The sequence below is a fragment of the Finegoldia sp. P2-F-LR genome, from assembly GCF_052932265.1.
In genome coordinates, this window is record NZ_JBRFJF010000007.1 from 57,672 (window position 1) to 115,342 (window position 57,671).

Annotated in this window: 51 protein-coding genes and 1 riboswitch (1 of these 52 only partly in view); of the genes, 16 read left to right on the forward strand and 35 right to left on the reverse strand. The window is 33.4% G+C overall.

What is annotated here, in order from left to right:
- The 3 genes in view from cls to ACU68W_RS05470 are tightly spaced (each overlapping or abutting the next) and all read left to right on the forward strand, a layout consistent with a single transcriptional unit that may run on beyond the window.
- Nucleotides 1–1,156: the 3' portion of a cardiolipin synthase gene (gene cls, locus ACU68W_RS05460; protein ID WP_446756235.1), read on the forward strand. 368 nt of this gene lie to the left of the window's left edge; 1,156 of the gene's 1,524 nt are visible here — the last part of the coding sequence; the start codon falls outside the window, past its left edge; its stop codon occupies nt 1,154–1,156.
- Nucleotides 1,156–1,842, forward strand: coding sequence for a heparan-alpha-glucosaminide N-acetyltransferase (locus ACU68W_RS05465; RefSeq protein WP_446756236.1), 687 nt, complete (start codon nt 1,156–1,158; stop codon nt 1,840–1,842). The genes cls and ACU68W_RS05465 overlap by 1 nt, the downstream gene beginning before the upstream one ends.
- Nucleotides 1,835–2,734 (forward strand): diacylglycerol/lipid kinase family protein, encoded by a 900-nt coding sequence (locus ACU68W_RS05470; RefSeq protein WP_446756237.1) that lies wholly within the window; start codon nt 1,835–1,837, stop codon nt 2,732–2,734. The genes ACU68W_RS05465 and ACU68W_RS05470 overlap by 8 nt, the downstream gene beginning before the upstream one ends.
- Before the next feature lie 269 nt (nt 2,735–3,003).
- Here ACU68W_RS05470 and ACU68W_RS05475 read toward each other — a convergent pair whose 3' ends face one another.
- Together ACU68W_RS05475 and ACU68W_RS05480 are read right to left on the reverse strand one after the other, a co-directional pair.
- Complete coding sequence (locus ACU68W_RS05475) at nt 3,004–6,426, reverse strand: leucine-rich repeat protein (protein WP_446756238.1); 3,423 nt, start codon at nt 6,424–6,426, stop codon at nt 3,004–3,006.
- 250 nt (nt 6,427–6,676) lie between these two features.
- A complete protein-coding gene (locus tag ACU68W_RS05480) occupies nt 6,677–7,903 on the reverse strand; it encodes a glycosyltransferase family 4 protein (RefSeq protein WP_308610931.1) in 1,227 nt (408 codons plus the stop codon).
- Nucleotides 7,904–8,117: 214 nt separating this feature from the next.
- On the opposite strand from ACU68W_RS05480, the gene ACU68W_RS05485 reads away from it, so the two are divergent.
- On the forward strand, nt 8,118–9,452 hold the full coding sequence (locus ACU68W_RS05485) for an MATE family efflux transporter (RefSeq protein WP_446756267.1): 1,335 nt from the start codon (nt 8,118–8,120) through the stop codon (nt 9,450–9,452).
- 44 nt (nt 9,453–9,496) lie between these two features.
- Here the strand turns inward: ACU68W_RS05485 and ACU68W_RS05490 are convergent, their stop codons facing one another.
- Genes ACU68W_RS05490 through ACU68W_RS05500 form a run of 3 tightly spaced genes read right to left on the reverse strand, consistent with a single transcriptional unit; the run spans nt 9,497 to nt 12,490 of the window.
- Entirely contained in the window at nt 9,497–9,766 is a 270-nt protein-coding gene (locus ACU68W_RS05490; RefSeq protein WP_446756239.1) for a hypothetical protein, read from the reverse strand.
- A 10-nt stretch (nt 9,767–9,776) separates the two neighbouring features.
- Nucleotides 9,777–11,066 carry a metallopeptidase TldD-related protein gene (locus ACU68W_RS05495; RefSeq protein WP_446756240.1) on the reverse strand — a complete coding sequence of 430 codons (1,290 nt, stop codon included), beginning with the start codon at nt 11,064–11,066 and terminating at the stop codon, nt 9,777–9,779.
- A complete protein-coding gene (locus ACU68W_RS05500; RefSeq protein ID WP_446756241.1) occupies nt 11,066–12,490 on the reverse strand; it encodes a TldD/PmbA family protein in 1,425 nt (474 codons plus the stop codon). The genes ACU68W_RS05495 and ACU68W_RS05500 overlap by 1 nt, the downstream gene beginning before the upstream one ends.
- A gap of 119 nt (nt 12,491–12,609) precedes the next feature.
- Here ACU68W_RS05500 and relB point away from each other — a divergent pair, with 119 nt between their 5' ends.
- Nucleotides 12,610–12,831 carry a type II toxin-antitoxin system RelB family antitoxin gene (gene relB, locus ACU68W_RS05505; protein WP_353316591.1) on the forward strand — a complete coding sequence of 74 codons (222 nt, stop codon included), beginning with the start codon at nt 12,610–12,612 and terminating at the stop codon, nt 12,829–12,831.
- Nucleotides 12,832–12,886: 55 nt separating this feature from the next.
- Here relB and pdxS read toward each other — a convergent pair whose 3' ends face one another.
- A complete protein-coding gene (gene pdxS, locus ACU68W_RS05510) occupies nt 12,887–13,729 on the reverse strand; it encodes a pyridoxal 5'-phosphate synthase lyase subunit PdxS (protein ID WP_002840912.1) in 843 nt (280 codons plus the stop codon).
- A gap of 109 nt (nt 13,730–13,838) precedes the next feature.
- On the opposite strand from pdxS, the gene pdxR reads away from it, so the two are divergent.
- Nucleotides 13,839–15,218: a MocR-like pyridoxine biosynthesis transcription factor PdxR gene (gene pdxR / locus ACU68W_RS05515; RefSeq protein WP_446756242.1), complete on the forward strand. Its 1,380-nt coding sequence runs from the start codon at nt 13,839–13,841 to the stop codon at nt 15,216–15,218.
- Between the two features lie 58 nt (nt 15,219–15,276).
- Complete coding sequence (locus ACU68W_RS05520; protein ID WP_446756243.1) at nt 15,277–16,716, forward strand: aminoacyl-histidine dipeptidase; 1,440 nt, start codon at nt 15,277–15,279, stop codon at nt 16,714–16,716.
- 44 nt (nt 16,717–16,760) lie between these two features.
- Here the strand turns inward: ACU68W_RS05520 and ACU68W_RS05525 are convergent, their stop codons facing one another.
- Complete coding sequence (locus ACU68W_RS05525) at nt 16,761–17,450, reverse strand: hypothetical protein (RefSeq protein ID WP_446756244.1); 690 nt, start codon at nt 17,448–17,450, stop codon at nt 16,761–16,763.
- A gap of 188 nt (nt 17,451–17,638) precedes the next feature.
- Between ACU68W_RS05525 and ACU68W_RS05530 the strand changes: the two genes are divergently transcribed.
- The gene (locus ACU68W_RS05530; RefSeq protein ID WP_094206334.1) at nt 17,639–18,610 is read left to right on the forward strand and encodes a hypothetical protein; all 972 of its coding nucleotides are present in this window, start codon (nt 17,639–17,641) and stop codon (nt 18,608–18,610) included.
- 47 nt (nt 18,611–18,657) lie between these two features.
- Here ACU68W_RS05530 and ACU68W_RS05535 read toward each other — a convergent pair whose 3' ends face one another.
- The 10 genes from ACU68W_RS05535 to yqeC all read right to left on the reverse strand — a co-directional run bounded on the left by ACU68W_RS05535 (nt 18,658) and on the right by yqeC (nt 26,085).
- Entirely contained in the window at nt 18,658–19,845 is a 1,188-nt protein-coding gene (locus ACU68W_RS05535; protein WP_278736178.1) for a MalY/PatB family protein, read from the reverse strand.
- A gap of 89 nt (nt 19,846–19,934) precedes the next feature.
- Nucleotides 19,935–20,336 carry a large conductance mechanosensitive channel protein MscL gene (mscL, locus tag ACU68W_RS05540; RefSeq protein ID WP_094206336.1) on the reverse strand — a complete coding sequence of 134 codons (402 nt, stop codon included), beginning with the start codon at nt 20,334–20,336 and terminating at the stop codon, nt 19,935–19,937.
- A gap of 17 nt (nt 20,337–20,353) precedes the next feature.
- Nucleotides 20,354–20,800: a hypothetical protein gene (locus tag ACU68W_RS05545; RefSeq protein WP_094206337.1), complete on the reverse strand. Its 447-nt coding sequence runs from the start codon at nt 20,798–20,800 to the stop codon at nt 20,354–20,356.
- Between the two features lie 341 nt (nt 20,801–21,141).
- Nucleotides 21,142–22,224 carry a tryptophan--tRNA ligase gene (gene trpS, locus ACU68W_RS05550; RefSeq protein ID WP_094206338.1) on the reverse strand — a complete coding sequence of 361 codons (1,083 nt, stop codon included), beginning with the start codon at nt 22,222–22,224 and terminating at the stop codon, nt 21,142–21,144.
- A 2-nt stretch (nt 22,225–22,226) separates the two neighbouring features.
- Nucleotides 22,227–23,450: a CapA family protein gene (locus ACU68W_RS05555; RefSeq protein ID WP_094206339.1), complete on the reverse strand. Its 1,224-nt coding sequence runs from the start codon at nt 23,448–23,450 to the stop codon at nt 22,227–22,229.
- A 7-nt stretch (nt 23,451–23,457) separates the two neighbouring features.
- Nucleotides 23,458–23,937, reverse strand: a complete 480-nt coding sequence (gene rlmH, locus ACU68W_RS05560; RefSeq protein WP_002838033.1) for a 23S rRNA (pseudouridine(1915)-N(3))-methyltransferase RlmH — start codon at nt 23,935–23,937, stop codon at nt 23,458–23,460.
- 122 nt (nt 23,938–24,059) lie between these two features.
- Entirely contained in the window at nt 24,060–24,452 is a 393-nt protein-coding gene (rpsI, locus tag ACU68W_RS05565; protein ID WP_002835726.1) for a 30S ribosomal protein S9, read from the reverse strand.
- Nucleotides 24,453–24,463: 11 nt separating this feature from the next.
- Nucleotides 24,464–24,895 (reverse strand): 50S ribosomal protein L13, encoded by a 432-nt coding sequence (gene rplM / locus ACU68W_RS05570; RefSeq protein ID WP_002838046.1) that lies wholly within the window; start codon nt 24,893–24,895, stop codon nt 24,464–24,466.
- A 188-nt stretch (nt 24,896–25,083) separates the two neighbouring features.
- Entirely contained in the window at nt 25,084–25,377 is a 294-nt protein-coding gene (locus ACU68W_RS05575) for a cupin domain-containing protein (RefSeq protein ID WP_094206340.1), read from the reverse strand.
- Nucleotides 25,378–25,386: 9 nt separating this feature from the next.
- Nucleotides 25,387–26,085 (reverse strand): selenium cofactor biosynthesis protein YqeC, encoded by a 699-nt coding sequence (gene yqeC, locus ACU68W_RS05580; RefSeq protein WP_308610928.1) that lies wholly within the window; start codon nt 26,083–26,085, stop codon nt 25,387–25,389.
- Nucleotides 26,086–26,194: 109 nt separating this feature from the next.
- Between yqeC and ACU68W_RS05585 the strand changes: the two genes are divergently transcribed.
- On the forward strand, nt 26,195–26,395 hold the full coding sequence (locus ACU68W_RS05585; protein WP_002838001.1) for a hypothetical protein: 201 nt from the start codon (nt 26,195–26,197) through the stop codon (nt 26,393–26,395).
- A gap of 23 nt (nt 26,396–26,418) precedes the next feature.
- Nucleotides 26,419–27,096: a hypothetical protein gene (locus tag ACU68W_RS05590; RefSeq protein WP_308610927.1), complete on the forward strand. Its 678-nt coding sequence runs from the start codon at nt 26,419–26,421 to the stop codon at nt 27,094–27,096.
- A 36-nt stretch (nt 27,097–27,132) separates the two neighbouring features.
- Here ACU68W_RS05590 and ACU68W_RS05595 read toward each other — a convergent pair whose 3' ends face one another.
- Both ACU68W_RS05595 and ACU68W_RS05600 read right to left on the reverse strand, forming a co-directional pair.
- Nucleotides 27,133–28,743, reverse strand: a complete 1,611-nt coding sequence (locus tag ACU68W_RS05595; RefSeq protein ID WP_446756245.1) for a hypothetical protein — start codon at nt 28,741–28,743, stop codon at nt 27,133–27,135.
- Nucleotides 28,736–29,437, reverse strand: coding sequence for an ABC transporter ATP-binding protein (locus tag ACU68W_RS05600; RefSeq protein ID WP_446756246.1), 702 nt, complete (start codon nt 29,435–29,437; stop codon nt 28,736–28,738). Before ACU68W_RS05600 ends, ACU68W_RS05595 begins: the two co-directional genes overlap by 8 nt.
- 86 nt (nt 29,438–29,523) lie before the next feature.
- On the opposite strand from ACU68W_RS05600, the gene ACU68W_RS05605 reads away from it, so the two are divergent.
- Nucleotides 29,524–30,078: a CD3072 family TudS-related putative desulfidase gene (locus ACU68W_RS05605; RefSeq protein WP_446756247.1), complete on the forward strand. Its 555-nt coding sequence runs from the start codon at nt 29,524–29,526 to the stop codon at nt 30,076–30,078.
- A gap of 31 nt (nt 30,079–30,109) precedes the next feature.
- On the opposite strand, the gene ACU68W_RS05610 is transcribed toward ACU68W_RS05605, so the two are convergent.
- Nucleotides 30,110–30,649, reverse strand: coding sequence for a CD3073 family putative ECF transporter S component (locus ACU68W_RS05610; protein WP_353316604.1), 540 nt, complete (start codon nt 30,647–30,649; stop codon nt 30,110–30,112).
- Between the two features lie 160 nt (nt 30,650–30,809).
- Between ACU68W_RS05610 and ACU68W_RS05615 the strand changes: the two genes are divergently transcribed.
- Together ACU68W_RS05615 and ACU68W_RS05620 are read left to right on the forward strand one after the other, a co-directional pair.
- Nucleotides 30,810–31,907: a cell wall-binding repeat-containing protein gene (locus tag ACU68W_RS05615; protein ID WP_446756248.1), complete on the forward strand. Its 1,098-nt coding sequence runs from the start codon at nt 30,810–30,812 to the stop codon at nt 31,905–31,907.
- Between the two features lie 190 nt (nt 31,908–32,097).
- On the forward strand, nt 32,098–32,262 hold the full coding sequence (locus ACU68W_RS05620; RefSeq protein WP_446756249.1) for a hypothetical protein: 165 nt from the start codon (nt 32,098–32,100) through the stop codon (nt 32,260–32,262).
- Nucleotides 32,263–32,333: 71 nt separating this feature from the next.
- Here the strand turns inward: ACU68W_RS05620 and ACU68W_RS05625 are convergent, their stop codons facing one another.
- The 3 genes from ACU68W_RS05625 to ACU68W_RS05635 are packed head-to-tail and all read right to left on the reverse strand — an operon-like array spanning nt 32,334 to nt 34,055.
- Nucleotides 32,334–32,864 carry a hypothetical protein gene (locus tag ACU68W_RS05625; RefSeq protein ID WP_446756250.1) on the reverse strand — a complete coding sequence of 177 codons (531 nt, stop codon included), beginning with the start codon at nt 32,862–32,864 and terminating at the stop codon, nt 32,334–32,336.
- Complete coding sequence (locus tag ACU68W_RS05630; RefSeq protein ID WP_308610922.1) at nt 32,864–33,166, reverse strand: MTH1187 family thiamine-binding protein; 303 nt, start codon at nt 33,164–33,166, stop codon at nt 32,864–32,866. Before ACU68W_RS05630 ends, ACU68W_RS05625 begins: the two co-directional genes overlap by 1 nt.
- 19 nt (nt 33,167–33,185) lie before the next feature.
- Nucleotides 33,186–34,055 (reverse strand): D-alanyl-D-alanine carboxypeptidase family protein, encoded by an 870-nt coding sequence (locus tag ACU68W_RS05635; protein ID WP_446756251.1) that lies wholly within the window; start codon nt 34,053–34,055, stop codon nt 33,186–33,188.
- A 159-nt stretch (nt 34,056–34,214) separates the two neighbouring features.
- Here ACU68W_RS05635 and ACU68W_RS05640 point away from each other — a divergent pair, with 159 nt between their 5' ends.
- Nucleotides 34,215–34,604: a hypothetical protein gene (locus tag ACU68W_RS05640; protein WP_446756252.1), complete on the forward strand. Its 390-nt coding sequence runs from the start codon at nt 34,215–34,217 to the stop codon at nt 34,602–34,604.
- A gap of 45 nt (nt 34,605–34,649) precedes the next feature.
- On the opposite strand, the gene ACU68W_RS05645 is transcribed toward ACU68W_RS05640, so the two are convergent.
- From ACU68W_RS05645 to pflB, 4 genes are all read right to left on the reverse strand, one after another.
- Nucleotides 34,650–35,819 carry a cation:proton antiporter gene (locus ACU68W_RS05645; protein WP_446756253.1) on the reverse strand — a complete coding sequence of 390 codons (1,170 nt, stop codon included), beginning with the start codon at nt 35,817–35,819 and terminating at the stop codon, nt 34,650–34,652.
- Between the two features lie 40 nt (nt 35,820–35,859).
- A riboswitch (Fluoride riboswitch) is annotated at nt 35,860–35,934 on the reverse strand.
- Nucleotides 35,931–36,347, reverse strand: a complete 417-nt coding sequence (locus ACU68W_RS05650) for a hypothetical protein (RefSeq protein WP_446756254.1) — start codon at nt 36,345–36,347, stop codon at nt 35,931–35,933. Its footprint overlaps the riboswitch before it by 4 nt.
- Before the next feature lie 71 nt (nt 36,348–36,418).
- The gene (pflA, locus tag ACU68W_RS05655; protein WP_446756255.1) at nt 36,419–37,924 is read right to left on the reverse strand and encodes a pyruvate formate-lyase-activating protein; all 1,506 of its coding nucleotides are present in this window, start codon (nt 37,922–37,924) and stop codon (nt 36,419–36,421) included.
- A 55-nt stretch (nt 37,925–37,979) separates the two neighbouring features.
- Nucleotides 37,980–40,256, reverse strand: a complete 2,277-nt coding sequence (pflB, locus tag ACU68W_RS05660; RefSeq protein ID WP_446756256.1) for a formate C-acetyltransferase — start codon at nt 40,254–40,256, stop codon at nt 37,980–37,982.
- 171 nt (nt 40,257–40,427) lie between these two features.
- On the opposite strand from pflB, the gene ACU68W_RS05665 reads away from it, so the two are divergent.
- Entirely contained in the window at nt 40,428–40,940 is a 513-nt protein-coding gene (locus tag ACU68W_RS05665) for a hypothetical protein (RefSeq protein WP_306479048.1), read from the forward strand.
- Between the two features lie 15 nt (nt 40,941–40,955).
- Here ACU68W_RS05665 and ypfJ read toward each other — a convergent pair whose 3' ends face one another.
- The 5 genes from ypfJ to ACU68W_RS05690 form a co-directional block, all read right to left on the reverse strand.
- Nucleotides 40,956–41,816: a KPN_02809 family neutral zinc metallopeptidase gene (ypfJ, locus tag ACU68W_RS05670; protein ID WP_306479049.1), complete on the reverse strand. Its 861-nt coding sequence runs from the start codon at nt 41,814–41,816 to the stop codon at nt 40,956–40,958.
- Between the two features lie 49 nt (nt 41,817–41,865).
- On the reverse strand, nt 41,866–42,492 hold the full coding sequence (locus tag ACU68W_RS05675; RefSeq protein ID WP_308610916.1) for a ComF family protein: 627 nt from the start codon (nt 42,490–42,492) through the stop codon (nt 41,866–41,868).
- Nucleotides 42,479–44,710, reverse strand: coding sequence for an SF1B family DNA helicase RecD2 (recD2, locus tag ACU68W_RS05680; protein ID WP_446756257.1), 2,232 nt, complete (start codon nt 44,708–44,710; stop codon nt 42,479–42,481). The genes ACU68W_RS05675 and recD2 overlap by 14 nt, the downstream gene beginning before the upstream one ends.
- 63 nt (nt 44,711–44,773) lie before the next feature.
- Nucleotides 44,774–46,057 carry a UDP-N-acetylglucosamine 1-carboxyvinyltransferase gene (gene murA / locus ACU68W_RS05685; RefSeq protein WP_374047980.1) on the reverse strand — a complete coding sequence of 428 codons (1,284 nt, stop codon included), beginning with the start codon at nt 46,055–46,057 and terminating at the stop codon, nt 44,774–44,776.
- Between the two features lie 131 nt (nt 46,058–46,188).
- Nucleotides 46,189–53,586, reverse strand: coding sequence for a cell wall-binding repeat-containing protein (locus ACU68W_RS05690; protein ID WP_446756258.1), 7,398 nt, complete (start codon nt 53,584–53,586; stop codon nt 46,189–46,191).
- Between the two features lie 152 nt (nt 53,587–53,738).
- On the opposite strand from ACU68W_RS05690, the gene ACU68W_RS05695 reads away from it, so the two are divergent.
- A complete protein-coding gene (locus ACU68W_RS05695) occupies nt 53,739–54,290 on the forward strand; it encodes an ECF transporter S component (RefSeq protein WP_311437170.1) in 552 nt (183 codons plus the stop codon).
- A gap of 52 nt (nt 54,291–54,342) precedes the next feature.
- Here the strand turns inward: ACU68W_RS05695 and sdaAA are convergent, their stop codons facing one another.
- From sdaAA to ACU68W_RS05710, 3 genes are all read right to left on the reverse strand, one after another.
- Nucleotides 54,343–55,242, reverse strand: a complete 900-nt coding sequence (gene sdaAA, locus ACU68W_RS05700; RefSeq protein ID WP_446756259.1) for an L-serine ammonia-lyase, iron-sulfur-dependent, subunit alpha — start codon at nt 55,240–55,242, stop codon at nt 54,343–54,345.
- A 9-nt stretch (nt 55,243–55,251) separates the two neighbouring features.
- Entirely contained in the window at nt 55,252–55,914 is a 663-nt protein-coding gene (gene sdaAB / locus ACU68W_RS05705; protein ID WP_094208099.1) for an L-serine ammonia-lyase, iron-sulfur-dependent subunit beta, read from the reverse strand.
- A gap of 116 nt (nt 55,915–56,030) precedes the next feature.
- Nucleotides 56,031–57,605, reverse strand: coding sequence for a cell wall-binding repeat-containing protein (locus ACU68W_RS05710; protein WP_446756260.1), 1,575 nt, complete (start codon nt 57,603–57,605; stop codon nt 56,031–56,033).
- Nucleotides 57,606–57,671 lie beyond the last annotated feature (66 nt).

Consider the following 57,671-nt stretch of genomic DNA (forward strand, 5'->3'; position numbering starts at 1 on the left):
CTCCAAGTCAATCGCAACTTACATAAACACAACAGCTCACGCTCCTGTATTTTCTAAAACAAGTTCGAAATATTTAAAAAACGGTGAGATTTTCTTTGAATATTTGATGGAAGATTTAAAAAACGCAAAGGATTATATTTTCTTGGAGTTTTTTATAATCGAAGAAGGATACATGTTCAATAATATTTTGGAAGTTTTGGAACAAAAAGTAAAAGAAGGAGTCGACGTCAGGATTTTGTACGACGATTTCGGTTGCATGACGAAACTTTCGCGTAGATATTACAACAAACTAGAAGAAAAAGGCATCAAGGTTCAAGTTTTCAATAAAATCAGAGTTCTACCTATGCCTCGTCACAATAATAGAGACCACAGAAAAATCGTCGTTATCGACGGAAAAATAGCATACACTGGCGGGTTTAATTTGGCAGATGAATACATGAACAAAATCCAAAAATTCGGATATTGGAAGGACACAGGAATCAGAGTTACAGGTGATGGTGTGTGGTCATTTACGATAATGTTTTTGTCAATTTGGGAATTGTACGATGACAATGAGCTTGACTACAAATATTATTTCGAAAAAACTGTCCCAGATGTTTCTGAAAACGAAGGTTATTGCCAACCTTATACGGATTCTCCATTAGACGATGTTCCTGTTGGAAAGGGTGCGTACATGCAATTGGTGTCTCGTTCCAGAAAATATTTCTACATTACAACTCCGTATTTGATTCCATCAGATGACATGATCGATTCCCTAAGAGATGCGGCGTTAAGCGGTGTCGATGTTAGAATCATGACCCCTAGAATTCCCGACAAAAAATTGGTGTATATGGTTACAAGAACATACTACAAAACTCTTTTAGAAGCGGGCGTTAGAATCTTCGAATATTCGCCAGGATTTTTGCACGCAAAAAGTTGTGTTACAGATGACCAACGTTGCGTAATCGGCTCAATCAATCTCGATTTTAGATCATTGTATCTGCATTTTGAAAACGGAGCGATGTACTACGATTCACACATTATTTCCGATTTAAAGGAAGATTTCTTGGAAATGCAATCACAATCACAAGAAATATTTTCAAGACAATTGGAAAACCAAAACCTATCAAGAAAAATACTATCCGTAATTCTGAAAGTATTTTCGCCAATGATATGATGAAAAGAAATAATTTGATCGATACATTAAGGGGATTTGCGATTGTAAACATGGTAATTTACCATTTGCTGTTCGATTTGGTCTACATGGAAAATTTCAAAATTGAATGGTTTGAAAATACTCCAGGCATGATTTGGGAGAGATTCATCTGCATAAGCTTCATTTTGATATCGGGCTATTGCTTCAGTTTATCTCGCAATCACAAGAAACACACCATCACGCTTTTTATCGTGGCTATGATTTTGAGCGTTACGACGTATTTCTTCGCAAATGAATTTTTCATAGTTTTCGGGATAATTCATCTGTTGTGCTTGGCGTCATTCATAACGATTTTTGTCGACAAATTAACCCTTAACAAAAAAATATTGTGTGCCCTATCTTTTGTAATGTTTATTCTAACTTACAAAATAAGCTCTCATCCAATGGATATAAGTACCAATTTATTTAGTTTCGTGGGATTCTACAACGATAAGTTTTACAGTGGCGACTATTTCCCATTACTACCTTGGTATTTTATGTATTTGGTTGGATATTGCGCAGGAGACTTTTTAGATATAGAATTAAATGTAAGAGAGAATGTATTATCTAAAATGGGCAAAAAAAGTTTGATGATTTATTTAATTCACCAACCTATAATAATGATAATTGTACAAATCGTAAAATTTTTAGGAGGATTTAATGAATAAATTCAAAAAATCTATCGTTATGTATCACGATAATTCAGGACAACAAGATATATTTGAAGTATTAGGCAAATGTAGTCCTAATATATTAAAATTATCAAATGAAACAGTGTTTTTTCAAAGCGAAGAACAAGGTGATTTCTACAAAAAATGTGAAGAATTAAAAGATTTTGATTTGGTAATCGTAGTTGGGGGTGATGGAACAATAAACGAAGTCATCAACGGATTATATGATTACGATATGGATCCTGTAATAGGAATTATTCCGGGAGGATCATTCAACGATTTTTCAAGAACTGTCAACATCGGAGCAAATCCAGTAGATGCAAGTGAGAATTTGTTAGATGCAGAAGTCAAAGAATACGACTGTATATTAAATGACGACAAAATCGCTCTGAATTTCTGGACAGTAGGAATGGCATCAGAAAACGCACAAAAAATGCAAGACGCTGACAAATCAACATTTGGTGTGTTGACATACATTCCAAAAGTTTTTGAAACATTAACACAAGACAATTCTTTTGATTACGAAATGGAAATCGACGGTGAAACAGTAAAAGGAAATGCCGTTATGGTATTTGTCGCTAACGGATTATACTCAGGAGGTGTTGAAGTTCCAATCTCCGACATCAGCCCAAGCGATGGAATATTGAATGTATTTGTTGTTGAGCAATCAAACATCGGAGCATTCAAAGCAATGTTCGGACAATCAAACAGCTTTGATTTTAACGAACAAAACGAAGGAGTCAAAACATTCAAAGCAAAAGAAATAAAGTTCATCTCACCTGAAGGATTAGTCGCAGATACCGACGGAGAATTATACCAAAAGACACCTTCAAACATCAAAGTCGTAGAAAAAAGATTCAAATTCTTATCAAAACCATTAGAACAATAAAAGTATAGAAGAAAAGCTAACTCGTTTGAGTTAGCTTTTTTTAGGTTAAAATTTTAATATAAAAAAGAGACCATCTGAGTGGTCTCCAGTTTAATCTAAGGTTAAAACAATATTAAGGGAGGAGATTGTTTCTTGAGATTAAACTTACTTTGTTTATACTTATATAATAGACTATGAATGTGTACTAATTATGTTCAAATTAGTAGAGATTATGTTTTTTGTTTTTTTAGTGAAAACGCAGCACATTATTTTTATGTGCTGCGTTTAGTTTATTTGATCAATTCTTTTACAACTGATTCACTTATTGAGTTTTCTCCGCCAAATACATTAACTTTTTCAAATTTTGATTCTTCAAAAGCTTGTTTTGTTGCTTTTGGAATTTCATTTGCTTCTGCTAATAATATTGGGCAGTCTATTGAGCCTATTACTAAGCTGTCTGCTGGAACTATTCCGTTTGCTATGTTAACTTCTTTTCTGTCTTTGAAGCCGTATTCGTAGATTTTCTTTGCTGTTTCGTAACGGTTTGCTCCTGCTATTCTTGTAGGGTTTGGAAGTTTGTTTTCTACTTCTTTAGAGATTGTCTTTTCTCCTCCTACAACTATTACTTCTTCGATTTGTTTCAATACTTCTTTTGCTTCTTGTGGTATGTTGTTTTGTTGTACAAGTAGTATTGCCATGTTGTTTTTGTTTGCTAATGGAGCTACTGTTAATGCGTCTGCGAATACTTCTCCACTTGATATTACAGCTTTCTTTGTTCCTGTTAGTTTGATTACTTCTTGTGCGATTTTTGCACTTGTTTCGTAGCGGTTTGCTCCTGCTATTGTTCTAAGGTTGTATTGTGATAGGCTCATCTTTGTTTTATCTACTGATTTTTCTCCACCTATTACGATTACATTTTTAGCTTCTAATCTCTTGATTTCTTGTGCTACTACTGAATCTAATTGATCTTTTTGTACTAGCAAGATTGGTGCTTTTAATGCTTTTGATAATGCTGATGCTGATAAGCTGTCTGCAAATTTTTCGGAGTTTGCTATGATTACTGTTTCAGCAGATTTGTAGTATTTCTTGGATACTTCTATTGATGTTTGAATTCTGTCAGCTCCTGCTACTCTTGTTGTAGTTTTTTGTCGTTCAGCTGGTGTGTTTGGTGTTGGTGTTACTGTACCAGGTTGATCTGGTGTTGTACCTGGGTTATCACCTGGTTTTGTAGGATTTTCCTTTTCAAAATCTTTGCAAGCATCTTTTATTGCATTGAAAATTCCTTCCCTATGGTATTTTGCTCTATCATCAACTTTTCTGATTTTTCCAAGACTATCTACATTTGATTTCAAAATATCTGAATAATTTAGCCCTTCATAATCATCCAAAGTCTCCAAAGCCAACATATGATAACCTTCATTATCTTCATCAACATTCAAAATCTCATTTCCGTATTCGTCTTTTTGTCCTTTTCCAATAGTGTAAGACATGTCTAACACATACAAGATTTTGCCGTTTTTGTCAAAATACACATTCATTCCAATATGATAAGATGGAATCGGAAGTGGCGTTTTAAGTTCAAAATGACCTTGTTTCATAATTGAATCCGCCATGTTCCCTTTGTTTTCAACAATATTAATAAGATTTTGTAATTCTTTTGTTAAACGAGTTAATTTATTATCCACAACGGCAGAATTATTATAAGATTTTTTTGCGTATTCAAGTTTATCTTTCAAAATCTCAGAATTTTGTGGATGATTTTTAATCGTTAATTCTCCTTTTTTAATTAATGAGTCTAACTTATATCGACTTACAAAAAATTGAGTATCATGGATGTATTTTAACTTCGCACCCTCAGATAATTTGTCTTGTTTTAACAGCTTTTCACATTCAGCCTTCATATCTTCAAATTGCTTTTGAGTATCATCTCTAAGTTGTGTTAAATTTAACTTATTTAATTCATCCAAAACATTTTTCAAATCATCTTTGTTTTTCGTAGTTTCTTCAGGATTAACAACAAAATTGTTTCCATCAGCTAATGTTTTTCCTTTTATTTTAACTAAAACTTTTTTGTGGTTATCCTCAACTTTGTTATCGTCAAATGCGTTAAATTTTATTTCTTTGATTTTATTCGAAAATTCAATCTCTTTTAAATTATTGTATCTGAATGCTTCTTCTCTTACACTTTCCAAATTTTCGGGCATTGTAACCTTTGTAATGCTATTTTTGTAAAAAGTTTGAACAGATATTTCTTTTAATTTTGTTAATAAACTCAAATCTAACTCAGATATTTTGTTATTACAAAAAGCCATTTCTCCTATTTTTTCAACTTTATCGCCCATAAACATTACATTTTGTGCATCGTTATTTCTAAAAGCTGAAATCCCAATTTCCCTAACATTTGGATAAATCACAATTGCAAATAATTTATTAATATGAAACGCACTACTTCCAATTATTTCAGTATTTTCGCCTAATTCAAGCATTTCTATCTTGTTATTCATGAATGCTCCGTCTCCAATTATTTTTAGAGCCTCAGGTGCTTCAAATTCTGTCAAATAATTAGACTGGAATGCAAATTTCCCGATTTTTTTCATAGTTTTCGGTAGCTTTACGCTTTGTAAATCGTACTTATTCAAACTACTATTTTCAAAATCCACATTTCGAAAAGCATCATCTCCAATTTCATCAACAACATATTTCCCATTCTTTTCAGGAATTACAAGATTTTTATTTTCACGAACTTTTAATTTTCCGATACCAGAAAATCCTAGAACTTTACCCTTATCAAATACAAAATCTTTTTCATCCCATTTTGAACTATCCACATCTACTGAAGTCGTCTTATCTTCTTCTGTCGGATTAACAATGGAAGAAGAATCTTTGTTGTCAACATTACCTTTTGACAAAAGCACAACTTTCAATGCATAATTTTCATCACCAAGATTTCCATTAAACGCACCAATCTCAATTTTTTTCACACTATTTGGAAGCTTCACTTGCTTAATTTTATTATCTTGAAAAGCTTGTTCTTTTATAGTTTCTAATTTTTCACAATTAAATTCTATATCTGTAATTTGATTAGATTTAAATGCTCTTTCTCCTAAATTTGTTAAATTTTTAGGTAAAATAAGTTTGCCTTCTATTTGATTATCAAAAAATACTTGATCTCCCAAAAATTTCAAATTATCTGGTAATTTTATAGTCTTTAAACTTAGATGTGCAAATGCATAATCACTAATTTTAGTGATGGTTTTCGGCAAATTAACGCTTTTAATATTACTATTTTCTTCAAAAGCATCTTGTCCAATATAAGTATATCCTTCAGGAATCTCTACAGATTCTATGTCTAATTGATGGAAATCCTCTCCTAGCTTTTTAATTTCGTTTCCATCAACATCTAAGTTGTTAACCTCTCCATTTTCGCCTTCTCTTTGAGTATACTCATCTATCGTACTACTCTTATTGTAGACAAAAGCAAAACTTGCTATTTTTTTCAAATCCACATTTTCTTTGCTTTTTGTTGGTAGCACAACATTTCGATTTCTTTTTAGTTTTTGCACACCGCTTTTCGAAAAACCGTATACAGTATCTCCCACAATCTCAAAATCCTCCGCTGTATATTTGTCATCCGCTGCTTTGGAATTAATATTTAATCCAAAAATCAAAGCAAATACAAAAACTAAAGAAAAAATAATCTTTTTTTTGTTCATACGAACCTCCTATTAAATTAATAATGATATTCTTTATCATATAAAGAACTTTTTTTATTTTACTATAATCTCAATCCCTTTTCAATGATATTTATTATCAAATTAATTTTAAAAAAAGTTTCGTGCTTATCAATATCTTCAAACACATAATATTGAGCTAGCTAAAATTTTATACGTTACTTTTAGCAATCTTCTATACACAAAAACAGCTCTTAATAAATTAAAAGCTGCATTCAGTAAATTTTATATTCTATTGTAAATTTTCAATCTCCACCAACTCATTCTCGATTTCAAGCATTATATGATCCCAAGAATGTTTTAATACTAATTCGTGAATTTTTTCTGGTATTGGTTCTTTGTTTTGTACTCTGATTATTTGTTGTTCAATTCCTTTTGCTAATCTATCAACAAATGGTTCGATTTCTGAATCATAAGGTTCATCGATTGATTTGAGTCGTGGCATTTCTACAAATTCGATGGCTGTACTATTGTTTATTTCATCTCCTAATGTTTCGATTAGTCCTTCTATTTCTGTGACTACGACTCTCATTCCACAACCCAAGGCTTCGATTGCGATAAGTCCCAATCCTTCATAATAGCTTGGCAAAATGTAGATGTCTGATTCTCTCATTTTGTTAGAAAGTTTTTTCTGACAAGATGTGTTGTGCAAATCAAAGTGAAGCGAATTGCCTGTGTTGTCCCACAACTCAACTTTTGTTTCTATATCGACATCTCCCACTAGTGTTAATTCCAAATTATCGTATTTTTCTTCTAATTTTTTGAAAGCTTTGCAAAGTTCGTACACTCCTTTTGCATGTGATAATTTCCCTGCAAACAAAAGCCTTATTCTGTCGTTTTTTGGGTCTTCTTTTCTTCTGTAGAAAATATTGCTGTTGTAACCACCGCCCATTACGACGATTTTTTCTTTGTCGATTCCAAATATATCGGAGATTGGTTCTACGTCTTTTTTGCTTAATGCTAGGACTTTTTGTGCGCGGTTCAGATTATCCACACAGGTCATAAACAATTCTGGGTTGAGGTTTGTTTGTCTGATGTCGGTTCCGTGATTTAGTAATAAAACAGGAGTTTCATCGAAAATATCTAACACGAGACTGCTTAGCATCCAACAATGATGAGATACGATGACATCTGGCTTGAATTCTTTCTTTGCTTTTTTCAATTGTTTCGTAAATTCATTTGTCCAATCTTCAATCATATCGTGTGTCATATCGCTGTATTTTGTTGAATCGTAAGGCATTTGATCGCTCATTCCAACTATTGGGAAGTTCAACTTTTCGCTTTTAAATTCCACTGGATATTTTTTGATTGTATCATCCAAATTTAATTGTATATCGTCTTGTATTCCAAATATAGCAGCATTTTCATGATTTTGTTGCATAAATTGAATTACGTTTGTAAAATACACGCCACTTCCCGTTTGTTTCGGAAGTTGTGCGATTACGTGAAGTATTTTCATTGAATCATCCTCTTTATTATTATTCTCACTTCTATATTATCATATTAAAAATTTTATTTCTTTATTTATTTATTGAAATAATTTATAAATCATTGATTATCTTTAATTTTTCATGTATAATAGCTTGTATTATTTTGATTAGGGGGCGATTATTATTGAAAATTTAAACGAACAACGATCAAATCTTCTCGGCAATGAATCCATTCCGAAATTAATCTGGAAGTTTTCAGTTCCAGCGACTGTTGGAATGTTAGTTCAAGCTTTGTACAATGTTGTAGATAGAATTTTCCTTGGTGCCGGTGTAAATCAAATGTCCATTGGTGGCGTTTATTTGATTTTCCCGATTTTTTTATTTTTGATGGCATTCGGAATGTTGATTGGTGTAGGTGGCAATTCACTTTCTTCAATTAAATTCGGTGAAGGCAAGAAAACAGAATCAGAAATAATCCTCGGCACGTCTATGGTTTTATCTATTATTTTTGGGGTTTTGATATCAGGGATTTTTCTTTTAAATTTAAAATGGTTTTTGAAGATTTTCGGCGCAAGTGACACTTTGATGCCTTACGCTTACGATTATGGAAAAATTATTTTGTATGGTGCACCTTTTCAGATGGTTGGTTTTGCAATGAACAACTTCATTCGTGGCGAGGGTAATCCTAGAGCTGCGATGGTGACGATGTTCATCGGCGCGATCAGCAATATTATTTTGGATTATGTGTTCATTTTCCCAATGCAAATGGGAGTGCAAGGTGCTGCTTGGGCGACAATTATCGGTCAAATTCTCTCTTGTATTTGGGTTGTGAGATATTTTCTTTCAGATCATGCACTGTTGAGACTTAAAAAGGAAACTTTCAAGCTTGATTTGCACTATTGTAAGCAAATTTTTGCACTGGGCTCTGCTCCATTCGCAATGCAACTTGTAGCTAGTGGTATTAATATTATTTTCAACAATTTCCTTAAAATTTACGGTGGCGACTTGGCTACATCATCAATGAGTGTTATCTACAGTGTTTCACAAATTGCATTCATGCCGATTTTTGGTATCAACCAAGGTATCCAACCAATTTTAGGATTTAATTTCGGAGCGCACAAATACAGACGTGTTCAACACACTTTGAGAATTGCTATTGTAGCTGGAACTGTGTACATGGTTTTGAACTGGGCATTCACTATGCTTAGACCAGATTTATTGGTGAAGATTTTTATTTCAAGACCAGAAGATTATGCAGTCATCAAGGACATCGCAATTCCTGGACTTAGAATATACAATTCGATGATTTTCATGCTTGGATATACCATAATTGGATCGTCATTATTCCAAGCAATCGGCAAACCAAAAATTGGTTTCATATTGACAATGACAAGACAACTTATTTATTTGTTGCCTTTGATGTTGATTTTTCCAAAACTTTTCGGACTTACAGGCGTATGGTCTGCAATGCCAGTGTCTGATGTTTTGTCCACAATCACTACGACGTATTTCTTGGTTAAATCGGGATTTTTGGTTAAAACAATTCACAACGACGAAGAATTTGTTCTCGGAATTTAAAAAAGGTTTGAATATTGGGTTTCCAATGTTCAAACCTTTGTTTTTTAGAATATAAATACTGAAACTAGAATACACACAACAGCCGTTATCATTATCATCGGTAGTTTGTAATCAGAAGATGTTTTCTTGAATGATCCTTTATTGAAAATAGCGAACGTCGCTGATGCTACTACAAAAATCGTAGCTGCAATTTTCAAAAATCCTACAGCATCAAACTCATTTGTCCTGAAAAATCTGTAGATTGTTATCAACAAAACATATCCAATACAATACGCATATAATTCCAACACGTCAAATCTATCTTTTTGTTTCAATTTTACCTCCTTATTTCCCTGCAATAGTCACATTATCAAACGCAATAACTGCTGGTGCTAAGCTGTTTTTGCGAGATTTCAACTCTTTTGAGAAAATCATAGAATCTTGAACTTCTTTTACATTTAATGAAATTGAACCACCTGTTATGAATGATTCCACGCCATCTTTTACAAGTCTTGCAAGTCTGAATTCTCCACCAAAATCTCCCGTAGCGCTGTCCATCAAGAATGACGAGAACGCCAACACTTCAATGTAATCTTGTGATTTCAATTCTTCGACAGAAATATCTCCACCACTTACTTCGAAAACTGGTGATTGTCCCATGTTTTTTACGTTCAAATAATAACTATACTTTGCGTTAGTAACCAAGTTTTCTACGACGCCATTTTTGTACAAATCATATTCTACAAGTTTTTTACCTTCTGAATCGACAGGTCTTTTGTTGATTGATGTCTCCAATGTTGGATTGATTTTCATGTTGAAGTTTACTTTTGGATTATCTCCGAAAAATCTCTCGCCTAATTTTGCAGAGCTGATTTGTTGATAAATCATGGCATCTCTCGCTTGATCGTAATAGTAATACAAGAATTCTTCGACAGCTTCGTTTGATAAAATAACTCTCATATTTTCCATTTTTTCATTTCTAACGGCGCTGGATCTTTTTTCAGTTTCCAAAAGTTGTTTGTCGACAATTTCTTCAATTTTGGAATAATCAATACTTGTCAAATCATATCCATTGAATATTTCAACAGGTTCATCTCCTACATTACAATCAGTTACTATTTCAAATGTAAACTTGTTAGATGGATATTCTACATCCACACCCTTTGATGTAACGACATGCTTGTGATTTTCGTAGGCGAAAATTTCGCAAGAATTTACTTTTGATTTGTAGCCGTAATCTTTGTAGATAACATCGTGAACTTTTTTGAAATTATCTGTCAAATCTTCGCACACTTTGATGTCTTTTAATATAGCATAACCATCTTCTTTTTCTGGAAGTTCGTAGTATTTGTTCTTGACAAATTTCGCTGCAAAAGCAGTTCTGTCGATTTTTTCTTTGATTTCATCGTCACTGTCACTTAAGTTCAACACAACTGTGCTGTCACCTTTGAATTTGTCGCCATTTTCTTCAAAATCCACGAATACTCTTACAGATGTTTCATTAGTCACACAACTTCTGTTCATGTCTACTTTGTCTTTTATCAAAAATACTTCGTTGGATTTGGACACAGTGTTGACAACTATCCAGTCGGTAATTTTTTCGTTTTGTTTTAATATATTTATTAATCTTTCCATTAACTTAAAATCCCCTTTGCCTTAATGTATGATCCACCAGTCGATGTCTTAACCCATTCTTTCCAGCCTTTTCCGCAATATCCTCCACCAGAAAGTACAAGTCCGTTGGAAACTTGTGTGATTGATTGCAATAAATCTGGAACATATCCTGTCAAATAAACTGGGCTTACGATTTTGCCAGTTAATTTGCCATCTATGATTTCGCGGCCTTTCATTGCTACGCATTGAATTCCCCAGTTTTTTGGATCTTCCATACCAGATGAGAAACCTTCCAACAAATATCCTTTGTCGACAGATTTAATCATATCCTCAACAGAATCTTCGCCTGCTTCAAAGAAAGTATTAGTCATACGAGTGTATACTTTTCTCTTGAAAGATTCTCTCTTGCCATTTCCTGTGGATTCTTGTCCCAACAAAATCGCAGACAATTCATCGCACATTCCATGACGCAAAATTCCCTTGTCAATAATCACAGTATCTCTTCCCAAGTTTCCTTCATCATCGAATAAATAGCTTGACACTTCGTCGAAAGCAGTCGCACCGTCGTGCATGATTATCTTGTCGCTTGCAACTCTCTTGTCTTGGTATTCTTTTCCTTTTGCACGTTCTTTTACATACATATCCATTTCAGCTCCGTGGCCGAAAGCTTCGTGAGCGATAAGTCCTGTAAAATCAGGATCGCAAATTATGTCGTATTCTCCAGGAACAACTCTGTCTGCTGTAAGTAATTCTTCAGTTCTTCTACAAGCATCATCCGCTGCTTTTTCGAATTCAGAAATCAATTCACTTCCACACAATCCAGAACTAGAAATAAAATCTAATTTAGTATTCTTTCCATCAGTTGCTGCTGCCATTGCAAATCCTGTTGAATAAGCGTAAGATTGGTACAAATCTTTATTTTTCGATAAGAAAATTTTATTGACTTGCGTAATATTCAATCTCAAAGAAAGTTGAACGATTTTTTCGTATTTTGATTTAACTTCGTCGTGAATTTTTTGCAAAGTAGTGATGATTTTTTCTGGATTATCTTGTTCTGGTAAGTTTTCAACTTCAGTGATTTTTTCTTTTACGATTTCGTCGTCATTTGGAAGTCTGTCGTAAGTTACCCTGTCCAAGCCTTCGACGATTTTTTTACGATCTTCAAGTGCGATTTTACGGACATTTTCGCAAACTTCATCTACATTTACTTCGTTAAATGAATACTCACTAAATCCCAAATTAGTGTACACTCTGATTACGAATCCTCTTTGGTAATCAGGAGATGGATTCAATGAAATTGCTGATGTAGTCACAGAATAACTTGCCCCATCAACATCGCAACCCAAAATAGAAACGTATTTGAAATCAGTTTCCAATTTTTTTATAATTTCTTGTAATTTAGATTTATTATCTAATAAAAATTTTGATATAGTTAGTTTTTTCATTTTCTACCCCTTTCATTAATAATTATAGTAAATACTTCTAGCTATTACAATGAATTTAAAGAAAATGATATCACAAAATTAGATAATGGAGTAAAATATGTATAAAGGAGTGTAGCCTAATGAAAACTAATATTCAATTAACTCAAGAAGAAATGATTCTCGCGAAAAATTATGCGAAAAATCATTCGATGAATTTGGAAGATGCTTTTAAAAATGCTTTATTCGAAAAAATTGAAGATGAATACGACACAATCTTAGCCGAAAAAGCTTATGAAGATTATCTAAAAGATGAAAAAAATAGCAAACCAATTTCTGAATTATGGAAAAGTTTAGACTTGTAATAAACCAAAAAATGGCTACCAATTTTCAGGTAGCCATTGTTTAGTTTATTTCGTTTTATCTATTAGCCATGATGACTTTTATCTCATCTGGATTAATTCCAACCATTGCTTCTCCCAAATCTTTACTCACTTCAAGCAATACATCAGGATTATTGTAATTTTCTACAGCTTTTACGATAGCTTTGGCACGTTTTTCTGGATTTCCACTTTTGAAAATTCCACTACCAACAAACACACCTTCAGCTCCCAATTGTCTCATTAATGCCGCATCAGCAGGAGTTGCAACTCCACCTGCAGAAAAATTAAGTACAGGTAATTTTCCATTTTCGTGAACGTATTTCAATAATTCAAAGCAAACTCCCATTTCTTTTGCTTTGTCGTATAATTCATCTTCCTTCAAAGACTTCACCAATGAAATTTCGCCCATGATTTGTCTCATATGTGTAACAGCTTGGACAACATCTCCAGTTCCAGCTTCACCTTTTGTTCTAATCATCTTAGCGCCCTCTTTGATTCTTCGTAAAGCTTCCGATAAATTTCTCGCTCCACAAACAAAAGGAGTGTTAAATTTTGATTTGTCGATGTGATATTTGTCATCTGCTGGGGACAAAACTTCTGATTCGTCAATGTAATCAATTCCCAATGATTCCAAAATTTGCGCTTCAACAAAATGACCAATTCTAACTTTTGCCATCACAGGAATTTTGACAGCTTTCATAATTTCTTCAATCATTTTAGGATCGCTCATTCTGCTAACTCCTCCAGCAGCTCTAATATCTGCAGGAACTCTTTCAAGTGCCATTACGCTTACTGCTCCTGCTGCTTCTGCAATCCTCGCTTGTTCAGCATTGATTACATCCATTATTACTCCGCCCTTTAATTTTTCATTTATATCCATTAAAATCACCTCGCCTTTATAATACATGCAAATTGCATCTAATCATAGTAGCAAAATAAAATAATTTTATGGGTACAGATGTGTTATACTTAATCCAACGGAGGATTTTATGTTCATAAATTTAAACGACAAAGATTATTTGTATAATCAAATTTACGATTCTATAAAAGAAAAGATTAACACGAAACAATTGAAAACCAATGACAAGCTTCCTTCTATTAGAAAATTATCAAATGAGCTGAATATTTCTATAAACACTGTATCCAATGCGTATTATCAATTGGAAAAGGAAGGATACATTCGTTCCAGTGAGAGAAGTGGGTTTTTTGTAGAAAAATCTGGTCATATTTTGCAAAACGATGCAAACTTTGATGATGAGGATATGATTGTTGAAGAAAAGAATTCTTACCTGTATGATTTTTCATTTTCAGGTGTGGATAAATCTTGCTTTAAATACAAGCAAATCAGAAAGGCTTTCAGGGATTCAATTAATGAAGATGATGATGCTATTTTGGGAAAGGTCGATGGACTTGGACTTTTTTCGTTGAGGTGTTCTATTTCAAATTATTTGAAGGATTTCAGAGAAATTATCGTGAATCCCAATCAAATTGTCGTGAGTTCCGGCAGCAATGAGTTGTTGATTTTGATTAAAAACCTTCTTAACAATCCCGTTTTTGGTTTCGAAAATCCTGGATATGCATATCACGGAATTGGTTTTTACAATAATTTCAACAGTACGCCGATTGATGTGAATGAAGATGGAATTGATATAGATTTTCTGAAACAAACAGATGCGAATGTTGTAAGCGTGACTCCTTCTCATCAGTTTCCTACTTCTGCGATTATGCCGATTAATAAGAGGATTGATCTGTTGAATTGGGCTTACGAAAAAAATAATCGCTATATAATCGAAGATGACTACGATGCAGAATTCAAATACAAGCTTCGTCCTATCGCTCCACTGAAGACTTTGGATGTGAATGATAAGGTGATTTACATTGGGAATTTTTCACGTACTGTAGCCCCTGCGATGCGTGTGAGTTTTATGGTTTTGCCTAAAAATTTGATGAAGAAATTTTATTCTGTATTAAAATCTGAGAGATGTCCTGTGTCGATTTTCGTTCAATCTGCACTGTCCAAGTTTATCGACAGCGGAGATTTTGAAAAGCAGGTCAATCAAATGAAAAAAGTTTACGCAAAAAAATACGAAATTATTTTTTCGAAAATTAACGGCTGCAAATTCATTAATTTTGAGAAAACTGATTGTGGCACATCTGTCGTAATCAAGGTCGATAAGAGGATTGACAGTAATGTTTTGTTGAAAACTTTGAAAGAAAATTCTGTGTATGTCATTCCTATCGATGATTTTTATTTGGATAAAAACATGAACACTAATGTGTTTTTGATTGGATTTGCGAAGATGAGCTATGATGATATCTCTAATGGTATGGATATTATCGTAAATGTTGTAAATAATCTTGTCAATTAGATTACAAAATATTGTAAAAGAGTTATAATAAAGTAAGAATATATATAGGAGGTTACTCATGCAAAGATATGAAGATTTACAACCAAAGAATGTGTTTCACTGGTTCAAACAATTAAACGATATTCCTCGTGGTTCGGGAAATGAAAAAGGCGTTTCAGATTTTTTGGTTAGTTTTGCAAAGGAAAGAGGACTTGAAGTATACCAAGATCATCTTAACAATGTAATTATCAAAAAAGACGCTACAAAAGGTTACGAAAATTCAGAACCTGTTATTTTGCAAGGACACATGGACATGGTTTGCGAAAAGACTGATGATTCAGACCACGATTTCTTAAAAGATCCTATCTCAATGCACGTTAAAGACGGATATGTTTATGCAGATAACACAACTTTAGGAGCAGATGACGGAATCGCTGTTGCGTTTTGCTTAGCTATTTTGGATTCTGATGATGTTGCTCATCCAAAATTGGAAGTTCTTGTAACAATTGATGAAGAACGTGGAATGGACGGAGCAAACGGTGTGACTGCTGAACATTTGAACGGAACTCGTTTGTTAAACATCGACACCGAAACCGAAGGAGACTTCATTGTAAGCTGTTCTGGTGGAGCAAATGCCATTACTACTTTCAAGAGTGAAAAATCAGAAGGCTTATCAAAGGCTATCGAAATTTCTCTTTCTGGATTAAATGGTGGTCACTCTGGTCTTGAAATTCAAAAACAAAACAAAAACGCCATCAAAGTTATGGCAAGACTTTTGAACAAAGTTGCTTTGGAAATGGATTTTAGATTGCAAGAAATCTCCGGTGGATCAAAACACAATGCCATCGCAAAGAATGCTCACGCTATCATCACTGTTGATGATTTGGACAAGGCAATGAATATTTTAAACGAAATTGGAGAATATGTTCGTCACGAAGGTAGAAAAACAGATCCTAACTTGGTTTTGGATATTAAAGAAACAGAAAAAACAGAATTTTCTTATTCAAAAGAAACTTCTCAATCTATCGTTAAATTCTTGTATTTGTTAATCAACGATGTTATTTCAACTTCACAAGACATCGAAGGTTTGGTTCAAACAAGTTCAAACGTTGGTGTTGTTGAAGCAGACGACGAAAAAATCAAGGTTACTTGTTGTGTAAGAAGTTCTGTAGAAAGCGAACTTCACAATATGTTCGACAAGATCAAATCATTAGCTTATTTGACTCACGGAACTACTGTTATCGAAAAAGAATATCCAGCATGGGAATTCAACACTGATGGAGAATTGGCAAAGGTTGCTCCAGCATTGTACGAAGAAATGACTGGCAAGAAAGCTAATGTAACTGCAATTCACGCAGGTTTGGAATGTGGTTTGTTAAAAGGCGTACTTCCTGATTGCGATATGATTAGTTTCGGTCCAGATATCATTGGCGCTCACACTCCATTGGAACATTTGGGAATTGAATCTACTCAAAGAATGTACGATTACACATTAAAATTATTAGAAAAATTAAAATAACAAAAAATTAAGGAAAGTTCTTTTTATGAACTTTCCTTTTTAAATTATTTGTATTCATGATTTTCTAAAACATAAATTAAATCTTCATTAGTTTCTTTACTTTTTTGAACTTCAAACATTCCAATATATGAGTAAAAATCGTACACATCAAAATCTTTTATATTCTTATCTATCTCTGAATCCGATAAATTGTCTCCATTCATTACCGATGATTTTTTAATGTAATTTTTTATATCTTTTTTGGATAATTTTGTTTGATAATTTTCTGATTCTATCATATCCTCAGCAACTTCATTTTCTACGACATACGTATTCTTATCCTTAGATATTAAAATTCTCATTATCACGCCTTCTCCAGATTTCTTATCCTTAGTAGAAATCCATGTCTTCACTAAAACTAAAATTTTGTCTTTACTTTCATACGTATCCAATATTTTCAACTCGGATAATTCATAATACTTATAATCTGGTTTTTTAGCTAAAAATTTTTCAAGACTTTCACTCAATCTAATTTTATTTGTATCTTTTTCCAGCTTGTAATATTTTTGCGTAAAAAACATTTTTACAGTTTCATTTATATTAGCTTTATCCTTTTCATCATTAGCAACTTTTGCTGTTTCGTTTTGATTTGCTTTTTGCTCGTCGTTTTTAATTTTATTTTTTTGACAAGACGATAAAAGTAACAACATCATAATAACAAGTGTGATTGTTTTTCTTAATTTACCTATAGTCATATGAACCTCTAATATTTTTTCATAATTATCACTTCAATTTTATTTTAGTTAAACGATTTCTACTTGTCAACTATTTATTTGTCATTTATATTTCAAAATTCAACATTAGGTTACAATAAGTCTACAATTGTGATTTGTTCAAAATCATTTGCCGAAATCTGTTATAATATTATTGTCAGGGGGAATTTATGAAAAAGAAATTTACATTAGTGTTATTATCACTACTTATGGTAATAACTTTAAGCGCTTGCTCTCAAGCAAAAGAAAAAGTAAGCCTATTAAACGATTTTAGAAAAACAACTGAATGGAAGAACCAATCTTATGAATTCAAGAATGAAACTTCCAAGCTAAAAGAAATCAAAGTCAAAGCAACACAAGACAAAACAACAGGAGTTGCAATGGCAACTGTTACAAGCGATGTAGCTCAATTAGCTGGTCAAGGAAACAACTTGGGTGAACTTCACTTTGCAATCCAAGATGGAAAAGCGTACTTGAATTACGATGCATTTGCTAACAATCTTCCACCAAAAATGAAGGAAGCTTTGATTCAAAAAAACTTGTACTTCAATGTTACACAAATTTTGCAAAAATTAACTGAGCAAAATTTCCAAGCGACAACTGTAAGAGATTTCACTGTGTTCATGCCACTTTTATCATCAAATACAAAATTCCAAGTTAGAATCGCAAAAGACTTTGTAATCGACAACAAGGAATTAACTGTTAAAGAAGATGGCAACCACAAATACTCTGTGAATTTGACTGGCGAACAATGGGCAAAAGTCATGGAATATTCAAGAAAAACTTTATTGAAAAACTTCAAAGAATACGCCAAACTTGCCAAGGGAAGTGACCTTACAGACCAAGAACAACAAAAAATCCAAGAAATTGAAAATAATTTAAAATCAGACCAATCTAAAAAAGAATTCGAAGAAAAAATGAACACATTAAAGACAACTAACAAAGACGATAAGTTCAATTTAACATTTGAATTCAAGGACAAATCATACGATGTTAGCTTAAAATCAACTCCAAAATCAAAAGATACAGAAAGCATTAACATCTCAATAACTTCAAAAGAAGACACATCAATTAATAATCCAAAAGTTCAAGTGGATAATGGTCCTTTCGAATTTATGCAACAATTTTTGAATGTAAAATAGAAATTAAAAAAATCCCGAAATTCAAACGAGTTTCGGGATTTTTGTGTTTATTTGTATAATTCTTGTAGTAAATTATCCAATCTAACTAATGCGTCTTTTACGACTTTTGTAGGAGCTGCAACGTTAAATCGTACAAATCCATCGCATTCTCCGAAAAATCTTCCGTCAGTGAATACCAAATCAGCTTTTTCACCCAATGTTTTAAGCAAATCGTCGCTGTTCAATCCTAAACATCTGAAATCCATCCACATAACATAAGTTGCTTGAAGGTGATTTACTATGATTTTAGGGTATTTTTCTTGGAAGAAATCGTAGACGATTTTTTGGTTAGTATCTATAACATTGATTAATTCGTCAAGCCAGTCTTCAGCTTCGTCAAAAGCCAATTGTGTAGCTTCAAGTCCCATAACATTGACAGCGTTGCTTCTCATAATATCCAAAGTCTTCTTGTATTGAGCCATCATTTCGGAATCGGAAATAATTGTATATCCACAGCAAAGTCCTGCCAAGTTAAAAGCTTTTGTAGAAGATTGACACACAACTGTTTTTTCGATTAATTTTCTATCCAAAGAAAGCACAGATGTGTGAGTGTTTCCCGGCATAACAATATCTTGCCAAATCTCATCAACCACAACAATCACATCATTATCATTCGCAATCTTGATTACTTTTTCCAAATCATCCTTGCTCCACAAAATTCCACCCGGATTATGAGGATTACAAAGAATAACCATTTTGTTTTCAGACTTTTTACATTCTGATTCAAATTTTTCAAAATCAATTGAATAATTGTTGCGTTGGTCTGAAATCAAAGGAACATCTGTCATAACTCTTTCATTAAATTCAATGGCAAATCTGAATGGACCATACACTGGTCTCATAATCATTACAGAATCGCCTTTTTTAGTGAAAGCACTTACTGCAGCAAAAAATCCATCTACAACAGTTGGAACTTCGACAATCCATTCTTTTTTTATATCTGCATTGTGGCGTTTCTTGTCCCAATTTATGATGCTATTGTAAAATCTGTCTGTAGGAGAGCAATATCCCAAAACCAAATTATCTAAGCGTTTTTTCAAACCTTCGATAATTTCTGGTGCGTTTTTGAATTCCATATCTGCAACGCTAAATGGAACTACATCTTTTTTCATATTCGGAAATTGTTCGCTTCTTACAGCCCATTTTCTAGATCCCATTTCGTTTCTGTCACTAATCGTTTCAAAATCGTATTTCATCATAATCTCCTTATTATAAATTAATCATTCCTTTTTCAGTATAACACAAGACAACAAAAAAAGAGGATACAATCCCCTTTTATGTCAAATTATTCTGTTAATTCAGATGTACAATGTGGACATCTTGTAGCAGTAATGTCGATTTCACTCTTGCAATATGGGCAAGTTTTTGTTGTTGGATCAGCTTCCGGTTCTTTATGCAAAGCATCGCGACCTTTATTGATAGCTTTAACCATCAAGAAAACTACGAATGCAATTATAATAAATTTAACCAAAGCATCCAAGAACAAACCGTATTGTAACTTAACTCCTGCAACAGTTGCTGCCATTTCTTTCATATCAATTCCTGCAGTTGCAGCCCCAATCAAAGGTGCTATAAGTCCATTAATAAGTCCATCTACCATTTCCTTAACAGCAGCACCCATGATAACGGCAACTGCCAAATCCATTACATTACCTTCAGTAATGAATTTCTTAAACTCTTTGAACATAATACCCCCTATAAAATCTATTCATTCATTAAATTCATTTTTTCCTTTTGTAAATTATACACTTCTTTTTTCAATTGCTTAATAGCAGCGTCGCAATTTCTCTTGTTATTGAGAATTTGCATTTGAATTACAGAGTCAAAAAGCTTATTATCAAAATAATCCGCCAAGAAAAACGTGTTCTTGTATCTGAAACCAACACTTGGTTTCTTGTCCAAATCAATCATAATATTATTGAACTTTCTAATCGCCAAATCAGCCTTCTTCGCTTGATTCTTCGCCTTTTTTAAATTCGATCTTTTAATCATAGTAGTAATAGTCTTACCCTTGAAAATATCGAAAATTCCCCATCCTGATGCTGTACCCAAATAAGATTGCACCTCATTCAAGCTAGCTATCGCAATTTCTCCAAGCTTAATAGCTTCGTTTATATTATATAATCTAGATCCTACTTTTGCTCTTAACATAATAATCTTCCTTTCCTTTATTATTTATACCCTTAAATAATAATTTTAAGCAAATGAAAAATCAAATAAAATTTATATTTTATTAATCAAGCAAAAATCAACCACCGAAGTGATTGACATATATAAAAAATATAGCAAACCTTTCATGCTAAGAATATCATACGGAAAAAATTGTCAAGATTTCAAATCGAATAAATCCGTCAAAATCGGACTGCGTAAGCTTCAGCGTGCTTGCGATTTTAGGATTTTGAGATTTAGAAATCATCAATTTTTGAAGTCTAGATATTCGTATATGATGGTTTGCTATCCATAATCAACCACTGACGTGATTGATTTCTCATTTATTTGTATTTTTGTTGTTGTTTATTAATCAATTCCACATCTTCAAAGTAGTTGATTCCCATTGCAGCTTTTACTTTCTTCAAAGTTTCTGCTCCAACTTCTCTGGCATCTTCTGATCCTTTTAACAACATATCGAAGATTTCTGGAATGTTTTGTTCGTAGTGTTTTCTTTTTTCTCTGATTGGAGATAATTCTTTTTGCAAAATATTGTTCAAGAATTTTTTGATTTTGACATCGCCAAGTCCACCACGTCTGTAATGATCTTTTAATTCGTCCAAATTTTTGTAATCTGGAAGAAATTCTGAGAAATCATCGTCTGTACAGAAAGCGTCCAAATAAGTGAACACTGTATTTCCTTCAACTTTTCCAGGATCTGTAATTTGAATGTGGTTAGGATCTGTGAACATACTCATTACTTTTGATTTGACATCTTTTTCAGAATCCGACAAATAAATACAGTTACCCAATGATTTACTCATTTTCGCTTTGCCATCTAATCCTGGAAGTCTGGAACAGATTTTATTGTCAGGAATTACAGCTTTTGGTTCAACCAAAACTTCTGAGTAATAATTGTTAAATGTTCTGACAATTTCACGTGTTTGTTCCAACATTGGAAGCTGGTCTTCTCCAACAGGAACTATATTTGCATTGAAAAGCGTGATATCAGCTGCTTGGCTGATTGGATAAGTCAAAAATCCAACAGGAATGCTCGCTCCAAATTCTTTTTGTTTGATTTCTGCTTTAACTGTAGGATTTCTTTCGAGTCTTGAAAGTGTAACTAAGTTCATATAATAAAACATCAATTCTGTTAGTTGTTCAACGTGTGATTGCACGAATATCGTAACTTTATTAGGATCAATCCCACAACTTAGATAATCAAGCGCAACTTCAATGATATTGTCACGGACTTTGTCTGGATTGTTAAAATTGTCAGTCAAAGCTTGCGCGTCGGCAATCATGACATACATCTTGTCGAAATCCCCTTTGTTTTGCATGATAACTCTGTTTTTTAATGAGCCTACGTAATGACCCAAATGTAATTTTCCTGTTGGTCTGTCACCTGTAAGTATTATATTTCCCATTTTTACTCCTTGTTAAAAATTTTCTCGTAATGTTGATTTGCTCTGTTCAATTTGGATATTATTTTGTCTTTTCTTGGATAATTTATCTCTGAATTAAGGACTTGTTTAACTGGAACTACGACATATCTTGTAGTCACACTATCTGTGTATTTGTCTAGATAGTATGGCTTGTTTTCGAAACTTTTTACAGTTGTCTTGTCCCCAATTTTCTCAATTTTAATATCCGAGTACACTCCAATCTCTACACCGTAATATTGTCCGTAGGATTCTCTTTGATCTGAAACTAGATTTCCCATTGAATAAACACAATATGATTTTTTGCCGTCGTTTTCAATAACATCAGCATTTTGTATTGTGTGCGGATGCGATCCTATCACCAAGTCAACTCCCATATCTGAAAGTTTCTTGAACGTGTTTTTCTGATAAGAGTTAGGATAATCAGAATATTCCTCTCCCCAATGCATGTAGCACATTATCACATCTGCGTGATTTTGCTTTAAATAATCCACATCTTTTTGGATTTGTTCCATATTTATTAAATTTACCGCAGTATCTCGTCCAGAATTAAGCATAGAATTTTCAAATCCATTGAGCATTTGTGTATATGAAAAAAATCCAACCTTTATCCCTTTCACATCAATGATAAGTGGATTGGTCGATTCGTTCTCCTTGAACGTTCCAGTTCTTTTCAAACCGTATTTTTCAATTGTATTAATTGTGTGGTCAATCCCTTTTAGTCTTCTATCGTAAGAATGATTATTGGCAGTGCTCACCACATCAAATCCTGTATCTTTTAGAGCTTTTACAACATTTTCGTGCGTTGCAAATTCTGGATAACCACTCATGTCTGATTCATTCTTCGCAATAGTCGTTTCCAAATTGACTATGGATAAATCACTCTTACCCACAATATCTTTAATAACCGCAAAAGAATCCGTAAAATCATAATTTGTAGCTTTTGCTTGGCGAATTTGAGTTATGTGATTCATATAATCGCCCCAACAAGTTATGGTTATCTCTGTCTTTTTCAGATTTTTATTTTCTTTTTCGTTATCTGATTTTTTATTTGATTTTTCTTCTGATTTTGTCACATTTTTCACTTGAGAACTTTTTTGTGATGGTTGAATTGGAGATTTCCCAGAAATCTCTGAATATCTAAAGCCAATCACACTAACTAAAATCACTATAAGAAAAGCCAATGCAATAGTTGTCTTTTTTCCCTTCATTTTATCCTCACTTATGATATGGCAAATTGTTAATTATTCTGAAACTTCGGTAAATTTGTTCCAACAAAATCAACCTCATCAGTTGATGTGGAAATGTAAACTTGGAAAAAGAAAGCGCATAATCGCTCCTGTCAAGCACACTTTTCCCCAGTCCCAAAGATCCGCCGATAACAAAACAAATATTAGAATGACCTTGTACAGTTAAATTTTCAATCTTGGCGGCTAATTTTTCGCTAGTAAGTTGATTTCCCAAAATCTCAAGCGTAATCACGTAGTGATTATCCTTGATTTTCGACAAGATTTTCTCCGCTTCCTTGTCCTTCACAATCTCCTTTTCACTGTCGGACAAATTCTCTGCAGCACTCAAATCATCAACCTCAATTATGTTTAGCTTGCAGTGTGCAGATAATCTTTTCGAAAATTCAGCAATGCCTAGTTTTATGTATTTTTCCTTAACCTTACCCACCGAAATAATATCGATATTCAAAATAATCACAACCTTTTTACTTTAATAAGTATATCATATATTGATTAGGAGTATAAAATAATAATTTTTTACGCAAATAAAAAACCCACAGACAAAAATCTGTGGGAATAATTTCGATATAACTATCTCTTACTGAATTGTGGAGATTTACGAGCTTTTTTAAGACCGTATTTCTTTCTTTCCTTTTTACGAGGGTCTCTAGTTAAGAAACCTGCTCTTTTTAATTCAGCTCTGTAGTCTGGGTCAACTTCTAATAAAGCACGAGCAACACCATGTCTAATAGCACCTGCTTGACCAGTGTATCCGCCACCTTTTACATTAACAGTAACATCATAGCTTTCAGTGTTGTTTGTTAATTCCAAAGCTTCCTTAGCTATAACTCTTAATGTATCGAAGTTAAAGTATTCACTTATATCTTTTTTGTTAATTGTGAATTTTCCACTTCCTGGTACTAAAGTAACTCTAGCAACAGAAGTTTTTCTTCTACCAGTTCCTTGATATCTATTATTAGCCATTTAATTACCTCCTACTTAATTTCCAAAACTTCAGGGTTTTGAGCGATGTGATCGTGATCAGCGCCTCTGTAAACTCTTAATTTTTTAGCCATTTGACGTCCTAAAGAGTTGTGAGGAAGCATGCCAACGATAGCATGAGTTACAGCTCTTTCTGGGTCTTTTTGCATTAAGTCTTTGTAGGTAATTGATTTAAGACCACCAGCGTATCCTGTGTAATGTCTTAATTCTTTTTGTTCTAATTTCTTACCTGTTAATTTAACTTTTTCTGCGTTAATTACAATTACGTAATCTCCAACATCCGCATTAGGAGTAAACATTGGTTTGTTTTTTCCCCTTAAAATAGAAGCAACTTCAGTAGATAATCTACCTAAAACAACATCTGTTGCATCTACTACATACCATTTTCTTTGGATGTCATCTTTCTTAGGTATATAAGTTTTCATTCAATTCATCCTTTCCTTTATTTACAATATTTGGCTACTTGGACATCGCTGCCAAAAAGCGATTGTTTTCTCACCGGGAATTTAGACACGTCGCACACCCGGCCATCGGCGACTTTCTGTATTGTATAAAAGGAAATGACTCCTTTTACATACCAAAATATTATATACTCTCTTGATTCAATTGTCAACTATTTTATCGTAAAACACAGCCACACGCATTCATCACTTGTGCTTTTTACTTCGTGAACTACATTTTTAGGAATAAAATACGTATCCATCTCTTTGAGTCTTACATCTTTTCCTTCGACATTTAACATTGCCTCACCCTTAATTATGACAACAAATTCATCAAAATCCTGATTATATGGTCCTGATGTTTCGTTTTTCGATTGGATTCTGTGAATGTCAAACTTTTCATTTCTAACAATTGTATCCTTAATAATATGATTCTCATCAAAATTCAAATCTTCAAGTAAATTCATAAAATTCTCCTAGTATATTTTTATAATTTCCCCAAAACTCATCACAAAAATCTTCACGTCCACATCAATTCTCTCAATAATATCCATCGCATTTTCAATGTCTTGTTTTGTGTCTGCCTTGTTCAAAATCAAAAACTTTTTCGCATCGTAAGAATTTTTGAACAGACCACAATTAGAATTGATGATTTCAGCGTAGCTTTTTGTTGTCAAAGTCTTGGGATTTCCAATAATTTTCTCCATAAAATCAACTCTGTGGCAAAATCTTTCATCAAAAGGCTTGTCCACACTATCTAGTCCCATCACACCAACGCAGTGCGTGATGTTTTTAGGATTTACAGGTTCATCTTCACGAGGAGCTTTAATAGGTCTTGTCTTTGCCCCATCCGTTTCCAAAATTATATTGGAAAACAAACCATCAAGAAAAATTTTGTCGAAAAATTCAGGTTCAAATCCGATTTCTTTTGTATCTGTACGTGATTTCGATGCGAAATATATTTTCCCATCTACAATTTTCATTTTCTCATTGAATGTGTACAAATAATCAAATTTATCCTCACTCGCAATCCCCATTTTAGTAGTCGTACTCACTAGAGATGCTTCATTCATCGATTTGAACTCATTTGCAAGCAAAAAAACGCTCGAAGTTTTCCCGCCAGCACCTTGAACAGCTATCATGTTTTTATCATTCAAATTCATAAACTCTAACATAATATCACCATTTTTATTATCTCACAAAATTTTCAAATACAAAACCCAATTGAAAATCCTCATAAATGATTTATAATTAATATATAATAATATATTAAGGAAGGCATTTATGAAAATAGGATTCAGAACACCAAGCTTGAAGAAATCATTCAAAGCAAGAACAACATCCAAGTACAAAAGACAACTAAAGTCTGCAATTGACCCAACTTACGGCAAAAAAGGAGTTGGCTGGTTTAAAAACCCCAAAAAAGCACTTTACAACAAGATTTATAACAAAACAACAAGAAGTATATTTGATATTTTCAAGTAATTTAACGTAAAACAGAGGTACACATGAAAAAATTTCTAAAATTATTTGGCATAGCATTTGCAATCGGGATAGTCATGCTGATCATAAGCCTTGTCTTCAAAATCGACGACAAAGTAATGCTCAAATATTATTGGATAATCGGCGGAGTTGTCTTGGCAGTCATTTTAATAATCAACACAATTTATTACTCCTACAAAACAAACGAATTGAAACACTCAATGAAACTGTTCGAAGAAATGAAATACAAAGATTTCGTCAATGAATTAGAACCTAAAATTCCCAAAATCAAAAACAAACACATACAAACAGTGATGAAAATGAATTTGGGAGCAGGATATTTGGAACTTAATGAACCAAATAAAACATTGTCAACTTATGAAACAATTGCAAAAGACCAATTGAAAAATCAAGACCTTCAATTGATATATTGGCTCAATACAATGATCGCCCACTTCAAATTGAACGAGCAAAATAAGTTTAATGAGCTATTCACAACACACGAAAAGCTTTTAAAACAATTTAAAAATAGTCCAAATTACGGCGAAAACATCAAACAATTGTTTATAATGAAAAACATATCTGACGACGATTTTGTATTAGCACGAAAAAACTTAAACGAATTGAAATCAAAATCCACAAACCCGAGATTTAAAAAAGAATACAAAAGATTGGAAAATATAATAAAGCAACACGAAAAATAAAGGCTGCGAGCGTGAACTCATAGCCTTTTTTCATTTCTAACTTTTCTTCAAATTAAATGTTTTATCTCCCTTAGCCAACACCAAGAAATATCCTACAACTGTATAAATCATGCAGATTGCCAATGCTACTAATCCTATGTTGAAATTCAATTTTATTTGAAGGATTATTATTCCCCAGAAAAGTAATGATTCAAAAGTGTTTAATATTGAGTAGACTACGTTTTTGCTTTTGAGTCCTACTGTGAATGGTTGAAGTAGCATGTACATGTAGAGTTGTTTTACTGATTGATACAAGTAGATTATGATGACTGCGACTGCGGCTTTTATTAACAAATCTATTGTGTTTAATTTTGAGGCGAATATCCAACTTATTATCACTAGTAACGCCAATCCAAATGTAGGTGCGTTGTCTTTTAAATTTTGTTTTATTCTAAAATTTAGTGTGTCTTTTATGTTTTGTTTATTGGCGTAAATCATTTGTTTCATCAAATATCTATCCATATTCAAGAAAATAAATCTGTTGAATGATTCTGGAATTGCTATTTGTATTCCGAAATACAACAAGATTATCGGAAATACTGACACTAATATTTTCAACTCACTTGGTTTTGGATTGATTGTGAGTCCTCTTAGTACGATAAATCCAATTACACCAACAGCCAAAATTATTCCCGAACGTATTAGAATCATTTTTTTGTATTTGTGTTTGAATCTGTAGCGGAATAATTTGTTGATGTATTCAATCCCGTTGTAATTATCGTAAATTTTCCCGTTTTCTTGTGCTATTTTTTCATCGTCGATTTGGTATGCGACTGTGTTGATGTCTTTGAATGTGTTGTCGTGATCGATTATGGATTTATTGGTGATTTCAAGTCTAGCTATTTGTCTGATTTTGTCGGTTTTTGAAATCAGAACAGCTCCAATAATGTATGCAACAATTCCGAAAATCAGTGCATAAGTTGAGTAGAATATTTCTACAAAATATTTGGATTTCATGCTGTACAACGCCAAAAGTCCCATTCCCAATAGCAAAATCGCCCACATGCAAATGTAATTTGCGGTTAAATGTTTTTTGCTTTTTGTAGAATATGCCAAGATGTTGATGTGTTTTATTAATTTTCTAAATCCAAGGCAGAATACAGTGATATTCATTGCATACATTGGGTTGATGTCGAATATAGCGAAAAATATCGCGAATATTATTCCTGAGATTGCAAAGCTAATATCCGATAAATAATCCTGCAAAATCGTGTATTTCTTGGCGTCAAGTTTGAGTGCTTTGACACAAATAGAATCCTCATTATCGAAACTTACGTACATAAATTGTGAAATCATACTTCCAATAACAGCTGACAGATAAAACAAAGATATCATTATATTTTCTTGAATACTGCCTTTGAAAATCTTTGCTGTTCCTATAGTTGCAATGCCGTAAACTAATGCACAGTACAAAATTTTGTAAAGTATTGTCTTTAATACAAATGAAATGTAGAAAATCGCAGAATATCCAAAGCTCAACACGTCATTTCCGTAAATATCCGCAGGAATAATCTTCTTGAAAATTGAAAGTTTACGAAGTTGATACACTGACTGATTGAGCTTCATCTTCATAACTAATCTCAAATAAGTGCTAAGATAATTACTCATCAGACTCATCCTTTAAAATGTCGTAAAGATCTGAATCGAATTTCTCATCGTTTTTGTCCAAATCCAATTTTTGTAATTTCTTGTGATGAAGCAGCACGATTTCTTCGCTCATTTGTTTTGCCAAATCCAACATGTGCGTAGACAAAACAATAATCCTACCTTGTGATTTCAATTCCATCAACAATTTTTTGATTTGCGTACTGATTACAACATCCAAGCTTGTCAACGGTTCATCTAATAACAAAACTTTCGGTCTTGAGATGAACAGTGTTATCAAAGAAATTTTGCTTTTCATTCCGTGCGAATAATCTTTGATCAGTCTGTTTTGATCTTTCTTGGAAAATTCCATCATTTCCATGTAATCTTCAACCGTTTTTATGTCATTAGGCGAATTGATGTCACGATAAAATTTGATGTATTCATATCCTGTAAGAAATTCTGGCAAGAAATTTTCAGAAAAAAGCATTCCTATGTCTTCTTTATCAAGTTTTTCAGTTGAACCTTCATTTTCCAAGTAGAATTCTCCTGAATCAAAATCTATCTCATCGTATAAGACGTTGAACAGAGTTGTTTTTCCTGCTCCATTTCTACCCAAAACAGAAGTGATAACCCCTTCTTTGAATTCGTAATTTACTTCGTCGAGTACCAATTTGTCATCGTATTTTTTAGTCAAATTTTTGATTACTAATTTCATTTTATCCTCCTGTTTACTATTGTATTAATTATACCATACATTGTAGTGTTTGAAAAATATGCTATAATTGTTTTATAGAGGTGCGTATGCAAGAATATAAGAATATAATTTTGGTGTCACATTGTTTATTGAACGAACTTGCTGTTGTAAAAAACGATGCTGGCAGAAAAGATAATTTGAGTTTAATAAAAAATTTAATGAAAATGAACGTGGGAATTTTCCAATTACCTTGTCCAGAAAATAGAATGTACGGGCCCAATCGCTGGGGAAGTGTGTACGAGCAATTCGACAATAATTTTTACAGAAATACAAGTCGTGAATTGTTAAATCCAATTGTTGACGAAATCTCCGATTATATCAAGGACGGAGTAAATTTTTTGGGAGTTATAGGAATTGATGGCTCTCCAAGTTGTGGAATCGGGCTTACTTGCAAATCAGAAGAATTCAAAGGAGAAATCTCCTCTATAAAAGACATTGCTCATTGTGTAAATTCCGTAGAAATGACAGATGACAAGGGAGTCTTCATGGAAGAATTGGAAAAATTATTCGAAAACAAAAATATCGAGTCAAAATTTTACGGCTATAATGACAGAAATGTAGATGAAATAACAGAAAAAATCGAACAATCTATAAAAAAATAACGCATACTAGATGCGTTATTTTTGTGCTCATTTACAACATAGCTTTGACTCTTTTGTAAAGCAGTGAAACTATGGAGCAAGTTATTATTTTGTCCACTAAATTACTGGCAACTCTTGGTAAAAAAGCTGCTGAGAAAATAGTTTGGCCAGAGTTTTTTAGTGCAGTGAAGAATACATCGTTGAAATCGCCAGTGATTCCTCCATACACAAATACTGCGATTGGTGTACCGATTAATGGTGCAACGATTGATAAAATAATTCCTGTCACGACTGCTGTTTTAAGATCGAATTTTCTCTTTTTAGCTATGAATCCTACTATCAAACCTACCGCCAAATTTACTAACAGAAACGGAATTTCTCTTGGATCTTTCAAAACTCCCAGGATAACATTAGTCAACGCACCTGTGCATGCTCCCCATAATGGTCCCAAAACCACCGCTGTAAATACTGTGCCGACAGTATCCATAAACAATAGTGGTATTTTCAATCCTCCAACGAAAATTCCTAAAATGATATTAATTGCAATTCCAACTGCAGCAAAAACCATTTTCTTAGTTGAGTTATTTCTCATACTTTCCTCCTTTTGTATTTGTCTAAATTATATCACAAACATTATTCAGAACAAATACTTTTAATTTCAAATTTGAATCTCAACAATTTTACAACTTGCGTTCTTTCAAAATAAAAGTGTGATATAATATGAAATATAGAATAAATAAAGGAGATTTGTTATGAATTTAAAAAAGAAATTATTAGTAGCAGCTCTTGCTACATCTATGGTTTTGCCTACAGTATCTATGGCTTCAAAATTAAACGTTCAAAGATACTCAGGAAGTAGCCGTGTTGAAACTGCAGTTAATGTTAGTAAGGACCAATTCTCATCAGCAAAGTCAGCTATTTTGGTTAATCAATTAGCATTCCCTGATGCTTTAAGTGCAACAGTTCTAAGCAAAGGAACTATGCCAGTATTATTCTCTGAATCAAATAACATCAGCGCTGATACTTTGAACCAATTAAAATCAATGGGTGTTGAAAATGTTTATGTTTTGGGTGGAGAAAAATCCGTATCAAACGCAGTTGTAAATTCTGTAAAATCAGCTACCAACGCTAAAGTTGTTAGAATTAACGGAGCTGACAGATACAAAACAAACGCTCAAACAATCAAAGACAACGTAAAACAAACTTCAGAAGTTGTAATCGCAAGTGGCGAAATCTACGTTGACGCATTATACGGAGTAAGCTATGCAAACAAAGTTAACGCTCCAGTTATGTTAGTTCAAAAGAACAACATTCCAGCTGAAACTTTGAAAGTTTTAAAATCAATGAACGTAACTAGAATTACAATCATCGGTGGAGAAAAAACCATCACTCCTAAATTAGAAAAAGAATTATCAGAAATAGCTGTAGTAGACAGAATCGCTGGATCAAACAGATATGAAGGTTCATTGAAGGTAGCTAAGGAAGTTTACGGAGACAAACTTCAAACTGCATTAGTAGCTAGTGGAGAAAACTTTGCAGATGCATTGGTAGCTGCACCAGTAAGTCAAAAATTGGACGCTCCTATCTTACTTGCATCCAAAAATTCAGTAGAAAGTTCTATCGTTTCTTACTTCAGAGACAACAAAGAATTATCAAATATCAAAGTATTTGGTGGAGTTAACGCTATTGGATCAAAAGTATTCAAAGATTTGGAAAACTCTTATTATACTGTAGGTGAAAACGGAGAAAAAGTTATCGACGGTGGTACAATCATCGTAGAAAAAGTTAAAAACAATTCTACTGACAAACCAAACGCAACAACTCCTGTTGAAAATGGAACACAAAAATAATCTATAAAAAATAAAACTGTGTGAAGTCAAATTCACACAGTTTTTTTGATTGAATTTAACCTATAATTAAATAATATTTTACCTATAAAAAATAATCAATTGATATAATCATATTAGGATAATCTAAACATAAAAATTGTCTTTAAAAAAATGTTTTTGTTAAATTTTTTGACTTACGAAAGGATTAAAAATGAATAAGAAAATTTTGAGAATTATCGTTGGCTTAATATGGATATTAGTCGCTGTTTTTTCTTACAGAAGAGGTAACAATATCGCAACAATCGCATTGGCATTACTTGGACTTGTATTTATTTTTATGGGTCTTAAATCATCTGACGCATCTACAAACAAATAAAAAATGCATCATTAGTAGTAGAAGCTACAATGATGCATCTTTTGTTTACATCTATTCTTCCAATAATTTCATCAGCTGAACAAATTATACATAATATTTGTTGGTATCAAAAACAGATACGGCGCTGTTATTATTGCCAATGTCAATGAAACTTTTTTGATTTGAGATTCTGACAAATCGGTGTGTCTGAATGAAAATTTGCGGTTGAATACATACACCAAAAATCCTGCGAACATGACTGCTAAAATCATGACCAAAATACCCCAAGGCGTTGTGTAGTAATCGTTCAATATCGGAATTGAAATATTATCGTAGAACCATTTTGCAAAATTATTTCTTGTTCCATTAATCCCGAATGATAAAACCATCAATACCGCCGTAGAGATCATGTCTGCGACAAATCCTAGTGCTACAGTCTTTGCGATTGATTTTTTTATAACTTCCATTGGTTTTTCTATTTTAATTAATTTTAAAGCCAACAAAGTTACCAAGAAATCCACCAAAATATTCAATGGTACAATCGCAATCCAAGTTATAGGATAAAGCCACACAATCCAGACTGGAAATATCAAATTATACAGTTTTATAGATTTTTTGTTCATTATTTTAACTTTCTATTTACAGAATCCAGTTTTTGCTCAAATGATGCATCCTTATCTCTTCTGTCATCAATTTTAATCACAGAATACACTCTGTCAACACCTTCGTTAAATACCGCTTCTTGCATATCACGAACAGCCTTCAACAATTCGTCGATGTCTCCTTGCATCACTGTTCCCATTGGATTTAATTCAACTTTTATATTTTCTTTATTTCTCACATTATCGTAAGCTTTCGCAACGTATTGTGATAAACTTGTAGTTTGTGTTCCTATTGGAACTAATGTTAATTCTAAAATAGCCATTTTAATCTCCTTTTAAATTTTATAAATTCTTCAAAATCTTAATCGTATCTTGGATTTGTCCATCTCCAGGATTTTTAATATCGTCAAAATCAACACCCATCACAATAATGATGTATTTCTTGCCATTTTTTTCGGACAAAGTTGCCCAACAAAGCCCTGCTTTTTCCGTAGTACCACTTTTGCCACCAATAATTTTGAAGCCATCTTGATCATAATCTTTCAATCTACCAAGAACTGTACTTTCGATTTCAATTCCTTTTGGATGATCCAAAGTTTTAGTAGAAGTGTACTTATCTGTCGTGAAAATCTTGTAGAATTTTTCATTTTTCAATGAATTTTTCAACAAAAACGCCATATCTTTTGCACTCGAATAATGATCATCCTCATCCATTCCCTCAGGATTTTTGAAATTCGTATTAGTTAATTCCATATTCTTTGCGTTTTCGTTCATCAAATCTACAAATTTTTCCTTGGAACCACTTACATTAATAGCCAAGCTGTCTGCACATTCTCCAGCAGATGCAAGCATTGTTCCATACAACAAATCCTCAAAAGTAGTGGGTTCATTACCATAAAAGCCCGCCATTGAAGCGTTTTGTGCAACAAGTTTTTGGTAGCTTTTCTTATCTATCGGAGCTTTTTTATCAAAATCTTCAATTTTTCCTATAGCTGTATACACCGTCATCATCTTGGTCAAAGACGCAGGATACACTTTCTTGTCTGGATTTTTGGAGAAAATTTCCTTATCATCATCGATTGAGTAAACGTAAATACAATCTGCATTAAAGCTAAGCTTGTCAAATTTATTCTCGTTTGCAAATTTGAAAATGAAGAACACTCCAACGACAATCAACAGAGTAATCCCTGCTATCTCAAGTTTCTTTTTCATAATTCACCCCGTTTGTTCATTTCAATTATACCACTAATCCTTGCTGATAAATCTCATTTGACAAATCTTAACATTTTTATCTTGACACCATTTTTTATTTTGATATGATTTAGGTAAATAAATGATTTAGTTAATTAATTATATGTCGGAGGTGTTTTAATGAAAAAAATAATGATATTCGTAATGATATTCGTATTGATAATTTTCCTATTAATATATTTCTTTCATACAACTAAAAAAGAAGAAAACGTAGTACTATTGGGAGTAGAATGTGACATAACAGATATTAATACCTCTGACAAAATACTTACAATCATAGGCGCAGGAAGTGGGAGGGAAATTATTCAACAAGAGTCAAAAATCGACTGCAAAGATTTAGAAAAAGATGGCAAAATAGTAGAATTTAATTCTTCAAACGAACCAAATATTTTAAAATTCGATGATTTAAAACAATCTGACAGGATTAAAATAAATGTAGATGAAAAAGAACTAAATAACAATAATGAATTCTTGAAAGTAAAACAAATCGAATTGTTAAACAAAAACTAGAATAAATTGGCTCCAATCGCCAGTTATTCTAGTTTTTTTAATTTTTTATGTTGATAACAATTTCTTATACAAATTATCCACCATTATCGCTCCAAATGGTGCAGTGATCAGGATAGAAATAACCGCTACAGTCAATGCCATATCCCCCACTTTCAATCCCATTGATAATGGTATTGCACCGATTGCTGCCTGAACAGTTGCTTTTGGAGTGTAAGCTATCATGCAGAACAATCTTTCTTTTGGTGTTAGTTTTGTTTTTAAAACAGATGCGTACACGCCCATCATTCTAAAAATCAATGCACAAATTACCATAATGACCACCATGATTCCAGAATTTATCGCGTATTTTACATTCACAGTCGCCCCTACTAAAACGAACAAGAATATTTCTGCGCCAACCCATAATTTATTGTACTTTTCTGATAATCTTTCAGCCAAATCTTCGTAAATCTTCTTCACAACCATGGACATCGCCATTATTGCGATAAGCCCCGAAAATGGAATTGGTGTTATTTTTTCCAATTCTAAAAGCAAGAACGAAATGCTCAACACAATCAACACTTTTACAGTGTCTCGCATATGAAATATTTTGAAAAATTTCACCAACAAAAATCCTATTCCAGCTCCTACGACACTTCCAATCAAAATAGAAAAAGGAATGGCGATGAATTTGAACACATTGATGTCTCCTGTTTGCGCGAGAGATGTCAGCGATGTGAACACAACGATGCAGAAAACATCGTCGCAGCTACTTCCTGCCAAGATAAGTTGTGGGATTTTGTGTTTATCTCCGTAGCCTTCTTCAATTAGTCGTATCATTCGTGGAACGACAACTGCAGGAGACACCGCAGCGATTATCGATCCGATTATAAATGCATCCAGCACATCCACCTTCAAAAATATCGGTGCTAATATTCCTACAGCACACATTTCAAAAACTGCCGGAACAAAACACATTAACACAGCCGGTCGTCCGATTTTTTTCAAATCATCGATGTCCAGTGACAACCCCGCACGAGTCAATATAATTACCAGTGCAATTGTTCTAATTTCAGATGAAATATCCAAAATTTTCTTGTCAATCAGATTCATGGCGAACGGTCCGAGAGTTATTCCCACGATTAAAAATGCCAAAATCGGTGGCAATTTTATTTTTTTGAAAAATTTTCCTAACAACAAGGACAAAATAATTATAATTGCTATACTTTTTAACATAATTCCTCCATTTATATAATAAAAAAGCTGATGATATCTGTAAAAAACAGAAGTCATCAGCAAAATTTTTGCGTTTTAGTTATTAACAAGGGAGTACTTCATTCCCCACATTTATTTCCATGAAAGTTCAAACTTACCACATGCTTTGTTGTAGTTGAAAACCAAGCGGTATTTCTCGGATTCGTTCAAATAATCAGAAGAATATCCATTCATCTTATTTAATTCGAACACTTTGTTGCCCAATGAATCTATAAGGCTAACAGTAACGTTGCCGCTTTCCAATTCATTGTCCAATTTAAAATCGTAAAACCCACTTTTTTTGACTTTGAACACTTTTGTAGCTTTCCCGCTAGTTTTTTTCAAACTTGCGTGAATATTATCCTCCAAAATCCCATGTGTCTGATAAAACCACAAGGCAGACATGCTCCTAAAATATCCAACTCCATTCATATACATAAAGTATACCACTGCAACAATTGCAATTACCGAAAAAATAATTAAATAGCTCGGTTCACTGGGTAAATCCATAATAAAAATCCTCCATATATTTCTAAATTTCTGATATTAATATACCACAACAGCAAGTTTTTTACAATAAACTACAACACCAATTCTTCTAATATTTTGACATTTTTTATAACAATAACCTTGGTTCCAATCAAATCGATGTATCCAAGCTTTTTGAATTCTCCTAATTTTCTAGTAATAGTTTCTCTTGTAAGTCCAGAATAATTTCCAAGTTCTTCTCTGTTCATTGCAAGGTCTAGCCTTATTCCGTCCTTAGTTTCCACGCCCATTGTATCTTTTAATCGTAATAAAAGCGCCGCAGTTTTCATAGTAGCATTGCTAGTGGATAATCTTTGCACCAAATCTTCTGCAAGTCTAATTCTTTCGAAACTTTTCTTCAAAATTTTAGTAAGGGCAAGTGGTGAATTTATCAAATATTTATTAAAAATATCCCTAGGAATCATAATAACTTCACAGTCTGTCAACGCTTGACCCATGTAGATGTATTCCACATCTTCCAAAATATTATGACCACCCACAAAATCATTTTCGTGATACAAATACAGAATTTGTTCTCTTCCATCAATCGTATTGTGAAAAACTTTTATCGTACCTTTGTGGATTACATACATGTTTTCGGCAGAATCTCCAGGCTTAAAGATGTAGTCTTCTGCTTTTAGTTTAAGAAATTTCATTTTTTTAATTGCTTCATCGTAATCGACATTGTCAATTCCTTTGAAAAGCTCCACATCTTTTATAGCTTCCAACAAGTATTTTTTATCATCTTCCATATCAAATTGCTCCTCTGTTATTTTCCTAGCTTGATAATTCAAAGCCTCATCGCGTCTGCTGTCGCTTACGGTCTTCGCAAATTGCGCATTAACGTATTTTTCAAATTTTTCTGCAACTTTTTTATCCATCGCTTCGACATTTTCAAGGAAGTATTTCCTACCTAAATTTTTGTATTTGTATACTCCACCTAAATGATATGGTAAAATTTCAATTCTTTCAACCATATTTTTTATTTTTCCTAAAGATTCTACAAACTTATCCATTTCTTCGTAGTTATCAGTAAATCCTGGAACCATGACATGTCTCGCCCAAATATTTCCACAAAAACCATTAGATTCTAAATTATTTACAAATTCTAGGAAATTCTTGTCTTCCATAAATGTATTTTGCTTGTACAATTTGGAGTCGAAAGCTTTGAAATCAAGTAGCATTGTATCTATATACGGAAGAATTTCTGAGTAGTATTTTTTATCGCCAACTCCAGATGTATCCAAGCAAGTGTTGAATCCTTCTTGTTTGAGTCTTTTCACCAATTCTTTTAAAAATTCTCCCTGCAACAGAGGTTCTCCTCCAGAAATCGTAACTCCACCTTCTTGTCCGTGATACGGCTTGTATCTTCTCGCTATTTTTATAATTTCATCTACCGTGTATTCTTTTCCACCATGTATATTTTGAGAATCTGGATTGTGACAGTAAACGCATTTCAATGGACAACCTTGCAAGAAAAATATCGTTCTGTTACCCGGTCCATCGACAAGTCCCATCGTTTCTATAGAATGAACGTAACCTTTTATTTCATTGTCCATAATTTTCCTCCAATCATCAAAAAGGGCATACAAATATGCCCTTAATAAAATTTATTTATACAAACTCGTGGAATGTTCTATTGATAACATCTAATTGATGTTCGCGGTCTAATTGGTTAAATCTTACTGCATATCCCGAAACTCTTATAGTTAGGTTAGGATATTTTTCTGGATTTTCCATTGCATCTTCTAACAATTCACGATCCATTACGTTAACGTTCAAATGGAATGCGTCTTGGTTGAAGTAACCATTCATTATATTTGTTAAATTGATTATTCTTTCTTCTTCATTTTTTCCAAGTGCGTTTGGAATTATTGAGAAAGTATTTGAAATTCCGTCTTGATTTACATTCTTGTAAGGCATTTTAGCAACAGAGTTTAACGAAGCAAGCGCTCCTGATTTGTCTGCTCCATTCATTGGGTTTGCTCCCGGTGCAAATGGTTCGCCTTTTTTACGCCCGTCTGGTGTGCTACCAGTTTTCTTTCCGTAAGTTACATTTGAAGTTATTGTCAACAGACTCAAAGTGTGTTCTGCGTTTCTGTAAGCTTTTGTTTTTCTCAAAGATTCTATGAAATACTTGCTTATAGCGATAGCCAAATCATCTGCTCTGTCGTCGTCATTTCCGTATCTTGGGAAATCTCCTTCAACTTCAAAATCCACAGCCAATCCGTTTTCATCTCTGATTGGTTTTACTTTCGCATATTTTATCGCTGACAATGAATCTGCAGCAATCGCAATTCCTGCAATACCAAAAGCGATAAATCTGTGAACTTCTGGGTCGTGAAGAGCCATTTGTCCTTTTTCGTAAGCGTATTTATCGTGCATGTAGTGAATTGTGTTCATAGCATTCACATAAACTTTCGCAAGTTTATCGATAACTTTTTTGTAGTTTGTAACAACTTTATCGTAATCCAAAATTTCAGAATCGTCTCTTTCAATTCCTTCTATTACAGTTACGATATCACCAGTTTTTTTGTCTCTGTAAACTTCATCAACTCCACCATTAATTGAATACAAAAGCGCCTTTGCAAGGTTTGCTCTCGCTCCAAAATATTGCATTTGTTTTCCGACTTGCATTGCAGAAACACAACATGCGATTGCGTAGTCGTCTCCGTAAACATCACGCATAACATCGTCGTTTTCGTATTGAATGGATGCTGTTTTAATACTCATCATTGAACAGAAATCTTTGAATGCACGTGGTAATTTGTCTGACCACAAAACTGTCATGTTTGGTTCAGGTGATGTGTCGATGTTGATTAATGTGTGCAAAAATCTGAATGAAGTTTTAGTAACCAAAGTTCTTCCATCAACGCCCATTCCACCGATAGATTCTGTAACCCAAGTTGGATCTCCAGCGAATAATTCGTCGTATTCAGGAGTACGCAAATGTCTTACCATTCTAAGTTTGATAACTAATTGGTCAACCAATTCTTGTGCACGTTCTTCATCCAAGATTCCTTTTTCCATATCTCTTTTGATATAAATATCTAAGAACGCTGTGTTTCTTCCGATAGACATTGCAGCTCCGTTGTTTTCTTTTACTGCTGCCAAATATCCAAAGTACAACCATTGAACAGCTTCAGTCGCATTCATAGCTGGTCTTGAAATATCAAAACCATAACTCATCGCCATGTCTTTTATTTCGTCGAAAGCTCTGATTTGTTCAGAAAATTCTTCACGTCTACGAATGATTTCTTCAGTAGCATCCCCCGTCAAATTTTCCTTGTCTCTAATTCTCATCGATTTCAAATAATCGATACCATACAAAGCAATTCTTCTGTAATCGCCGATAATTCTTCCTCTTCCATAAGCATCAGGAAGTCCTGTCAACAAACCAGCTGATCTGAAAGTTCTCATTTCTTTTGTGTAAGCGTCAAATGTTCCTTGGTTGTGTGTTTTTCTGTATTCATTGAATTTTTCTTTGATAACTGGATCCATTTCCAAATCATAAGCTTTCAAAGAATTTTCAACCATTCTGAAACCACCATATGGATTCATAATCCTTTTCATAGGTTCGTCTGTTTGTAATCCAAAAATAACTTCGTTGTCCTTGTCGATATATCCTGCATCGAAATTATTAATTCCACTGAATCTTTCAAGGTCAACCTTGATTTTCTTAGATTTTACTTCTTCGACGATCATATCGTTTACTTCGTTCCATAAAGTTTTAGTTTTTTGTGTTGGACCTACTAGGAAAGAATCATCCCCTTCGTATGGAGTGTAGTTTTGTTGAATAAAATCTCTCACATTGATTTCATCTGCCCAGTCTCCATCGTTGAAACCTTCCCAAGCTTTTTTGAATTGTTCATTATCGAATAAATTGCTCATACATATCCCCTTTTCTTATTCTTAACGTTATATTAAGTATATGTTAAGAAAGTTTTAAATACTGTGATTATAATCACTCTGTGATAATTTTTATCATAGAAATCTTACAATCTTTCAATATTGCTTGTAAATAAGTAAAAAATAGGATATATTTTAATTACGGAGGGTTTTATGAGAATAAAAATATCTAACAGTAAACTAATAATTCTTGCAATTCTAACATTTGTGATAGAAACCATCGCTATTGTTGCGACTCAAAATCTCACAGGAATCAATAGAATTTTCATTATAATTTCATTTACATTAATCACAACGTTCGCACTTCTTCTAAGTTTCATCTTGATTCAAGTGCTTCACAATATGATAATGGACAGGAAAATCGCCGGAGAAATCAGAAAATACATGCTGGATTACGAACAAAATGGAAATTTGGACAAATTATTTCAAAATTTCAAAAAAATAAAAGACAAACCAAAAACAGATTACGCAAAAAGCTTGTATTATTTTAACTTGGCGATTGCCTATGTGGAAGATCACCAATTCCAAAAAGCACGAGAAGTATTACAAAAATCCACATTTCAAAAATACAACCAATCATTTAATCAGATTTTCAAAATGCTTTTGAATGATATCGACAAACACGAAAAAGAATACAACGAAACTAAAAAAACGCCAGAAAATTAATTCTGGCGTCTTGTTTTATTGTATTCTAAGTCCCATTTCACCGAATGAATCTGCATGTTCAAAATCGTGATATTTAAATCCTCGTTGGAACCATTCGTTTCTAAGTTTGGATGAACCGTGAGTGAATTTTTCCGGTTGTACGTATCCTTGCCCCATTTTTTGAATGTGATCGTCGCCGACACTTTGAACTGCACTTATCGCTTCTTCAATATCTCCTTCTTCCAAATAGCCCTTCTCTTTAATATAATAACTGAACACTCCTGCAAAATAATCTGCTTGTGTTTCCAAAGCTACTGAATATTTATTGGCATCTTTTTCGTTCAATCTACGTTGAATATTGTGAACTCTATCCAAAATTCCTAGTTCTTTTTGGACGTGGTGGCCAACTTCATGCGCCAGTACATAAGCCATCGCATAATCTCCACCGTCAGCTCCAAGCTTTTGAGTCAACATATTATAAAAAGTTACATCCATGTAGATTGTTTGATCCAGCGAACAATAAAACGGTCCTACGTTTTTGTCCGCATTTCCGCAACCTGTGGACACTGCTCCTTCAAAGAAATGAAGTTTTGGTTCTTCGTAAGTTTTATTGATTTCAGAAAACTTTTCGTGCCACACATCTTCTGTGTCTTTCAACACAACGCTTAACATTTTTTCAGCTTCTTCAACTTCCTTGCTGCTAGCTTTTTCAGAATTGTTAACTTGTTGTTCCTGCTGTGTTCTGTTTTGTTCATTGATAATATCTCGTGGATTTCCTCCAAACAAAGAATATACAATCACAAGCAAAAGCAGTCCGACGCCACCGATTTTAACCGGTCCTCCACCGGATGAACCTCTGCCTACATTTGAACTTCCTTCTCTACCTTGCCATTTCATATTTTGCCCCCAATATATTAATTTTTCGTTAATTTATTTATACCCAATTTTAATATTTTTCATTAGACCTACTGGACACTGTGACAAATTTCAAATCCACATAATTCTCATTCAAAGTTTTCTTGATTTCTCTTAAAGTATTCTTCGTTGTCACAATATCATCCAAAACCAGAATTTTTTTGTTTGATAAATCAGCGTTCACTTCAAACGCTCCTTGTAGGTTTTCAATTCTTTGAAGCTGAGATAAATTATGCTGAATTTTGGTTTCCTTCACTTTTATAATCGCTTCTGGCAAATACTCCATGTCCAAATTTTTTGCAACTTCCTTTGCAATCTCGTGAATGTGATCAAATCCACGTTTGTTTATCGTAGATTTTGTCGAAGGAACTATGAGCAAAGTGTAGTCTTGTAAATTTTTTTGCTTTATTTTATCAGCCACTGCATCTGCCAAGAAATATTTCACAACTTGTTTGCGGCTTAGCTTGTAATCGTAGATGAGTTTCTTCGTCAAACCTTGGTGAAGTAATGGAAAATAGCAATCCGTCCCGTCGATATCCCTGTAGCCGTCCACAAAAACCAATTTGTCAAAGCAATCTTCGCACAACAAATATTTGTACTGTTTTTTCTCGTGACAAATTATACAACGCTTTTGAAATAATAAACTAAAATCCCTCATCTTCGAACATCTCTCTCATCATTTCTTGTTCGTCATCATCTATGTCAAAGTCCATGTATTGTTTGATTCTCCTGTCCAATCCAGAATTTCTCTTCATTATTTTATTGTTAGATATCATTTGTCGTAAAATCTTCAAGCTACCAACCAAAACGACTATTTCTCTTGCTCTTGTGATTGCTGTATAGAGCAAATTTCTCGTCAACAACATAAAAGGAGCTTGTGTGACAGGAATTACCACAATTGGAAACTCACTTCCTTGTGATTTGTGAATAGTAATCGCATAAGATAACGTCAAACCATCACATTCTTTTTTTGTGAAACTTGCAGTTTTATCGTCAAACAACACATCAATCGTCTCATCAATCGGATCGACGTATGTAACTCTTCCTATATCTCCGTTGAAAACGCCCATAGAATCATCGTCAATAAATTCCTTCGTGTACTCATTTTTGATTTGCATAACTTTGTCGTTGAGCCTGAAAATCCTGTCTCTTTGTTCTATTTCTTCTGTCATCGGAGTTTTGGGATTCAAAACTTCTTGCAAAGAAGCATTTAATTCCTTCGTTCCACAGCTAGATTTTTTCATCGGAGTTAAAACAATTATATCGTCAAACTCATCTTTTTTGTAAAAATTTGGTAGTCTTTGTGCGCACAAATCAAGGATTGTATGTTTGGCACGTTCTGGATCATTTTCTTCTATAAAGAAAAAATCCTTACCCTTTTCATTCAAAATAGGAAACTCTCCGTTGTTAATCCTGTGCGCATTCACAATAATATTGGAGTTTTGCGCTTGACGGAAAATCTTAGTAAGTTTTATCGTAGTGATTTCTCCACATTCTATCAAATCGTTAAGCACGTTTCCAGCTTGTACACTTGGAAGCTGGTCACAGTCTCCCACAAAAACTACTCTCGTATTGGAATCCAACGCTCTCAATAAACTATCCGCTATGAAAATATCCATCATACTCGCTTCATCTATAATTATCAAATCACAATCTATAGGATTATCTTCGTCGTGGTCGAAAATCGTTCCATTTTCAACTGGAATGTATCCCAGAATTCTGTGAATAGTCTTCGCTTCTTCGTTGCAGCTTTCAGAAAGCCTCTTAGCTGCACGACCAGTAGGCGCTGCAAGAATTATATCCTTATCATTATTCTTGAAAATTTTCGTAATATTGTTGATAATCGTTGTTTTCCCCGTACCAGGTCCACCAGTAATTATCAGCATTTTTTCGGTCATAGATTTTTTGATGGCTTCGATTTGCAATTCATCCAAGTGTTCTTTTTCTAGTTTTGAAAGCTCGTATTCCACATCGAACTCGTCTTCTATTTCGCTTTGCAAAATATTCGCAATATTCCTCGCACATCTCATCTCTGATTTTTCGATTTGTGGAAGGTAGACTCTGTTCTCATCACCAGTATCATCGATCGCAATAATTCCATTTACAATCAAAGATTCCAATGTTTCTTCTCTATTTTTAATTTCAATATCGAGAAGTTTTTCGACTCCATCTATCAAATCGTCTTCCAAAACGTAACAATTCCCGTTGGAATTTGCTTCCTTCTCCATAAAATATTTGAACGCTGCCTTAATTCTAAATGGAGAATCCGGTTCAATGTCAATCCTCTGCGCAATGATATCCGCCGTTCTAAACCCAATTCCCCTAATATCATCAATCAAAGTGTATGGATTTTGCATGATAATCTTTTTAGTATCTTCCTTGTAAAAATCGGAAATAATATTTGCTTGATGAAGACTCAGTCCCAATGATTGCAAATACAAGAAAATCTCTGCGTATTCTTTTTTCTCGTCGAGAGAATCTTTTATTTTTTTGTAGTTTTTCTTACCAATTCCTTTGACTTGTAATAATTTAGATGGAGAATTTTTCAAAATTTCCATTGTATCTTCGCCAAATTCTTCTACGATTCTTCTTGCAGTTGTCTCTCCAATTCCTTTAATCAAACCACTTTGAAGATAATTGATAATATTGTACATGCTAGGCTTACTGGATCTTTCAACGAAAATTATGTTGTATTGTTCGCCGTATTTTGGATCTTGAACTTTATTTGCCTCAATATCCAAGAAATCTCCAGGCATAACCTTGAAACTATTGCCCTTGATGATTCTCTCTTCACCGTCTTTGTCTACAGAAAAAATCCTGAAACCATTGGACTCATTTTCAAATATTATATTTTTGACAGTCGCTGAAAATTTCATACACTCACCTACAAAAAAGAGGGTTGTTCATTCAAATAACAATCCCTCTGTTCATATAATTTATTAATCTTCGATTTCAATTCTTTCGATATTGGCTCCTAATTTCTTGAATTTCGAAACAATATCGTCATACCCTCTGTCAATATGATAAATGTCTGTTACATTTGTAGTCCCATCTGCTACAAGTCCTGCCAAAATCAAAGCCGCTCCAGCTCTCAAATCTGTAGATCTAACAGTAGCACCTTGAAGAGAATCGACTCCAGCAATGCTCGCTTCATTTCCTTCAGTTGCAATAGCAGCGCCCATTTTTTGAAGTTGTTCCACATGCATAAATCTATTTTCAAAAACAGTTTCTTCTACACTGCTTTGGCCCTTGCACACAGTCATCAACGCCATAAATTGCGCTTGCACATCTGTAGGAAAACCAGGATATGGTAAAGTTTTAATCTTCGTTCCTTTTAATCTGCCAGTGGAAATAACTCTGATAGAATCTTCGTCCTCGTTTTCGATAACCTCGCAACCAACTTCGCGAAGCTTTGCGATAATTGGCATAATATGAGATGAAATACAATTTTTAACAGTAACATCTCCACGTGTAATCGCACTTGCCACCATAAAAGTCGCAGCTTCGATTCTATCTGGAATAATTGTGTGTCTTGCACCGTGTAATTTGTCAACGCCGACAATTCTAATTGTAGAAGTACCAGCGCCACGAACCTTCGCTCCCAATTTGTTCAAGAAACTTGCCAAATCTACGATTTCCGGTTCCTTCGCAGCATTTTCGATAACTGTTTCTCCCTTTGCCATCGTCGCTGCCATCATAATGTTTTGAGTCGCACCAACACTAGGAAAATCCAAATAAATTTCCCCGCCAATCAAACCATCCTTTGCGACAGCTTCTATCTTTTCGTCAGTCGATTCAATCTCAGCACCCAATGCCTTGAATCCTTTTAAATGCAAATCCACAGGTCTTGAACCAATTGCACATCCGCCTGGCAAATACGTTTTGGTTTGACCAAGTCTTGTCAACAAAGGTCCCATTACCAAAAATGAAGCCCTCATCTTGTTCATCAATTCGTGTGGAGTCACAGAATTATTGACATTGCTACTATCTATCTCAACCTTATTCTTATCCAAATAAGTTACTTTTGATCCCAATTCTTCTAAAACTTTTAATATAATTGAAACATCCTTTAACTTTGGAACATCTTCTAAAATTATAGGCTCAGTCCCCAAAAGAGATGCTGCTATAATAGGAAGCGCTGAGTTTTTGGCTCCGTCAATCTTGACCTCGCCTTTCAAATTTAAACTTTTTTTTACTTGTATAACTTCCAAAATAACCTCCATCAGTCATTCGTTTTTCTTATTTACATATAAAATATTATATCATATCCATTTATCGTTGACTAATTTTTAAGGGTTTTACAAATCTTTTACAAAACAAAAGCCTCCTTTGATAAGGAAGCTTTTGTGAAATTTTATTTAGTTTTTTCATAAACTATAGTATACTCTGGATTTTCACCAATTTTATTTACGCCTAATAATAATTGAAGATTTCTGTAATCTGTATAGTCCACGCCGTCTGTTAATTGTATTTCTTTTCCATCTGATTTACGAACTATTTTAATAGGTTTGTAATTTTCAATTGAATCCGGATAAATACCTGCTGCACATTCTTGGAAGAAACTGTAAGATTTCTTTTCTACAGAATTTTGGATTGTGTTACCATCTACATCAACGTAATTTAGTTTCAACGTTGTTTCTTGGTTTTCCAAATCGAATTTTCCGGCATCAGTTTTTCCAGAAGCCAAAATATTCGCACGAACTACTACATCATCGTCGTAATTTTTGCCATCTACTGCAACTTTGTATGTGAATGTGTGATCTCCAATCAAACTTCCTGGTCCAATTATTTCCATAGTTTGATAATTGCCATCGCCATCAATTCCAATCAATGCAGGAACTACCATTTTAAATGCAGCAGCTCCAAGTGAAGGTTGGTTTACGATGTACCATTCAACTCCTCTTTCGTCAAAAATTCTAACTCTAGTTTTCTTCGCTTCCAAATTAGTTCCGTAAACGTGAGTAAATGTCTTCTTAGATTCTTGAATTGTCGGTGTCACTCCGTAAGTTATATCAGGAATTTTTCCAGCTTCTGTAGAAGTTGCTCCATAAGTTTGAATTTTCATAAATGCAAGTGTAGCAGCATTTTCATCTACACCATCAGCTAATAATGAAACAACTGTAGCATTTGCTCTGGATTTTGGATTATTTCCAGGTAATTTTTCGAATTTACCATTCATTTCTGGTTTGTACAAAATTTCGTAGGATACAGTTCTATCTGTTTTATTTTCTGGAAGTTCAAAAGTTATAGTTTGTTCATTGTCAGTTCCAGAAATTGTTCCTTGAACTTCTGGTTGTTTTCCTTTTCTGGCAACTGCAGTGTCTTCTATTGCAAGTTTTGTTTGCATTACTGCTTTTACTTTTGCGTTTTCAGATAAATTCAATCCATTAACTTTGATAGTCACTTTTCTATTCTTATTAGTGATTACATCGTTGCCTTCGATAGTAGCTTGACGAACAATTGGCTTTCCGATATTTATAAAATAGTCGACATCTGAGTTCAAGTTTTCAGTACCTTTACTTCTAAATACACCTTGATTTATTTTGATTTTCGCTTTTTGCGTACCTAGACGTTCTACATCTAGTGGCTTTTCAAGTGTAATTACGAATTTTTTGTCTGACAATTCAACCGTATCTCCATTTGTCAATCTTTCGTAATTTCCATCAGCATTTTTATCGATGCTTGTTCCTAATTTTACACTTTCATTAAATATTTCTTCGATTTCTTCGTCAAATCCAACTTCAATTATCTTTCCATCCTTTGCTGCGTGTACATAGCTTGGCATAATTTGAGTATATACGGCTTTGTCTTCAGTGTATTTTACTCTAAAATATGCTTCGTAGGATTTGGAAATGTCTGTATTATCTCTTACCAAGATTTTGTATACATCTTCTTCATTTCCTTTTATCAAGGCTATGCTATCCGCAACAATTTGCACAAATTTACCTGAATTTTCAAATGTTGGTCTTATAGATGTATCTTTTACAAATTTTCCGCTTTCAAATCTGTAGAATGAAACCGTCAAATTATCCGGATTTACATTCTCACCAATTATATTAGCTTTTAACTTTTCCGCATTTTTTAGTATTGGTGTAAGAACATTGATTTTTTCAATAGTTGATTTTGTGTTTTCAGATGCATTTTGTTTTATTTCAACTGATTTTTCGTAGAATTTAGTATGAGATCCAGTTGAAGTGGCATAAATTTTGTAAGTTTTTTCTGTTGCTTCTTCATTTTTAGGTGCTTCAAATTCCAAAGTTCTCCTTGCACCATTTCCACTAACTGTAATTTGTGGGAAAGTTTCGTTTCCTTTATCATCAACCAATTTGACTACGAATTTGTCATCGGAAACATTTTTAATATTACCCATTACTTTTAGAACAACTTTTCCACCAGCTGCATCTAGCTTTTCTGATATTCCTGGAGTTTCTAATTCTAAAGCCTTTATTCCTTCAGGAATTTGTTCTTCTGTATCTGATTTTTCTTGTGTGATTTTTACAGTTGCACTTGCAAAATCAGTTTTAGATCCTGTGGATGATACGTAAACAGTATATTCTTTTTCTTTTGTTGTCGTGTTTTTTGGAATTTCAAAAGAAACAGTTCTCTTAGTCTTGTTTACATCTCCAGATACATTTACTTTAGGGAATGATCCATTTCCATCGTTATCAACAAGTTTGACTACGAATTTGTCATTGGCAATACCACTCAAAATACCCATTACTTCAACTGTAGCAGTAGATGAATCTTTTGATACTTTTTTTGGAGTTGTTAGTTTTAACATTTGTATATTTTCTTTTAAAACTTCCTTGTCCTTTGTTTCGATATTCAATGTACAATCACTTTCTGGCATTGTGAATTGGTAAGAATCTCCGACTTGTTTGAAGTTGACTTTCATTGGATATCCTTCTTCATTCGATCCACTTACATAAAACATAGTGATTTCTTTTCCAGACTTTGCCTTCACTACGACAGTGTCGCCTTTCTTGGCTTGTGTTTTTTCTTCGCCATTTACTGTAATTACGATGTCTTTGTTGCTATAATTAATCTTGTAAGTTTTTTCAACTTCTGGTGTTCCCGAAGATTTTTCTTGAGTTAAAGTAAAATCAGCTTTTTTGAAATTTTCCTTCTTTCCAGTTGATGAAGCAAATATTTCGTATGTTTTTTCCTTATCAGTAGTATTTTCTGGGAATTTAATATTGATAACTCTAACAGCTTTTGATACCTCTCCAGTAACTTCAATTTCAGGATAAGTTTCTTTTCCATCTTCATCAACTAATTTCACAATGAATTTGTCACTTGGAATGTTGTTGATTTGACCACCAACCCTTATCTTAGCAATTGCATCTTTTGCTGGAAGATTCGAAGTTGTGATTTCTTGAATCATAGCTATTTTTTCTTCTTCAGGTGTTTCTGGTGTTGGAGTTTCTTCTTTTCCAGCTTGTTGAATGATTACAACATCAGATTCAACAAATTTGTCTTTTTTACCTGTTGATGTTGCGTATACTTTTAGTTGTCTTTCTTCTGGTTCTTTGTTTTCCGGAACTTTTATTGTTACTTTTCTACTTGTGCTATCTCTAGTATCATCTACAACTATTTCCGGATATATTTCGTTGTTGTTTGAATCTACTAATTTTACAATAAATTTACCAGGTTCTACTCCTTTTAAATCTCCCATTATTCTTACATCAACATCTGTTGCTTTTTCTGTTATGTTTTTTTCAGAAATCAGTCTAATCATGTGTACACCTTCTGATACAGGTGTTTCTGGCGTTGTGGTTTCTTCTGGTTTTTTCACTTGTAATTTTACGTCATTCAAGTTCCATGCGTAAGCTTCTGCAAATACAATTTTTAAGTTAGCGCTTACTGTTTTCCCGTCATTAGCTTTCAAAAATTCATCAGTAACTTCTAAATTAATCTTTCCGTTTTTTACATCAAAAGTAGCTGTTACTCCTTCAACATTAGTTGTTACATTTAAAATCTCAGAAACATCTTCCATTTCAAAAGCTTTGGCAAATTCATTAAATAAATTTCCAAGTCCTTTGTATTCAGGTACAAATGAAACTTTGTTGTTGTCAACTGTAACTGATTGTATTTGTTCTACATTTTGTCCATGGAATCCAATGCTTCCTTCTCCTTCTTCTAGTTTCTTATATCTTGGTAAAATGTAGTTTGCTAATTTGGAATAATCTTTGATTTTGTTATCTGAAAAATCTAAGTGATTTATCTTTTCCATTCCAAGAATTATATCTACATTCTCGATTCTGTTTGCAGACACGTCAAAAAATGTCAACTTAGATAGGTTTTTTAGAGAAGAAATATCCGTAATTCCATCGTAGTTTATTCTCTTTCCACTTTCTTTACGAACCTTTACGTTATTGTGAAGATCCAATCCCGTTAAGTTTGTCAAATCTTTAAGTGGTTCAACATTTTCAATTATATTGTTGTATAATTTCAAGAACTCTAAATTTTTAAGGTTTGACAATGGTGATAAATCCACAATTCTATTTCTTTGAAGTTCCAAATATTTCAAATTCTTCAAGTCTTTTAATGGAGTAAGATCTGAAATTTCATTTTCATTTACTTTTAATTTTTCTAAATTAGTTGCATATTCAATACCCTTTAAACTTTTCATTCCTCTAGTTACAGAGAATTTGAAATCAGGTGTCTTAGAAAGGTCTTGTGCTTTTCCTAATATTGAATAAGTGTCTTTGGATTCTTCTGTGAATATTGGTTTGTTAGTCTTCTTGTCTAAGAATATGGATACTTCTTTCAAAGATTCCATCTCTTGTTTTGTGATTGGTTTATCGTCAGGTCTGTTTACATCCAAGTTTTTGTTCAAAACTTTCAATAACTTCGCATCTTCAATGTCTACATATTCTGGCTTTTCTGCTTCTGAGTCTTCCAAGTTTACAAGTTCAATATTGTAACTGTACACTGGATCGGAGTATGATTTACTATCGAATGAATAATTCAATTCCAAACCTTCGATATCTTTTAGTGTCATACCATCTTCCAATGTAAGCTTGATTTTGTTGTCTTCAGTTACTTCTGCTTTTACTTTAGGATTATCTGTTTTTATTTCTTTGAATTTTGTAAATACTTTGTCTATTAACTTAAATGGATTATCGAATTCTACAATATTTCCGTTTAATTTGACATCTGATACTGTTGTAGATAATTTATTTGCTTCTAATGAGTAAATACTTTCTGCTTTAAGTGGTGTCAAGTCAGTAATTTGTGTTTCACTTACATTGATATCTCCCAATTGCTTCAAATCTTTTGCTACTGAAATGTCTTTAATAGGATTGGAATGTACATCTAAATTGTACAATTCTTCTAAATTTTTAAGTGGTGCTATATCTTTTATTTGATTTTTGGATAAATCTAACATTCCCAATCCCGTTAAATCTTTCAAAGCTTCTACTGATGTAAGTTTATTACCAGACAAGTTTACATCATTTAATTTCGTTAACTTAGAAATAGAATCTATAGATTCTAACCCGTTTTGAGCAATATATAATTTTGTTAAATTAGTAAGCTTAGATGCGTCTATTTTTGTAATTTTATTATTATTTAGATTCAACGTTTCTAGTTTTGATAAATCTGTAATGGAAGATACATCTTCTATTTGGTTATTTTCTAAGTCCAAATAATTCAATTCTGTGTTGTTTTGCAATGGAGATATATCTTTTATTTTGTTATTATTGGCCATTAACCAATTCAATTTCTTGTAATTTTTAGTAACAGAAATATCGGAAATTTCATTATCTCTAATATCAAGATTTTCAACATTTGTTAAATCTTTCAATACTGATATATTGTTAACTTTGTTTACTGAAATATCTAAACTTTTAAGATCTTTCAAATTATTTATAATTGATACATCTTCAATTTGATTGTGAGAAATGTATAATTTTTCGAGTCCCGTTAAGTCTTTTAATGGTGTTAAATCTTTTATTGCATTATGTGATAATCTCAATAATTTTAGCTTCTTCAAATCTTTCAATGGTGTTAAATCATCAAATGACTTAGAAGAATCATCTGGATTTCCACTAATAGTAAGAGTTTCCAAGTTTTTCGCAGCTTCCATACCTTTAATGCTATTAAACTCTAATACATTATAGTTTTCATCATATGATCTATGACCAAAAGATTGAAGTTGTTCCATGTCTTTTACTGTCAAATCTGTAGCATTTGGATCGATTCTGTAGTTTTTGTCGTATAATTTAAAGTCGAATTCTTTTATATCTTCATCAACTATATCTTTTCCATTGTAGTTTTTGAAGAAATTTAGAAGTTTTTCTTTTAATTTTGCATCTCCAAATTCTACAACTTTGTTTTCTGGTTTTTCTTCTGGTTTTTCTTCTTCACTCTTCTTGTGTGCTTTGATGATTTCATCTTTTAGCGCATTGACTTCTTCTACTGTTTTGGCTTTATTGATTTGGTCAATGTATACTGGTGATGTTATTCCATTGTTTTTTAATTCTTCAATGGCTTTTTCTTTTGCTTCTTTTAGTGCTTTTTCTTTTACTTTGTCTTCTGGCTTATCTTCTGGTTTTTCTTCTGGCTTTTCTTCTGGTTTGTCTCCCGGTTTTTCTTCTGGTTTGTCTCCCGGTTTTTCTTCTGGTTTGTCTCCCGGTTTTTCTTCTGGCTTTTCTTCTGGTTTTTCTTCCGGTTTTTCACCTGGTTTGTCTTCTGGTTTTTCACCTGGTTTGTCTTCTGGTTTTTCACCTGGTTTGTCTTCTGGTTTTTCACCTGGTTTGTCTTCTGGTTTTTCAGGAGTTGATGGAATATCAGGAGTTGGTGTTACTGATGGTTTATCTTCTTTTTTGTCTTGAATTGTTAGTCCTTCAACTATTTTTTCAACGTGTTTTTGTGATACTGATTTTTTTCCGCCTACTACTGTGATTTGTTGTGTGTTGTTTTCTTTTACAATTCTTCTGATAAAATCTGCACGATTTGGCTCTGTTAGTAGAATTGGCTCATCGTTTTTGTGTGCCAATGAACTTACAGACAATGCATCAGGATAGTTTCTTCCGTCTGCTAATACGAATTTTTCAAGATTTCCGAATTCTTTTGCTATTATCAAAGCTGTTTCGTATCTGTTAGCTCCTGCTAATCTTTTAACATTTTCTAAGCCTTTAACATTTACCGATTTTTCCCCACCGTAGATTAGTGCCACATTGTCTTTTGTGATTCCTTTTGGTAAATTGTGTCCATCTGTCAAAATAATTGGCAAGTTTTCTTTTGTGGAAAGCGGTGTTGCGCACAATGCATCTGCGAAGTTCAATCCACTTGCAAGTGCTACTTTTCCATTGGGATTTAAGTATTTGTACACTTGGACAGATGTTTCAAATCTATTTCTTCCTGCTAATCTTTTAACATTTTTCAGTCCTTTAACATTTACTGATTTTTCTCCACCTACAATGATTACCTCTTGCGGACTAAGTCTTGTGATTTCATCTTTAATAACTTTTGGTAGGTTGTCTATTTTTGTAAGTAGTACAGGTGCGTTTTTCTTATTCGCTAAGCTTCCTGCTACCAAACTGTCTGCAAAATTTTCCCCACTTGCAAGCACGATAGTTTTGATGTGATTTGGGAAAGTTTGTTGGCTGATTTTTGCTGACGTTTCATATCGATCAGCCCTCGCAATTCTGTCTACTTTGATTTTGTTTTGGTCTTCTGCTAATACTGGCGTGAATGAACTCATGACCATGCTCGCCGTCAGAAGAACTCCTAAAAATTTCTTCATATTCCCTCCTATTTTTAATCTATATTTCATTATATATTGGTAAATCAATATTTACCAGCAATTACTTATTGAAATTTTCTATATATAGATTATCCTTTTAAATTTTTCTGATTAAGTGGTATAATTGTATCAATGATTTACAGGAGGGAAAAATGAAATTAACTACAAAAGATTTGACTAAAATCGGAGTGTTTGGTGCTTTGACTATCGTTCTTGGACTTACTCCTTTGGGAATGATTCCGATTGGACCAGTTAGAGTGACTACACTACATATTCCAACTATTGTTGCTGCTTTGGTTGCAGGACCTTGGGTTAGTTTATTCGTGGGATTATTGTTCGGTTTGTTTTCATTGGTAAATAATATTATTGCACCGACAATTCTTTCATTTATGTTCTACAATCCATTGGTTTCTGTGCTTCCAAGAGTTTTGATAGCTGTTGTGACTTATCAAGTTTACAACAAATTAAGAGACAAAAACGATGTGATCCGCTACGGAATTCCAGCTGTTTGCGGAAGTATTATGAACACAGTTGGTGTTTTAGGAATGGCGTTTATTTGTCATTCAAAGCAAATCGAAAGCGTTATGCATGTCAAAGCGCAATATTTTCTTGGAGGAATTGTCGCTACGAATATGCCTTTTGAAATCGTGATATCATTCGTGTTGGCGATTTTGATTGCAAAAAGTGTAAACAAAAATAAATAGTTCAATTAAAAAATCCACAAGATTTTGAAAATCTTGTGGATAATTTTTTGTTTTAATCTTCGTCGTCATCACTGATGCTACAAGATCCCAAAAATCTTCTTCTGATATCTTGACCAGTTTTTGTTCCTGCAACTCCACCCATTCCTGTTTCTCTCAATGATGGTGGAAGAGTTTTGCCGACTTTTCTCATTGCTTGGCACACTTCTTCGAATGGAACTATACTTGTGATTCCTGCCAATGCCATATCAGCACTAATCATTGCGTTGGTAACTCCCATTGCATTTCTGAATGTGCAAGGATATTCTACAAGTCCTGCGATTGGGTCGCATACAAGTCCCAATACATGTAGGATTGCAAATGATGCTCCGTGGAACATTTGCTCAATAGATCCACCTCTTAAAAATATCAACGCACCTGCTGCCATTGCTGCTGCAGATCCTGTTTCCGCTTGGCAGCCTCCGTCAGCACCAGAAAATGTTGCGTATTTTCCCAACAATTGTCCAACACCGATAGCTACTAACATTGCATCGATAAGTTCTTCGTGTGAGCAGTTGTATCTTTGTTTAAAACTCATAAGAGCTGCTGGCAAAATTCCAGACGAACCTGCAGTAGGTGATGCTACGATTTTTCCCATAGCCGCACTGATTTCCAATGTTGAAAAAGCCATCGCCATTGCTTCTGCTGTAAATTGTCCTACTATTGGTTCATTTTCATTTGCATAAACGTGCATTTTATGTGCAAATCCGTCTATCATTTTTTGGTTAGTAACTGAAGGTGTTTCCAAGAAATCTGTCGCAGATTTTTCCATAACATCTAGCATATGTGACAATTCACTTCTGATGAATTCTTCAGATTTGCCAGTTCTTTCGTTTTCTATTTCTATAACGTATTCGTAAAAAGGTCTGTTTTCCCTCTTAACAGTATTGATTATTTCTAATGATGTATCAAACATAAACTCTCCTTAATTTCGTTGAATATATTTTGTGAAAAGAAATCTATCGTCTTTCAATAAATTTTCTGTCAAATCTTCGCCGATATTTTTGTCTAATTCAACAATCAAAGTTACTATTCCGTCATGTTTCAACGTCTTCATTCCTTCGATGTTGTAACCATTTCTAGCAAGTTCTGAAGAAATATCCGCAATAATTCCTCTTACATCCACGTATTTCAATAAAATTGTAGGATAGCTTCCTGTAAATTGAACAGCTATTCCGTTGATATCTATGATTTCAATATTTCCTCCACCAATTGATGAGCCAACGATGTACATAGTAGTTCCATCTTCGTATGTAAATGTAATCTTCGCAGTATTTGGATGCACATCCCCTAAGTCAGCTTCTCTGAAAACATAGTCTATTCCTCTTTGATCAGCGATTGCAAATGAATCTCTAAGTCTAATATCGTCTGGTTCAATTCCCAATACACCAGCTAATAAGGCTCTGTCTGTACCGTGACCCTTGTAAGTTTTCGCAAATGATCCATGAAGATCAAACTCAACTTTTGTGAACTCATTTCCAGCAATCAAAAGAGCAGTCTTTGCAATTCTACAAGCACCTGCAGTGTGAGAGCTAGAAGGCCCAATCATTACAGGTCCCAAAATATCAAATATATTATATTCTCCCATAAAAACCCCCTAAGTATTTTCCTTAACAATTATATCATATCAAATTCAGTGGACAAAGAAAATCAGGAAAATTTTCCTAAAAAAAAGAGAGGCCCATAGCCTCCCTAAATTTTATTTTATTTGAAAAATCCTGCTGGATCATTTGATTCATCTGCAAACCAAATATCAGCATATCGACCGTTAATTGAAACTCCCATTACAGATAAGCTATTCCAATTTCCTTGTCCTGTAAGTACAGCGTTGTGTCCTTCAGATTCTTTCCACATTTTTAATGCAAATCCTGCACTTTCATCCGCTTCGAAATATCCCATAGCTGAAATTTCATATCCATCAACCTTAAAACCAGTCAATTCTGATGGTTTATTCCACATTCCTTCAGCATGCTTGTGATCGGAAGTATACATTACCGGTTTCCATTTTCCGTGATTTGACCAGCTGTGAAGATTTGCTGCTATTCCTCTTTTGTCCTTCCAACTTTCGCTGTAGTATTTGTTTTGGTCGTTGTTGTGAGTTCTTGCTACAAAAGTTAATGATTTTGAAATCTTAAGAGGTTTCAATCCCTTTGATTTTCTGTATTCATTCACCAAGTTAGCAAGCTCTTTTTCTCTATGTGATAAAGGTGTATTAATGTCAAACTTAGATAAATCTAAATCTCTGCCTATTTCTGATTTTGTTTTTTCGACATCATTTGGTGCTACTTTTTCTGGGTCTTTTTTAGAGTTTGTGTCTTCTTTTTCTGGTTTCTTTTCGGGTTTCTTTTCTGGTTTATATTTGCCAGTTAATTTTTCGTATTGAGTTTTTGAAACTGATTTTTCTCCACCAATTATAGTTACTTGTTTAATTCCGTTTTTGCCTATAAATGATTTTATGCTGTCAATTGCTGAATCATCAGATAATAAAATTCCTGAATTCATTTTAACTGCAAGTGGTGCTGCTGATAAAGCGTCTGGATAATCTCTTCCATCAGCGATAACAGCTTTTTCAGTTGTACCGATTTGTTTCATTACTTCAATTGAAGTATCATTTCTATTCTTGCCGGAAATTCTTGCTACATTTTCCAATCCTTTAATGCTTACAGAATTTTTGCCGCCAATTATAGTGCTGATTTCTTTTGCTTCAACACCTTTTGGCAAGGTTTTTCCGTTAGTTAATACAAGAGTTTTGTTTTTTGAAATAGCATAAGGAGCTGCGGACAAAGCATCAGCGAACTTTTCACCATTAGCCAATACGATATTGTTCTTAGCATTTAATACTTCAGCTACTTTTGTTGATGTTTCGTATCTGTCATTTCCAGAAATTCTAGTGATTTTTTTACCTTGAAGTTTTAGTGTTTTTTCTACACTTTCAGATACAGATCCTTTACCACCGATAATGATGATTTCTTTTGCTCCAAGTCTGTCGATTTCTTTTTGCAAATCAGCAGATGCACCTTTTTTTTCTGTCAATAAAATTGGTGCTTGATTAGCAAAGTTTCCAGCAGTCAATGCATCAGCAAATTTTTCGCCGCTAACCACCACAACCTTGTCACTCTTTGAAAAAGCGTGCTTGCTAATTTCGATTGATGTGTCGTATCTATTATTGCCTTTAATTCTTTGAACATCCACATCTTTTGCTGCAAATGACACTTGTGGAACAATGTTTGCTAGTATTACTCCTGCTAACATTAAACCCAATACTTTTTTGTTTTTCATAATTTTTCTCCTTCTCATTATTAATACTAGGTTTCCTTATGTATGGATACCGTTTTTGTATTTGTA

Coding starts and splice junctions, on each gene's coding strand:
- ACU68W_RS05465 (WP_446756236.1), top strand. CDS start 1,156: ATGAAAAGAAATAATTTGATCGATACATTAAGGGGATTTGCGATTGTA.
- ACU68W_RS05470 (WP_446756237.1), top strand. CDS start 1,835: ATGAATAAATTCAAAAAATCTATCGTTATGTATCACGATAATTCAGGA.
- ACU68W_RS05475 (WP_446756238.1), bottom strand. CDS start 6,426: ATGAACAAAAAAAAGATTATTTTTTCTTTAGTTTTTGTATTTGCTTTG.
- ACU68W_RS05480 (WP_308610931.1), bottom strand. CDS start 7,903: ATGAAAATACTTCACGTAATCGCACAACTTCCGAAACAAACGGGAAGT.
- ACU68W_RS05495 (WP_446756240.1), bottom strand. CDS start 11,066: ATGGAAAGATTAATAAATATATTAAAACAAAACGAAAAAATTACCGAC.
- ACU68W_RS05500 (WP_446756241.1), bottom strand. CDS start 12,490: ATGAAAAAACTAACTATATCAAAATTTTTATTAGATAATAAATCTAAA.
- relB (WP_353316591.1), top strand. CDS start 12,610: ATGAAAACTAATATTCAATTAACTCAAGAAGAAATGATTCTCGCGAAA.
- pdxS (WP_002840912.1), bottom strand. CDS start 13,729: ATGGATATAAATGAAAAATTAAAGGGCGGAGTAATAATGGATGTAATC.
- pdxR (WP_446756242.1), top strand. CDS start 13,839: ATGTTCATAAATTTAAACGACAAAGATTATTTGTATAATCAAATTTAC.
- ACU68W_RS05520 (WP_446756243.1), top strand. CDS start 15,277: ATGCAAAGATATGAAGATTTACAACCAAAGAATGTGTTTCACTGGTTC.
- ACU68W_RS05525 (WP_446756244.1), bottom strand. CDS start 17,450: ATGACTATAGGTAAATTAAGAAAAACAATCACACTTGTTATTATGATG.
- ACU68W_RS05530 (WP_094206334.1), top strand. CDS start 17,639: ATGAAAAAGAAATTTACATTAGTGTTATTATCACTACTTATGGTAATA.
- ACU68W_RS05535 (WP_278736178.1), bottom strand. CDS start 19,845: ATGAAATACGATTTTGAAACGATTAGTGACAGAAACGAAATGGGATCT.
- mscL (WP_094206336.1), bottom strand. CDS start 20,336: ATGTTCAAAGAGTTTAAGAAATTCATTACTGAAGGTAATGTAATGGAT.
- ACU68W_RS05545 (WP_094206337.1), bottom strand. CDS start 20,800: ATGTTAAGAGCAAAAGTAGGATCTAGATTATATAATATAAACGAAGCT.
- trpS (WP_094206338.1), bottom strand. CDS start 22,224: ATGGGAAATATAATACTTACAGGTGACAGACCAACAGGAAAATTACAT.
- ACU68W_RS05555 (WP_094206339.1), bottom strand. CDS start 23,450: ATGAAGGGAAAAAAGACAACTATTGCATTGGCTTTTCTTATAGTGATT.
- rpsI (WP_002835726.1), bottom strand. CDS start 24,452: ATGGCTAATAATAGATATCAAGGAACTGGTAGAAGAAAAACTTCTGTT.
- rplM (WP_002838046.1), bottom strand. CDS start 24,895: ATGAAAACTTATATACCTAAGAAAGATGACATCCAAAGAAAATGGTAT.
- ACU68W_RS05575 (WP_094206340.1), bottom strand. CDS start 25,377: ATGAATTTACTTGAAGATTTGAATTTTGATGAGAATCATATTATTAAG.
- yqeC (WP_308610928.1), bottom strand. CDS start 26,085: ATGTTAGAGTTTATGAATTTGAATGATAAAAACATGATAGCTGTTCAA.
- ACU68W_RS05585 (WP_002838001.1), top strand. CDS start 26,195: ATGAAAATAGGATTCAGAACACCAAGCTTGAAGAAATCATTCAAAGCA.
- ACU68W_RS05590 (WP_308610927.1), top strand. CDS start 26,419: ATGAAAAAATTTCTAAAATTATTTGGCATAGCATTTGCAATCGGGATA.
- ACU68W_RS05595 (WP_446756245.1), bottom strand. CDS start 28,743: ATGAGTAATTATCTTAGCACTTATTTGAGATTAGTTATGAAGATGAAG.
- ACU68W_RS05600 (WP_446756246.1), bottom strand. CDS start 29,437: ATGAAATTAGTAATCAAAAATTTGACTAAAAAATACGATGACAAATTG.
- ACU68W_RS05605 (WP_446756247.1), top strand. CDS start 29,524: ATGCAAGAATATAAGAATATAATTTTGGTGTCACATTGTTTATTGAAC.
- ACU68W_RS05610 (WP_353316604.1), bottom strand. CDS start 30,649: ATGAGAAATAACTCAACTAAGAAAATGGTTTTTGCTGCAGTTGGAATT.
- ACU68W_RS05615 (WP_446756248.1), top strand. CDS start 30,810: ATGAATTTAAAAAAGAAATTATTAGTAGCAGCTCTTGCTACATCTATG.
- ACU68W_RS05620 (WP_446756249.1), top strand. CDS start 32,098: ATGAATAAGAAAATTTTGAGAATTATCGTTGGCTTAATATGGATATTA.
- ACU68W_RS05625 (WP_446756250.1), bottom strand. CDS start 32,864: ATGAACAAAAAATCTATAAAACTGTATAATTTGATATTTCCAGTCTGG.
- ACU68W_RS05630 (WP_308610922.1), bottom strand. CDS start 33,166: ATGGCTATTTTAGAATTAACATTAGTTCCAATAGGAACACAAACTACA.
- ACU68W_RS05635 (WP_446756251.1), bottom strand. CDS start 34,055: ATGAAAAAGAAACTTGAGATAGCAGGGATTACTCTGTTGATTGTCGTT.
- ACU68W_RS05640 (WP_446756252.1), top strand. CDS start 34,215: ATGAAAAAAATAATGATATTCGTAATGATATTCGTATTGATAATTTTC.
- ACU68W_RS05645 (WP_446756253.1), bottom strand. CDS start 35,819: ATGTTAAAAAGTATAGCAATTATAATTATTTTGTCCTTGTTGTTAGGA.
- ACU68W_RS05650 (WP_446756254.1), bottom strand. CDS start 36,347: ATGGATTTACCCAGTGAACCGAGCTATTTAATTATTTTTTCGGTAATT.
- pflA (WP_446756255.1), bottom strand. CDS start 37,924: ATGGACAATGAAATAAAAGGTTACGTTCATTCTATAGAAACGATGGGA.
- pflB (WP_446756256.1), bottom strand. CDS start 40,256: ATGAGCAATTTATTCGATAATGAACAATTCAAAAAAGCTTGGGAAGGT.
- ACU68W_RS05665 (WP_306479048.1), top strand. CDS start 40,428: ATGAGAATAAAAATATCTAACAGTAAACTAATAATTCTTGCAATTCTA.
- ypfJ (WP_306479049.1), bottom strand. CDS start 41,816: ATGAAATGGCAAGGTAGAGAAGGAAGTTCAAATGTAGGCAGAGGTTCA.
- ACU68W_RS05675 (WP_308610916.1), bottom strand. CDS start 42,492: ATGAGGGATTTTAGTTTATTATTTCAAAAGCGTTGTATAATTTGTCAC.
- recD2 (WP_446756257.1), bottom strand. CDS start 44,710: ATGAAATTTTCAGCGACTGTCAAAAATATAATATTTGAAAATGAGTCC.
- murA (WP_374047980.1), bottom strand. CDS start 46,057: ATGGAGGTTATTTTGGAAGTTATACAAGTAAAAAAAAGTTTAAATTTG.
- ACU68W_RS05690 (WP_446756258.1), bottom strand. CDS start 53,586: ATGAAGAAATTTTTAGGAGTTCTTCTGACGGCGAGCATGGTCATGAGT.
- ACU68W_RS05695 (WP_311437170.1), top strand. CDS start 53,739: ATGAAATTAACTACAAAAGATTTGACTAAAATCGGAGTGTTTGGTGCT.
- sdaAA (WP_446756259.1), bottom strand. CDS start 55,242: ATGTTTGATACATCATTAGAAATAATCAATACTGTTAAGAGGGAAAAC.
- sdaAB (WP_094208099.1), bottom strand. CDS start 55,914: ATGGGAGAATATAATATATTTGATATTTTGGGACCTGTAATGATTGGG.
- ACU68W_RS05710 (WP_446756260.1), bottom strand. CDS start 57,605: ATGAAAAACAAAAAAGTATTGGGTTTAATGTTAGCAGGAGTAATACTA.